At 62.6% G+C, this 44,538-nt stretch carries 35 protein-coding genes; 22 read left to right on the top strand and 13 right to left on the bottom strand.

Annotated features, from left to right (window positions below; translation table 11 throughout):
• The first annotated feature begins 531 nt into the window (after positions 1-531).
• The 3 genes from ACODTO_RS24190 to ACODTO_RS24180 all read left to right on the top strand — a co-directional run bounded on the left by ACODTO_RS24190 (position 532) and on the right by ACODTO_RS24180 (position 3,504).
• The gene (locus ACODTO_RS24190; protein WP_139649884.1) at positions 532-1,893 is read left to right on the top strand and encodes a cache domain-containing protein; all 1,362 of its coding nucleotides are present in this window, start codon (positions 532-534) and stop codon (positions 1,891-1,893) included.
• A gap of 31 nt (positions 1,894-1,924) precedes the next feature.
• Positions 1,925-2,557 (top strand): response regulator, encoded by a 633-nt coding sequence (locus ACODTO_RS24185; protein ID WP_139649886.1) that lies wholly within the window; start codon positions 1,925-1,927, stop codon positions 2,555-2,557.
• 155 nt (positions 2,558-2,712) lie between these two features.
• Positions 2,713-3,504, top strand: coding sequence for a transporter substrate-binding domain-containing protein (locus ACODTO_RS24180; protein WP_139649888.1), 792 nt, complete (start codon positions 2,713-2,715; stop codon positions 3,502-3,504).
• A 114-nt stretch (positions 3,505-3,618) separates the two neighbouring features.
• Here ACODTO_RS24180 and ACODTO_RS24175 read toward each other — a convergent pair whose 3' ends face one another.
• The 3 genes from ACODTO_RS24175 to ACODTO_RS24165 are packed head-to-tail and all read right to left on the bottom strand — an operon-like array spanning position 3,619 to position 6,520.
• Positions 3,619-4,638 (bottom strand): TRAP transporter substrate-binding protein, encoded by a 1,020-nt coding sequence (locus ACODTO_RS24175; protein ID WP_139649890.1) that lies wholly within the window; start codon positions 4,636-4,638, stop codon positions 3,619-3,621.
• Between the two features lie 56 nt (positions 4,639-4,694).
• Complete coding sequence (locus ACODTO_RS24170) at positions 4,695-5,975, bottom strand: TRAP transporter large permease subunit (RefSeq protein ID WP_139649892.1); 1,281 nt, start codon at positions 5,973-5,975, stop codon at positions 4,695-4,697.
• Entirely contained in the window at positions 5,972-6,520 is a 549-nt protein-coding gene (locus ACODTO_RS24165; RefSeq protein WP_139649895.1) for a TRAP transporter small permease, read from the bottom strand. The genes ACODTO_RS24170 and ACODTO_RS24165 overlap by 4 nt, the downstream gene beginning before the upstream one ends.
• Before the next feature lie 495 nt (positions 6,521-7,015).
• Here ACODTO_RS24165 and ACODTO_RS24160 point away from each other — a divergent pair, with 495 nt between their 5' ends.
• Entirely contained in the window at positions 7,016-7,309 is a 294-nt protein-coding gene (locus ACODTO_RS24160; RefSeq protein ID WP_175364080.1) for a phage infection protein, read from the top strand.
• Between the two features lie 282 nt (positions 7,310-7,591).
• Here ACODTO_RS24160 and ACODTO_RS24155 read toward each other — a convergent pair whose 3' ends face one another.
• Positions 7,592-8,032 (bottom strand): carboxymuconolactone decarboxylase family protein, encoded by a 441-nt coding sequence (locus tag ACODTO_RS24155; protein WP_139649899.1) that lies wholly within the window; start codon positions 8,030-8,032, stop codon positions 7,592-7,594.
• 202 nt (positions 8,033-8,234) lie between these two features.
• On the opposite strand from ACODTO_RS24155, the gene pdxR reads away from it, so the two are divergent.
• The 3 genes from pdxR to ACODTO_RS24140 all read left to right on the top strand — a co-directional run bounded on the left by pdxR (position 8,235) and on the right by ACODTO_RS24140 (position 10,796).
• Entirely contained in the window at positions 8,235-9,668 is a 1,434-nt protein-coding gene (pdxR, locus tag ACODTO_RS24150; protein ID WP_139649901.1) for a MocR-like pyridoxine biosynthesis transcription factor PdxR, read from the top strand.
• 120 nt (positions 9,669-9,788) lie between these two features.
• Positions 9,789-10,082 (top strand): antibiotic biosynthesis monooxygenase family protein, encoded by a 294-nt coding sequence (locus tag ACODTO_RS24145; RefSeq protein WP_139649903.1) that lies wholly within the window; start codon positions 9,789-9,791, stop codon positions 10,080-10,082.
• A gap of 309 nt (positions 10,083-10,391) precedes the next feature.
• Positions 10,392-10,796 (top strand): cupin domain-containing protein, encoded by a 405-nt coding sequence (locus ACODTO_RS24140; protein WP_489107172.1) that lies wholly within the window; start codon positions 10,392-10,394, stop codon positions 10,794-10,796.
• A gap of 195 nt (positions 10,797-10,991) precedes the next feature.
• Here ACODTO_RS24140 and ACODTO_RS24135 read toward each other — a convergent pair whose 3' ends face one another.
• A complete protein-coding gene (locus tag ACODTO_RS24135; protein ID WP_139649907.1) occupies positions 10,992-15,860 on the bottom strand; it encodes an NAD-glutamate dehydrogenase in 4,869 nt (1,622 codons plus the stop codon).
• Between the two features lie 419 nt (positions 15,861-16,279).
• Between ACODTO_RS24135 and ACODTO_RS24130 the strand changes: the two genes are divergently transcribed.
• The 14 genes from ACODTO_RS24130 (at position 16,280) to ACODTO_RS24065 (ending at position 34,763) form a co-directional block, all read left to right on the top strand.
• Complete coding sequence (locus tag ACODTO_RS24130; protein WP_139649910.1) at positions 16,280-16,633, top strand: hypothetical protein; 354 nt, start codon at positions 16,280-16,282, stop codon at positions 16,631-16,633.
• A 393-nt stretch (positions 16,634-17,026) separates the two neighbouring features.
• Positions 17,027-18,052 (top strand): LacI family DNA-binding transcriptional regulator, encoded by a 1,026-nt coding sequence (locus ACODTO_RS24125; protein WP_139649912.1) that lies wholly within the window; start codon positions 17,027-17,029, stop codon positions 18,050-18,052.
• 238 nt (positions 18,053-18,290) lie between these two features.
• On the top strand, positions 18,291-19,073 hold the full coding sequence (locus ACODTO_RS24120; protein WP_489107171.1) for a sugar phosphate isomerase/epimerase family protein: 783 nt from the start codon (positions 18,291-18,293) through the stop codon (positions 19,071-19,073).
• A complete protein-coding gene (locus ACODTO_RS24115; RefSeq protein WP_489107170.1) occupies positions 19,066-20,046 on the top strand; it encodes a sugar kinase in 981 nt (326 codons plus the stop codon). Before ACODTO_RS24120 ends, ACODTO_RS24115 begins: the two co-directional genes overlap by 8 nt.
• A 93-nt stretch (positions 20,047-20,139) precedes the next feature.
• Complete coding sequence (locus ACODTO_RS24110; protein ID WP_139649917.1) at positions 20,140-21,438, top strand: MFS transporter; 1,299 nt, start codon at positions 20,140-20,142, stop codon at positions 21,436-21,438.
• Positions 21,439-21,452: 14 nt separating this feature from the next.
• Positions 21,453-22,430: a 2-hydroxyacid dehydrogenase gene (locus tag ACODTO_RS24105; RefSeq protein ID WP_489107169.1), complete on the top strand. Its 978-nt coding sequence runs from the start codon at positions 21,453-21,455 to the stop codon at positions 22,428-22,430.
• A gap of 486 nt (positions 22,431-22,916) precedes the next feature.
• Entirely contained in the window at positions 22,917-23,876 is a 960-nt protein-coding gene (locus ACODTO_RS24100; protein ID WP_024779683.1) for an AAA family ATPase, read from the top strand.
• 9 nt (positions 23,877-23,885) lie between these two features.
• Complete coding sequence (locus ACODTO_RS24095) at positions 23,886-24,830, top strand: DUF58 domain-containing protein (RefSeq protein WP_139649920.1); 945 nt, start codon at positions 23,886-23,888, stop codon at positions 24,828-24,830.
• The gene (locus ACODTO_RS24090) at positions 24,827-25,321 is read left to right on the top strand and encodes a DUF4381 domain-containing protein (RefSeq protein ID WP_489107168.1); all 495 of its coding nucleotides are present in this window, start codon (positions 24,827-24,829) and stop codon (positions 25,319-25,321) included. Before ACODTO_RS24095 ends, ACODTO_RS24090 begins: the two co-directional genes overlap by 4 nt.
• Positions 25,314-26,393 carry a vWA domain-containing protein gene (locus ACODTO_RS24085; protein ID WP_139649922.1) on the top strand — a complete coding sequence of 360 codons (1,080 nt, stop codon included), beginning with the start codon at positions 25,314-25,316 and terminating at the stop codon, positions 26,391-26,393. Before ACODTO_RS24090 ends, ACODTO_RS24085 begins: the two co-directional genes overlap by 8 nt.
• Positions 26,390-28,123, top strand: coding sequence for a VWA domain-containing protein (locus ACODTO_RS24080; RefSeq protein ID WP_139649924.1), 1,734 nt, complete (start codon positions 26,390-26,392; stop codon positions 28,121-28,123). The genes ACODTO_RS24085 and ACODTO_RS24080 overlap by 4 nt, the downstream gene beginning before the upstream one ends.
• Positions 28,120-29,757 (top strand): BatD family protein, encoded by a 1,638-nt coding sequence (locus tag ACODTO_RS24075; protein ID WP_489107167.1) that lies wholly within the window; start codon positions 28,120-28,122, stop codon positions 29,755-29,757. The genes ACODTO_RS24080 and ACODTO_RS24075 overlap by 4 nt, the downstream gene beginning before the upstream one ends.
• A gap of 123 nt (positions 29,758-29,880) precedes the next feature.
• The gene (locus ACODTO_RS24070; RefSeq protein ID WP_489107166.1) at positions 29,881-31,125 is read left to right on the top strand and encodes an exonuclease SbcCD subunit D C-terminal domain-containing protein; all 1,245 of its coding nucleotides are present in this window, start codon (positions 29,881-29,883) and stop codon (positions 31,123-31,125) included.
• The gene (locus tag ACODTO_RS24065; RefSeq protein ID WP_489107165.1) at positions 31,122-34,763 is read left to right on the top strand and encodes an AAA family ATPase; all 3,642 of its coding nucleotides are present in this window, start codon (positions 31,122-31,124) and stop codon (positions 34,761-34,763) included. Before ACODTO_RS24070 ends, ACODTO_RS24065 begins: the two co-directional genes overlap by 4 nt.
• Positions 34,764-34,949: 186 nt before the next feature.
• Here the strand turns inward: ACODTO_RS24065 and ACODTO_RS24060 are convergent, their stop codons facing one another.
• The 8 genes from ACODTO_RS24060 to gabP form a co-directional block, all read right to left on the bottom strand.
• A complete protein-coding gene (locus ACODTO_RS24060; protein WP_257225734.1) occupies positions 34,950-35,075 on the bottom strand; it encodes a hypothetical protein in 126 nt (41 codons plus the stop codon).
• A gap of 185 nt (positions 35,076-35,260) precedes the next feature.
• Positions 35,261-35,440, bottom strand: a complete 180-nt coding sequence (locus ACODTO_RS24055; RefSeq protein ID WP_024779691.1) for a hypothetical protein — start codon at positions 35,438-35,440, stop codon at positions 35,261-35,263.
• A gap of 156 nt (positions 35,441-35,596) precedes the next feature.
• Positions 35,597-36,772, bottom strand: a complete 1,176-nt coding sequence (locus ACODTO_RS24050; RefSeq protein WP_489107164.1) for a lactonase family protein — start codon at positions 36,770-36,772, stop codon at positions 35,597-35,599.
• Positions 36,759-37,055, bottom strand: coding sequence for a DUF5629 family protein (locus ACODTO_RS24045; RefSeq protein WP_464711745.1), 297 nt, complete (start codon positions 37,053-37,055; stop codon positions 36,759-36,761). Before ACODTO_RS24045 ends, ACODTO_RS24050 begins: the two co-directional genes overlap by 14 nt.
• Positions 37,056-37,291: 236 nt before the next feature.
• Complete coding sequence (locus ACODTO_RS24040) at positions 37,292-38,641, bottom strand: TolC family outer membrane protein (protein WP_489107163.1); 1,350 nt, start codon at positions 38,639-38,641, stop codon at positions 37,292-37,294.
• Between the two features lie 2 nt (positions 38,642-38,643).
• On the bottom strand, positions 38,644-40,014 hold the full coding sequence (locus tag ACODTO_RS24035; RefSeq protein ID WP_489107162.1) for an HlyD family type I secretion periplasmic adaptor subunit: 1,371 nt from the start codon (positions 40,012-40,014) through the stop codon (positions 38,644-38,646).
• Entirely contained in the window at positions 40,007-41,728 is a 1,722-nt protein-coding gene (locus ACODTO_RS24030) for a type I secretion system permease/ATPase (protein ID WP_139649943.1), read from the bottom strand. The genes ACODTO_RS24035 and ACODTO_RS24030 overlap by 8 nt, the downstream gene beginning before the upstream one ends.
• Before the next feature lie 315 nt (positions 41,729-42,043).
• Complete coding sequence (gabP, locus tag ACODTO_RS24025; RefSeq protein WP_139649944.1) at positions 42,044-43,444, bottom strand: GABA permease; 1,401 nt, start codon at positions 43,442-43,444, stop codon at positions 42,044-42,046.
• 301 nt (positions 43,445-43,745) lie between these two features.
• Here gabP and ACODTO_RS24020 point away from each other — a divergent pair, with 301 nt between their 5' ends.
• Positions 43,746-44,357 carry a TetR/AcrR family transcriptional regulator gene (locus ACODTO_RS24020; RefSeq protein ID WP_047703285.1) on the top strand — a complete coding sequence of 204 codons (612 nt, stop codon included), beginning with the start codon at positions 43,746-43,748 and terminating at the stop codon, positions 44,355-44,357.
• Positions 44,358-44,538 lie beyond the last annotated feature (181 nt).

The following is a 44,538-nucleotide window of genomic DNA, read 5'->3' as shown; positions in this document are numbered from 1 at the left end:
AGTAGCGGTAGGCGACCAGGTAGATGGCCACGGCTGCGACGACGATCCAGAGGGCGTTGATGGGTTCGCCGCGGCGCAAGGCCACGACACTCAACGCACAGGCTCCCAGAACAGCCACGGCAAACCAGGCAAGGTGTTTAACCAGACGGGTTGTCATTGCGTGTCTCCTGCCGAGGTCCAGTGGACTGCGGCGATTGTTTTTATAGTATGCCCCGGCTATTCGGAGCGGGCCCAATATCCCTGTACATCGTCAATAAATAAATCCGTAGTACTACGTAGATGCCCCCTGCCCCTGCGGGAGCAAGGCTTGCCCTAATGCCAGTTAAGGATCAAACGGTGCAAACCTGTGGGAGCAAAGCTTGCTCGCGATAGCGACAGACCAGTCAACATCATTGCTGACTGACCGCAATCGCGAGCAAGCTTTGCTCCCACAGGTTTTGCTCCCACAGGTTTTATCTCCAATCCGGTACGATGTTTGGCATATGATGCCGACCATCCACCTCCCCCCGTCAGGCCCTGACAGGAGTACAGATGCTGCTCAAACACAAAATCGTCGCCCTCGGGATCCTGCCCCTGGTCCTGGCGATTGCTGTCATCTGCGCGCTGGTGATCTCGCTCAACCGCCAGTTGGGCGACCAACAGGCACAACTGATCGAAGACAGCATCCTGGCCAGCAAGCGCGCCGAGCTGAAGAACTACGTCGAGATGGCGCAGAGCCTGATCGCTCCGCTGTACAACGGTGGCCTTGGCGACGAACACGCACAGCAGCAGGTGCTCGAAGAACTGCGCAAGCTCAGCTTCGGCATCAACGGCTATTTCTTCGTGTATGACCGCCAGGGCCGCAGCCTGATGCACGCGCGCCAGTCGGAGCTGGTGGGCAAATACCTCTGGGACATGAAGGATCCTCACGGCCTGCCTGTCATCCAGGCATTGATCAAAAGCGCCGAGACCGGCGAAGGTTTCCAGCGCTACGCCTGGAACAAACCGTCCTCCGGCCAGGTGACCGAAAAATTGGCCTACGTGGTGATGCTGGATCGGTGGGGCTGGATGCTTGGCACCGGGATCTACCTGGAAGATGTCGAGCGCGCCACCCAGCAGGCACGGGATGAAGTCGCCCAAGGCATCCACACCACCATGCTGGCCATTGCCGCCATCGCACTGGTGGCGGTCCTGCTGGTCTTCGCTGGCGGCATGACCCTCAACGTGAGCGAACATCGCCTGGCCGACAAAAAACTGCAGCGGTTGAACCAGCGCATTGTCAGCCTGCAGGAGGAGGAACGCTCGCGGGTATCCCGCGAGCTCCACGACGGCATCAGCCAACTGCTGGTGTCGATCAAATTCCAGTTCGAGCTGGCCAGTCATGTGCTCGAAAACGGCCAGGAAAACGGCCTGGGCATCCTCAAGAACGCAACGGATCGACTGGGAGAAGCCATCGGTGAAATCCGCAACATCTCCCACGACTTGCGCTCTTCCCTGCTCGACACCCTGGGCCTGCCCGCCGCCATCGGCCAGCTCGCGGCCGAATTCGAACAGCGCAGCGGCCTGGAGGTATCCTACCGAAGCAATGAGTTCGATTGCCGGCTGGAGAATGGCGCCCCGGTCTCGCTATTCCGCATTGCCCAGGAAGCCCTGACCAATATCGAACGCCACGCTGGGGCGAAACGTGTCGCTATCACCTTGTTTGGCTCCGCTCAATCCTTGCGCCTGACGGTGGTGGATGACGGAATGGGCTTCAATGTCCCGCAAGTCGAACGTGGCCATGCCGGCATCGGCCTGCGTAACATCCGTGAACGGGTCGAGCATTTCGGCGGACGACTGGAACTGACGTCGACGCCGGGTCGAAGTGAATTGGACGTCCTGTTGCCCATGGCCCTGTCGGCCACCGAAAGCTGATGCGCGCCCTTTATACCGAGAGCACCTGCCGATGAACCTGCCCCCTGCGATCCGCGTCGCGCTGGTTGACGATCACTCCCTGGTCCGCGATGGCATCCGGGCCTTGCTGTCCGTCATGCCCCAACTGGATGTGGTGGGCGAAGCCGAGAACGGCGCGCAGGCGATCGAGATGGTCGGGCGCTGCCAGCCAGACCTGCTGCTGATGGACATCGGCCTCAAGGACATGAACGGGCTCGAATTGACCCGGCTGCTGGGCAAACAGTACCCCAACCTCAAGATCCTGGTTTTGAGCATGTACGATAACCATGAGTACGTGAGCGAGTCGGTGCGTTCCGGCGCCAGCGGCTACGTCCTCAAGAATGCGCCTTCACGGGAAATCATCGCCGCCATCGAGGCCATCATCAGCGGCGGCACCTTCTACAGCGCAGAGATCGCCCAGCGGCTCGCCACCGCTCCCAACACCGATGACGAGCTGACACCCCGCGAGCGCCAGGTGCTACTCAAAATGGTCCAGGGTCTGAACAACAAGGAGATGGCCCGCGAGCTGGACATCAGCGTGCGCACCGTCGAAACCCACCGCCTGAGCATCCGCCGCAAGCTCAACATCGACAAACCCGCGGCCCTGGCGAAGTACGCGATCGACCATGGGATCATTGCCCACTAGACAGCGAAGCGCACCGCTGCACCGACGAAAGCCCCCAGCGACTGCCCGACGCGGCCGCGCGATGAGTCGCCAGCGCCCCGCCCCCGTGACAGCCCGCGAAGACTTTTACTACACTGCCCCGTCTTGTCCCCTTCCCTTGCGAGACGTGTGCCCCGATGAAAAATATAACAAGCACAATGACATTCTGCGGCCTGCTGGCACTGTCCTGCGGCGCCCAGGCCGAGCCGGCGCCTTCGCATCTGGACCTGGTCCTGCAACGGGGTGAATTGACGGTGTGCACCACCGGCGACTACAAGCCCTACACCTACAAGACTGAAACCGGAGAATACGAAGGCATCGACACCGACATGGCGCGCTCCCTGGCAGCAAGCCTGGGCGTCAAAGTGCAATGGGTACAGACCACCTGGAAAACCCTGATGCCGGATATGATCGCGGGCAAATGCGACATCGGCATGGGCGGGATCTCGGTGACCCTCGAGCGCCAGAAGAAAGCCTACTTCAGCAATACGCTGGACGTGGATGGCAAGATCCCGCTGGTCCGTTGCGAAGACCAGTCGCGCTACCAGACCCTCGAACAGATCAACCAGCCTTCGGTGCGCCTGGTGGAACCGGCCGGCGGCACCAACGAAGCCTTCGTCCGCGCCTTCGTGCCCAAGGGCCAGCTCAGTCTTCATGACAATGTGACCATCTTCCAGGAACTGCTGGACAAGAAAGCCGACGTGATGATTACCGATGCCTCGGAAGCGCTCTACCAGCAGAAACTCAAGCCTGGCCTGTGCGCCGTCAACCCGAGCCGTTACCTGCAATATGGCGAGAAGGCCTACCTGCTGCCACGGGACGACACCACGTGGAAGATGTATGTCGATCAGTGGTTGCACCTGAGCAAGGCGAACGGCAGCTACCAGAAAGTCATTGGGCAATGGCTGGCGGTTCCGGACGCTCAATGACCGCTTGATGTCCTGACGTTGAGGGAGCGAGCAGGCTCGCTCCCTCAATAATCGAGGATGACCGAAGAACGTTGTCTACCCCGGGTTCACCGCTCGCGATGGCGGCGTGTCAACTCACTGCGCAGCCCGTACCTTGGCGATCTCGTCGTACATCATTTTCACCAGGTTGGCATCCAGGGACTTGGCGAACTTATCAATCACCGGCTGCACCCGCTCGCGAAAGCGATCCTTCTCGGCTGGGCTGACTTCGTTGACCGTCATCGCGCCGGCCAGCGTCGCTTTTGCCTTGTCCATGCTCGCTGCGGTGGCATCTCGCTGGAATTTCTGCGCCTCGGTAGCGGCCTCGCGAATCATCGCTTTCTCATCGTCGTTGAGGCGACTCCAGGTTTTCTGGCTGATGATCAACGACTGCGGGTTGAAGATATGGCCCGTTACCGAAAGATACTTCTGCACCTCGTAGAACTTGTTGCCTTCGATCACCGTGAAGGGGTTCTCCTGGCCGTCGATGGTGTGTTGCTCAAGGCCGGTGTAGACCTCGGGAAACGCCATCGGCACAGGGTTGGCCCCCAGTGCGGAGAAGGTTTCCAGATAGATCGGCGACTGAATGACGCGAATCTTCAAGCCCTGCATGTCTTCAAGCCGGGTCACCGGGTGCTTGCTATTGGTCAGGTTACGAAACCCGAGATCCCAATAGCCCAGGCCCACCAGCCCTTTGCTGTCCAACTGCGCCGCGAGCTTCTGGCCGACCGGGCCATCGATCACTGCATGGGCTTCTTCGGCGTTGTTGAACAGGAAAGGAAAGTCGAGCATGGCAAAATCGGGGGCCTGGGCCGCCAGAATGCCGGAGTTGAGCACGGTGATGTCCAGCGTGCCGCCCTGCAGGGCCGAGACCGTCTGCACGTCGCCGCCCAATGTCCCGCCAGGGAACAGACGGACCTTGATCTTGCCGCCACTTTTTTCGCTGAGCAGGTCAGCGAATTTCTGCGCACCCTGGCCCTGTGGATGCTCCTTGACGTTCTGGAACGCGAATCGCAGGGTGCGTTCGCGGATCTCCTCCGCGTGGCTCGCCATGCTGCCCAACAACAACCCCGTTGCACACGCCCCGGCCACCAGGGCTTTCATCAGTTTTTGCATTTCACTCTCCAATCATTATTGTTTTAAGGTCGAGCTACCAAAGGCTTACACCCGTGTCACCCGGTGAAGAATTTCAACGGCCCAAGGACCAATTGCGGGAACATCACCAACAGGAACAGCACCACAAGCTGCGCGAGCAGAAACGGCCATACGCCGCGGACAACTTCTTCGAAGTCCAGCTTTGCCACCCCGCAAACCACATTGAGCACCGTCCCCACGGGCGGCGTGATCAGGCCGATGGCCGTGTTGATCAGAAACAGCACGCCGAAGTACACCGGGTCGATACCCGCCTGGACGACAGCAGGCATCAATACCGGAGTGAGGATGAGGATGGTCGGGGTCATGTCCATCACCGTCCCCACCAGGATGATCAGCACCATCATCACCATCAGCAGCAGGGTCGGGTTGTCCATGAACGGTGACAGCAATTCCGCCAACTGGCCCGGGAGATCGGCGATGGTCACCAGCCAGGACGAAACCATGGCCGCCGCCACCAGTAACATCACCACCGAGGTGGTCTTGGCCGAGGACAGGATCACTTCATATAGCTGGCTGACTTTCATCTCCCGGTAGATCACCAGGGACACGAACAGCGAATAGACCGCCGCGACCACCGCGGCTTCAGTGGGGGTGAAGATGCCGAATTTGAGACCCAGGACGATGATCAGTGGCAGACCCATCGCCCAACTGCCGTCGAGCAATGTACGCAGCACTTCGGCACGGGAACGCTTCGGCGGCGTCTCGACATGCTCACTGCGCGAGATGTACCACCAGGCCAAGGCCAGCGAAGCCCCAAGCATGAGTCCAGGCACGATGCCGGCCAGGAACAGCTTGGATATCGACACCCCGGATGCCACGCCAAACACAATAAAACCGATACTCGGCGGGATGACCGGTGCAATGATGCCACCGGCCGCGATCAGGCCGGCCGACCGTCCCCGGTTATGCCCGGCCAGCACCATCATTGGCACCAGCAACGCCGCCAGTGCCGCGGCATCGGCCACGGCGGAGCCGGAGAGCGACGCCAGCAGGCAGGACGCGATAATCGCCACGTAACCGAGACCGCCGCGCTTGTGTCCCACCAGCGCCATGGCGATGTTGACAATGCGTTTGGACAAGCCGCCGGCATTCATGACCTCGCCGGCCAGCATGAAGAACGGCACGGCCATCAGCGGGAAGCTGTCCGCGCCGTTGAGCAGGTTCTGGGCGATGATTTGCGCATCGAACAGATCCAGGTAAAACATCAGCGCCACGCTGACCACCAGCAACGCAAACGCAATGGGAATGCCCAGCGCCATGCTGCCTATCAAAGAGCCGAGAAAAATAACCAGCGTCATGGTCGATCACTCTTGATGGGGTTATGCGTCATCGCCTCGACGGCGTCATGGTCCTGGATCACGACCCACTCGTCGTCGCCGAGCTTGCCAGACAAAGCCAGGTAGAGCTCATAGAGCAGGATCAAGGCTGCGCTGGCGCCAAACACCAGGCCGGCAGCGTAAAACACCGCCATCGACAAGCCGGAGGCCGGTGCGACCACGTGCAGGTTGATCACCACCTGCTGCCAACTGCCCATGAAGATCAACCAGCAGATGTACAGCATCAGCAAATGCCCGATGACCAGACAGGCGCGCCTGACCAAAGGCGGCAAGCGCTTGACCAGGCTGTCCATCCCCAGGTGCGCACGATCCTTGAGCGCCACCAAGGCTCCGAGAAAAATCATCCAGACGAAGAACCAGCGTGAAAGCTCCTCGGACACACTGATTCCGGAATTGAAGGCATAACGCAGCACCACATTGCCGAACACCAGCACGGTCATCGCAACCATGCACAAGACAATCAGCAGCTTCAGCAGCTTGAAATACAGATCGACGACTTTGGTCATCTTGAAGACCTCTCAGGTTTTGTCGAATACCGGCACATGGCGCGATGGAGCCGCAGCCGCAGCCGTATAGGCCTGCTACAGGGCCGGATCGGAGATCAAGAGAATGGCTTCGGGATTGAAGCGAAGGGGCGAAGGGATGGCGTCGGGTGCCCGCAGACAGTTACGCATGGGTATTCCTCTGTTTTTATTATGGGTCTTGCTCGTACCGACAAGACGTACTGCGCCTAAAATGTACCAACCGGTTAGTACGGTCAATAACCCAAGCGAATGCGCATAACAAAGGGTGCGATTATCGGCTAATCCGGAGCCTCCACTCCGCCACGTCCCAAGGGTTTGTATCAGTCTGTGTATGAACCGCCGATTGATACGTAACTGTCGACTTCCCCTTCTTCCGACACACTGCCCAGATACATCCGTGCGTTTAACTGTGATCACCGGACAGCAGCACCCCTTCGCTGCTGCGCAATTGATCCATTAACCGCAAGGAGAACCACCATGTTCAATTTCCCAAAAGCTTCGTCCCTGGTAATCGCACTGGCACTGGTTAGCGGCTTCGGCCTGTCGAATGTCGCTTCGGCAACAGACAGCAGCGCCGCGGCGCATCAGTTGGCCGAAGGCGGCTCCGATCGCCTGATTCAGAACCGTGTGGCCGAAGGCGGCTCCGACCGTTTGCTTGAGAATCGCGTCGCTGAGGGCGGGGCTGATCGTTTGCTTGAGAATCGTGTCGCTGAGGGCGGGGCTGATCGTTTGCAGGAGCTGCGCGAGCGCAACGCCGCGGCAGTCGCCTAGATCGTCTCGAAACTCAGCGCTGCGACGCCCGCCGGGACCGTGTTATTCACTGCGGTCCCGATATCACCCTGTAGCGCTCACTCCTGTGTGGGCAAGCCTGTGGGAGCAAGGCTTGCCCGCGATAGCATCGCCCCGGTATTACTGTAGATCGAGGCGCCTGCATCGCGTGCAAGCCTCGCTCCCACAGTTGTTTTTGGGCAACTTCAGGTTCTGTGTCCACCACCGATTCCCTGTGGGCGAGCCTGCTCGCGAAAGCGGCCGACCAGCCCCCCACTTCCTGACTCAATCAACAGGGCTCTGGCGAAAACTCACCGCCAGCCTATTCCAGCTGTTGATGGTGCTGATCGCCATTGTCAGGTCCACCAGCTCCTCCTCACTGAAGCAGGTACGGGCCTGGGCATAGACATCGTCGGGTACCTGGCTCTGGGCCAACAGCGTCACCGCTTCGGTCCAGGCCAGGGCGGCGCGCTCACGGTCAGTAAAAAAGCAACTATCGCGCCATACAGCCACTGCGAACAGACGCCGTTCGGTTTCACCCAGACGTCGTGCATCCACCGAATGCATGTCGGTGCAGAAAGCACACCCGTTGAGTTGCGAAGCGCGGATCTTGATCAGGTGCAGAAGCGCCGCTTCGATACTCAGGCGGCTGGTCAGCGCTTCCAGGCCAATCATCGCTTTCATCGCCCCTGGGGACGCACTGTAGTAATCCAGACGCTGGTTCATGACGGGCTCCGTGGCAGTGATCCCTTCACGGTAGAACCTGAAGGCCATCGGCGACAGATCCAATTGGCCGAAAAAACCAGGGCCATCCAACGCCAGACCAATCTGCCGGATTTTCTCCACACAACTTCTATCCAGACGCACAATGCAGGTAATCTTGCAGCTTTGACGCTGCCGCCAGGCGATTGTCCGGGAGCCCGCGGGTATGGAACTTCATGTCGTCATCAATGGCCGCAAGGACCTGACAAGTCAGTTGTACCAACAGTTGCGCAGCGCCATCGAAAGCGGTCGCCTGACTGCCGGCACACAACTGCCCCCCAGCCGCCTGCTCGCCGAACAGCTGGGCGTTTCGCGCAAGACCGTTTCCGACACCTACGCCCAGCTGACCTACGAAAACTTTCTCACCGGCATCATCGGCAAAGGCACCTACGTCAATGCGCGGCCAGCCAAGATCGTGCGCAAGCAAAGCCATCGGGAGCTGGCCGGGGCCGACGTGGTCGAGGCCTGGCGCAACATGCCGGACCTGTTGCGCCATCCGACGCCGGAAAGCGCATTACGCTACGACTTCATCGGCGGTGCCACCGGCAAGGGGCAGTTTCCCCTGGACGATTGGCGTCGTTGCACTGCCCACGCCCTGCGCCAGATCGCCAATGCCAAGGGCCTCTACAGCCAACCCGGGGGCCTGCCGGCCCTGCGCAATGCCATCGCCCGGCACATCGCATTTTCCCGGGGGGTCAATTGCCAGGACGATGATGTGGTGGTGTGCAACGGCGCGCAACAAGCCCTGGACCTGATCTCACGGGTATTGACCCGGCCCGGCAGCCTGGTGGCGATGGAAGACCCGGGGTATCCACCGGCGCGACTGCTGTTCGGCTCCCACGGCGCCACGGTGGTCGGGGTCCCGGTGGATGAGCAAGGCATGCGGGTCGACCTGATTCCGGACGGCACGCGGCTGATCTACGTCACGCCTTCCCATCAGTTCCCCCTGGGCATGCCCCTGAGCCAAGCCCGCCGCGAGGCCCTGCTGGCGCGAGCCTATGAGCTCGGCGCGATCATCATCGAAGACGATTACGACAGCGAATTCCGCTATGAAGGCCGGCCTGCCGACTCGCTGCAGAGCATGGACGAACGAGGCATCGTGGCGTACGTCGGGACGTTCTCAAAGACCCTGTTGCCGGAGTTGCGGCTTGGCTACGCCATCCTGCCGCCAGCGATTCTCGAAGCGGTGATCCTGGCCAAGCGCCTCACCGACCAACACACGTCCACCCTGCCCCAATGGGCGCTGGCCAAGTTCATCGCCGAAGGTTGCCTGCTCAAGCACATTCGTCGCTGCCACACCTTGTACGCCGGACGTCGCGAGCGGATCCTGGCGCGCATGGCCGGTGACCTGTCGCCCTGGTTCGAAGCCGTGCCCACCACCGCCGGCTTCCACCTGGCGGTATTGTGCAAAGTACCGATCGATCTGCCGCTGGTGGTCGAGTTGGCGAAAAGAGTCGAGGTCGGTCTGTACCGCCTTGATGGTTTTTTCAACGAAGCACCACCGCGACAAGGGCTGTTCTTCGGTTTTGGTGCCATCGAAGTCCTGGACATCGACATCGCCCTGGATCGCTTGCGGGACATCCTGCAGCAGGTCGCCTGAACGATTGGACTGCCTGCTTATCCGCCCATTGGCTGTTTAAGCCTCGCCCATGCAGGCCTATCCTGCACGGGTACCGTTGATTGTGAACATCCCGTCCGACTTGATTCAGGAGCCTGAACGATGTCTCGCCAAGTGATCAATACCGTCCAGGTGCAAGCCACCCCCGGTCGCTCGGAAGAGCTGGGCCGACAGTTGCAGCAAATCGTCGAAACCCTGCGCACCCAGCCCGGTTGCGACGCCTACATGGTCGATCGGTGTCCGGTGGACGGCGACCGCTGGACCGTCAGCGCCCGCTGGCAATCGGAAGCAGCCATGCAAGCCCACTTCAATTGCCCCGAAGTGCAGGGTTTTATCGGCCTGATCGACAGTCGCCTGGCCCGGAGCGTGGATTTCAATAGTTTCCCGATTGTCTGAGCTGCCCGCACTCCTGGGCCGTGCCCCATGTGGCGAGGGGATTTAGCGAAACGTCGCACCGCCCCGCTCGAGTGCGCAGCACTCGCCAGATAGGCGCCGTCACGAATATCTTGGGGCCGCTGCGCAGCCCGGCGGGGATAAATCCCCTCGCCACAGGGTTACGGTCCAGTCAGTTGCAAATCCGTAGTAGGCCAATTGGTCTACCGGCCTTCCGAAAGATTGGACGTTTGCTTGCCCCGCCAGCGGGCATAGGGTGGATCCATCGCCGCAACAGCGCGGACCCACTCCAAACCCACGAAGGCCACTGCCATGAAAACCCTCTGCCTGATCGCCGCCCTCATCCTGCTGCCTGTCGCCCAGGTCTACGCCCACGAAGCCGCACCTTCGGAAAAGGTCCAGGTGTTGCAGGAGAAAATGCTGAAAAACCTGCCGGGCAAAAAAGCCATGATGCTGACCGTTGACTACGCCCCAGGCCAGTCATCCATCGCCCACAAACATGAAGGCACGGCCATGGCCTATGTGCTCGAAGGTGCCATTACCTCCCAGGTCAAAGGCGAGCCGGCGACCACCTACAAGGCCGGGGAGTTCTGGTACGAGGCGGCGGGTTCCGAGCACCTGGTCTCGAAAAACGCCAGCGCGACCGCGCCGGCGAAACTGCTGGTCTTCATGGTGATGGGTGAGAAGGAGGCGGTGTTGATTCCGCTGAAGAACTGATGGTTCACCACACACTTCCCCTCTGTGGGAGCGAGCCTGCTCGCGATAGCGGAGGCACAGCCAACATCGCCGTCGACTGATCCGACGCCATCGCGAGCAGGCTCGCTCCCACAAGGAAAATCGGTGCTGCGCATGAACCGCGCCCAATAAAAAGCCCCGCATCTCTCGATGCGGGGCTTTTCATTCAACGCCGAATCAGTTGGCCGTTACGACCGCCTGACCTGCCAACGCCAGGTCCAGCAGTTCGCGGTTGGCGACTGCGTACATGGCGTAATCGGTGGCGCTGGCGGCACGAATGTCCACCAGCATGGCACGCCAGCGCTCGACCATGTCCTGCTGCTGCTCCAGCCACAGCGCAAGACGGGTTTCCACGTCCTGGCTGCCGTCGCCCTGTTGCAGGACCGAGATGGTGATCGCCCGTTGCTGCCAGTCGACATCATCGCGGAACGCTTCGCGGGCCAGGGCCTGCCAGTTGTTTTCCACCGGCAAGGCACTGATCTGCTGCAGATACCAGGTGATGTCCAGGGCGCTGCCCACGGCGAAGTAGGCCTTGGCCACATCGGCGGCGTTCTGACCGGTGACGTCGGAGGCCTCGATGATCGGCAGCAAGGTGTACAGGTGCGTAGTGCCTGCAACCATGCGCGCCAGCAGCTCCGGCACACCGGCGGCCACGTAGGCCTGGTAGCGGGTCTGCCAACCTTCACGGGTCGGGCCTTCCAGCAGTTCGTCGAGCTTGAGGCCCAACGCCGCCAGGTGCGGACCGAAGTGAGCCACATCGCGAGCAGCGTTCTGCTCGTTACGGCGGCTGCGCAGGAACCAGCGGGTCGCACGACGGCCCAGGCGCATCAACTCATCCATCAGCTCCAGTTGCACGTCGGCCGACACCTGGTGGTCCAGGGCTTCGATCTGACGGAACCAGTGTGGGAGGTGGAAGATGTCCCGCACGATCACATATGCGCCCGCCACGTTCGCCGGGCTCATGCCCGTGGACTCCTTGAGCCGTTGAACGAAGGTGATGCCCATGTGGTTGACCAGGTCGTTGGCGATCTGGGTGCTGACGATTTCACGCTTCAGGCGATGGCGACGCATGGCCTCGGAGAACTTGTTCACCAGCGTCGCCGGGAACGCGGTCTCCATGTCACGGGTCAGGTAGTCGTCGTCCGGTACCAGGGAGTTGAGCAGCGCTTCCTTGAGGTCGATCTTGCTGTAGGAGATCAGCACCGACAGCTCGGCACGGGTCAGGCCATGGCCCGCCGCGACACGTTCGGCCAGCTGTTCTTCGGTCGGCAGGAACTCGATTGCACGGTCCAGCTTGCCACGCACTTCCAGATCGTTCATCAGGCGCTTGTATTCGGCGATCCGCACGAATGCGCGACGGGCCGCCAGGGACAGGGCCTGGGTCTGCTTGTAGTTGTTGCCCAACACCAGGCCACCGACTTCGTCGGTCATGCTCGCCAGCAACTGGTTACGTTGCTTGTCGGTCATGTCGCCGGCCTGCACCACTTCGTTGAGCAGGATCTTGATGTTCACTTCATGGTCGGAGCAGTCCACGCCGCCCGCGTTGTCGATGAAGTCGGTGTTGGTGGCGCCGCCATGCAGGCCGAACTCGACACGGCCCAACTGGGTCATGCCCAGGTTGCCGCCCTCGCCCACCACCTTGCAGCGCAGTTCGTTACCGTTCACGCGCAGCGCATCGTTGGCCTTGTCGCCGACATCGGCGTGGCTTTCGGTGCTGGCCTTGACGTAGGTGCCGATACCGCCGTTCCACAACAGGTCTACCGGCGCCTTGAGCAAGGCGTTCAGCAGTTCGGTCGGGGTCAGCTTGTCGGCCTTGATGTCGAAGCGTGCCTGCATCTGCGGGGTGATGGCGATGCTCTTCGCGCTACGCGAGAAGATGCCGCCGCCTTCGGACATGATGCTGGTGTCGTAGTCGGTCCAGGCCGAACGCGGCAGGTCGAACAAGCGCTTGCGCTCGGCGAAGCTGCTGGCAGGTTCCGGGTTCGGGTCGATGAAGATGTGCAGGTGGTTGAACGCCGCGACCAGTTGCAGCTTGTCGGACATCAACAAACCGTTACCGAACACGTCGCCGGCCATGTCGCCCACGCCGACCACAGTAATGCTGTCTTCCTGGACGTTGATGCCGCGCTCGCGGAAGTGGCGCTGCACGCCGACCCATGCGCCCTTGGCGGTGATGCCCATTTTCTTGTGGTCATAGCCAGCCGAACCGCCGGAGGCGAAGGCGTCGCCCAGCCAGAAGCCGTAGTCGATGGCAATGCCGTTGGCGATGTCGGAGAAAGTCGCCGTGCCTTTGTCGGCAGCCACCACCAGGTACGGGTCATCGTCGTCATGCCGCACGACGTTGGCCGGCGGTACCAGGGCGCCATCCTTGAGGTTGTCGGTGATGTCCAACAGACCGGAGATGAAGATGCGGTAGCAGGCGATGCCCTCGGCCGCGATCTCGTCCCGGCTGCCGCCCAGTGGCAGGCGACGCGGCAGGAAACCACCCTTGGCGCCGACCGGCACGATCACCGAGTTCTTCACTTGCTGGGCTTTTACCAGGCCCAGGACTTCGGTGCGGTAGTCTTCTTCACGGTCGGACCAGCGCAAGCCGCCACGGGCAACGTTGCCGAAGCGCAGGTGCACGCCTTCAACCCGTGGCGAGTAGACGAAGATCTCGAACTTGGGCACCGGCTTCGGCAGTTCCGGGATCAGGTGCGGGTTGAACTTGAAGCTGAAGTAGGACTTGTTCTGGCCGTGGGCGTCGGTCTGGTAGAAGTTGGTCCGCAGGGTGGCCTTGATCAGGTCCAGGTAGCGACGCAGGATGCGGTCTTCGTTGAGCACCTGGACGTCGTCCAGTGCCGTGAGGATCGCCTGCTCCAGACGCAGTTGCTTGTCTTCCAGGTCCTCGCCGGTGAGCTTGCGGGCCAGGTAGAAGCGGGTCTTGAACAACCGGGTCAGCTCGCGAGCGATGTCGGTATGGTTGTTCAGAGTGCTGGCGATATAGCCCAGGTCGAAGCCCAGGCGGATCTGCTTGAGATAGCGGGCGTAGGCACGCAGCAGTGCCACGTCGCGCCACGGCAGGCCGGCGGTCAGCACCAGGCGGTTGAACGCATCGTTCTCGGCGTCACCGCTCACGATGTGGACGAAGGCGTCCTGCAAGGTGTCGTTGAGCTGCTGAATGTCGAGGTTCACCCCTTCGGCGGCGGTGAAGGCGAAGTCGTGGATCCAGAACTCGCGGCCATTGGTATGGCGCAGGCGATACGGGAACTCACCCAGTACGCGCAGGCCGAGGTTTTCCAGGATCGGCAGCACATCGGACAGCGCCAACGGCGTGTCGGCGTGATACAGCTTGCAGTGCAGCTCACGCTGGCCGGACACCTGGCCCAGCGGCTGGTAGAAGCTCATGACCAGCGGATTTTTTTCATTCAGGCTCAGCAGGTGCTGCATGTCGACCACCGCCGAATGCGCAGCAAAGCGCTCGCGGTAGCCGGCCGGGAAGCCTTTCGGGTAGTCGGCGAGCACGTTGGTGCCCTGGGCTTCGCCGAAGCTCTCGATGACCAGGCTGGCGTAGTCGTCCTGCCAGCTGCGGCAGGCCTGCACCACTTCTTTTTCCAGCAGCAGCGGGTCGATGTCGATGCGGTTCTTCGGGTCCACTCGCAGGATCAACTGCACGCGGGCCAGTACCGACTCGGAGAAGAACGTCCAGAATTCGCAGTCCGAGGCCTTCAGGCGATCCATCAGCACTTGCTGGATCTTCTGGCGCACTTCGGTGGAATAGATATCGCGCGGCACGTAGGCCAGGCAGTAGCAGAAACGGCCGTACGGATCTTTGCGCAGGAACACGCGGATCTTGTTGCGTTCCTGGATCTGCACGATGGACATCACGGTGCTGAACAGCTCATCCACCGGGGTCTGGAACAGATCGTCGCGGGGCAGCACTTCGACCACCTGGGCCAGTTCCTTGCCCAGGTGCGCCTTGGCCTGGAAGCCCGAACGACGTTCGATTTCGGCGACCTTGCGGCGAATGTACGGAATAACGCGCACGCTCTCGCCATACACCGAGGAGGTGTACAGGCCCATGAAGCGGCATTCCTTGATGACCTTGCCGTCAGCGTCGATTTCACGGATCGACACATAATCCGGGTAAGCCGGACGGTGTACACGGCTCGGGTGCGCGGCCTTGGCGAACGACAGCGGCGTCGGTTCGCGCAGGTAGTTGACGGCGTAGTCCTCGATGCGCAAGTCATCGGCGGTCAGGCCGGCGCGCAGCAGCTTGGTCAGGCCGAGGAACGACTCGGGGTCGTACTCGATATGGCCGCCATCGGCATCGTCACGGACCACGAACTCTTCATAGCCCAGGAAGGTGAAGTGGTTGCCCACCAGCCACTCCAGGAAGGTCTTGATCTCGCTTTTTTCGTCGGCATCGATAGTGTAGGCGCTGTTGTCCAGGCTGGTGAGGATCTCCTGGACCTTGTCCTTCATCGGCTCGAAGTCGGCCACGGCCACGCGCACTTCGCCCAGCACCTGCTCGAGTTCCTTGCTCAGGACGTTGAGTTCGGCGGCGTTGGCGCAGCGGTCGATTTCCAGGTACATCAGCGACTCTTGCAGGACGCCCTCGCCCTGGGTGCCCTTCGGCAGGATTTCCAGCAACTCGCCCTTGCTGCCACGACGCACGCTCAGCACGGTGGTTTGCAGGGTATGGATGCTGTAGCCGCGGCGGTTCAGCTCGGTGCGTACCGAGTCCACCAGGAACGGCAGGTCGTGGTGCAACACTTCTACGGCCGTATGGGTCGACTGCCAGCCGTGGCGTTCGTAATCGGGGTTGTAGACGCGAACCTGCGATTGCGCGTGGTCGAAGCGCTCAAGCAGGCGCCAGGCGGACAAGGTGCAGCCGGCGAGGTCGGACAACCGGCGCTGGGTAAGTTCATCGAGGGAAATGATGCCGAAGAATTGTTCAGCAAACAGCGCCACTTGTGGCAGTGCCTGTTCACTGATGTGCTGCGCCAGTACCGCTTGCAGTTGATGCTGGAAGTCGGCTTTGCTGGCTGCGGTGAAGAACGCCATCTGTGGTACTCCGCTTGGGCTTGTTATTGATGGAAGCGTCATGCAGCCCCTTTCGGGCTGCCGGCCATCCTGTTCCTGATTCTCGGGCAGAGGAAACAGGACGACAGGTGGGTGAAGCTGGACAAGACCCGCAGGTCACATTCCATTTCCATGTCACGGGCATCTACAGGAAATGCCCGTGCAAGTGCGCATCCGTTGCGCAGCTTAACGAGTGCGATAAGGCCCCTGCTTGCAGCGCTGCGACATATTCGGACATCGGCTAGCGTATGCATCGAACAACCCTAGCAGCCTGGGGAACAATCGGCACCCCGCGATGTGAAATCGTGCACAGATGACGGCTGAGGTCGCAGTAAATCCCCCAGGCTGGCAAACTCCGCTTCTTCGCACCCGCAAGGCTCATCGAGCCAGGAGCCGTCCCGATGCAAATGACCACCGCCCTTCTGATCGCCAACCCGTGCGATGACGAAGAAGACAACATGGCCATGCTTTGCTGCCACAGCGCCCAGGGCGAAATGTTCCTGATGACCCGCTACCCCGATGAAGACGAACTGGAAATCGCCCTTGATGGCGAGCCGTCGACCCTGGACGGCGTGAAAGTCACCCTCAGCCCGACATTGCTGAAAATCGAAATCGCTGCGGCCGATGCCGATGCGCTCAATGGCGACGATGTGCTGGAAATCAGCCATGACACCGATGAAGCCGACTTGGCGGAGGTGGAACTGACGTTGCAGAACATCCTCAGGGGTGTAGGGACCTACGTCAGACAGAATTGATTTCAGCGTCAGCGCGGCCGCTATCGCGAGCAGGCTCGCTCCCACAAGGGACCTGTGGCGGCCACTATTCCGATGCCACCTCACAACCCTGTGGGAGCGGGCTTGCCCGCGAAGACGGCGTGTCAGCCGACACCATCGCCACTGATCCACCGCTTTCGCGAGCAAGCCCGCTCCCACAAAGAGTTTGTGGCGGCCGCTATTCCCGAGAACACCTCGTCCCCACTGTGGGAGCGAGCCTGCTCGCGATAGCGGCGGTCCAGCCACCTGCCCCCTGATCGACATCCACCGTCGGTCGCCCCTCCCGCACAACGCCCTTGACGACTCACCGGGTTCTGAGGTTTCCTGAAACCGGTTTCAGAGCCGCTAATAAATCCAACAGGCAGGTTTCCAACCGTGAATTCTTTCTCCGCCGCCCAGCGCAGCCGCGTGACCATGCTCGATGTCGCCGAACGCGCCGGGGTTTCCAAGGCCAGCGTCTCGCGGTTCATCGGCGAGGACCGCGCCCTGCTCTCCGAGGCCATCGCCCGGCGCATCGAGCAGGCGATCAGCGAGCTGGGCTATCGCCCCAACCAGATGGCCCGAGGCCTCAAGCGCGGCCGTACCCGCCTGATCGGCATGCTGGTGGCCGATATCCGCAACCCCTATTCAATTGCCGTGATGCACGGTGTGGAAACCGCCTGCCGCCGCCACGGCTACAGCCTGGTGGTGTGCAACACCGACCGCGACGATGAACAGGAACGTCAGCATCTGGCCCTGTTGCGTGCCTACAACATCGAAGGGCTGATCGTGAACACCCTGGGTCATCACCGGGACGAACTGCTTGAACTGCGCAGCGAGATGCCCCTGGTGCTGGTGGATCGCAAGGTCGATCGGCTCGAAAGCGACTTGGTCGGCCTGGACAACCCCGCAGCGGTGAAGATGGCGCTCGATCATCTCGAACAGCGCGGCTACCGCGACCTGCTGCTGGTGACTGAACCGTTCGACGGCACCAGTTCACGGATCGAGCGGGTCGACAGCTTCAAGTCGGAGATCGAACGACGCCCGGCCCTGGCCGGCGCCGTGGTGGAAATCCGCGATCAACTGACGACCCGGATCAAGACCTTCCTCGCCCAGCCGGGCCCTGGCCCCAAGGCGCTGTTCTGCGCCAACGGCATTGCCGCCCTGGCCGCCACCCAAGTATTGCGCGAGCTGGGCTGCCAGCTGTTCGACGACGTGGGCCTGATCGCCCTCGATGATCTGGACTGGTACCCGTTGGTGGGCAGCGGCATCACCGCCCTGGCCCAACCGACCGCGGAGATCGGCGCCCGAGCCTTCGAGTGCCTGCTCAAGCGCCTGCGCGGCGACAACGGGCCGGTGCAGACCCTGGATTTTGCGGCGCAGCTGATTGAGCGTGGGTCGACCCGGGGGTTGGATCAATGATGGCCTGCTCACGAAGGGCCCTCCAAGCCTTTAATGCCAGTCAGTTAAGCCCGTGGGAGCAAAGCTTGCTCGCGATAGCGGTAAGTCAGTCAGCAATAATGTTGACCGGCCTGCCGCTATCGCGAGCAAGCTTTGCTCCCACAGATTCTGCACCGTTTGATCCTTAACTGACTGGCATTGCCCCAAGCGCTCCCCTTTTTTTGAACAAAACTGAAACCGGTTTCAGAGGTGTAGAACAATGAATAAACCACCCGTTTCCATCAGCCTGTCCAGCTACGGCACCGACTTGGTGCGGCAGCAAGGTCAAGGCCGTTTCACCCTGCTATTGGCTGCCGCCGGCGCCTCGCGGATCGAATGGCGCGAAGAACTGCTTACCCACGAACAGCCCGCCGAGCTGGCGGCCAGCGCCCAGGCCCAAGGCCTGCAAAGTGTTTTTTCGTCGCCCCTCGAACTGTGGCTTGCCGACTGCGTCCAGCCCAATCCCGCCCTGTCGCTGGCCTTGCAGCGTGCCGAGGCGTTCGGTTCGAAATGGCTGAAAGTCTCGCTCGGGCATTTCACCGCGCCCCATGACCTGACCGTCCTGGCGAACATGCTCGCCGTCAGCCCGGTGCAGTTGCTGGTAGAGAACGACCAGACGTTGCAGGGCGGACGGATCGAACCGTTCCAACGGTTTTTCGCTGCCACCGAGCGACAAGGATTGCCCATTGGCATGACCTTCGACATTGGCAACTGGCAATGGCAGGACCAATCGGCGACCCTGGCGGCCCGGCTGCTCGGACGCCACGTGAGGTATGTGCATTGCAAGGCCGTGGCCCGGCGCGACGACGGCAAACTGATTGCAGTGCCACCGGCGTTGACCGATCTGCATCTGTGGGAACAGCTGTTCAAGCAGATGCCCGCCGGCGTGATGCGCGCCGCCGAGTACCCGCTCCAAGGCGATGACCTGCTGCAATTGACCACTGAACACGTCACCATTCTTGCAGGCCTCGGGCAGGCACACCGGGAGCCCGCCCATGTCTGAATTCGATATCTTGTCGTTCGGCGAAACCATGGCGATGCTGGTGGCCGACAGCTGCGGCGACCTGGCCAACGTCAACCATTTCAGCAAGCGTATCGCCGGGGCCGACAGCAATGTCGCCATCGGCCTGGCACGGCTGGGCTTCAACGTGGCGTGGCTGAGCCGGGTCGGCGCCGACTCCCTGGGACGCTTTGTCGTGCAGACGCTGGAGCAGGAAGGCCTGGATTGTCGTCACGTGGCGGTCGATCCAACGCACCCTACCGGGTTCCAGTTCAAATCCCGTAACGACGATGGCAGCGACCCGCAGGTGGAATATTTCCGGCGCGGCTCGGCGGCCAGCCACTTGTCGATCGACGCCATCGCTCCGGCGCTGCTGGGCGCCCGACACCTGCATGCCACCGGGATTGTGCCAGCGCTGTCGGTGACGGCCCGCGAGATGTCCTTTGAGTTGATGACCCGCATGCGCGAGGCCGGCCGCAGCCTGTCCTTCGACCCCAACCTGCGACCCAGCCTGTGGTCCAGCGAGTCGTTGATGATCCGCGAAGTCAATCGCCTCGCAGCCCTCGCCCACTGGGTCTTGCCCGGGCTCGGAGAAGGCCGGTTGCTGACCGGTTTCGACGACCCGGCCGACATCGCCGCCTTCTATCTGGACCAAGGCGCCAACGCCGTGGTGATCAAGCTCGGCGCACAGGGCGCCTATTACCGCACGCCGCAGGCCCAGGGCTTCGTGACTGGCGTGCCGGTGGCCCGGGTGGTGGACACGGTAGGCGCCGGGGACGGGTTCGCCGTCGGCCTGATCAGCGCGCTGCTGGAACACCGCGATATCACCGAGGCCGTACAGCGCGCCAACTGGATTGGCAGTCGCGCGGTGCAGAACCGAGGAGACATGGAGGGGTTGCCGACCCGAACCGAGTTATCGGCCGAGTTTGAGGGCGCCATTCGCGAGCAGGCCCTCTCTCACATGGGTTGCCGTTAAATCCGTAGGAGCGAGCCTGCTCGCGATCAAGGCCTGAAGTACACCGCAAATACACCTGCTGCAACAAAAACAACAAGCTCAGGAGTCAACGACATGCAAACGCTCAACCTCGCCACCCGCCGTTGGTGGTACATCATGCCCATCGTGTTCATCACCTACAGCCTGGCCTACCTGGACCGAGCCAATTATGGATTCGCCGCAGCCTCCGGCATGGCCAAGGACTTGATGATTACCCCGGGGCTGTCGTCACTGCTCGGCGCGCTGTTTTTCCTCGGCTACTTTTTCTTCCAGGTGCCGGGAGCGATCTACGCGCAGAAACACAGCGTGAAGAAACTGATCTTCGTCAGCCTGATCCTCTGGGGCTCACTGGCGACGTTGACCGGCGTGGTGTCCAACGCCTACTGGCTGATCGTGATCCGTTTCATGCTCGGCGTGGTCGAAGCCGCCGTGATGCCGGCCATGCTGGTGTACCTGTGCCACTGGTTCACCCGGGCCGAACGCTCGCGCGCCAATACCTTCCTGATCCTCGGCAACCCGGTGACCATGTTGTGGATGTCGGTGGTGTCGGGTTACCTGGTGCAGCAATTCGACTGGCGCTGGATGTTCATCATCGAAGGACTGCCGGCAGTCCTCTGGGCCTTCATCTGGTGGCGCCTGGCGGACGATCGTCCGTCCGAGGCCAAGTGGCTCAGCGCTCAGGAAAAGCAGGACCTGGAAAGCGTGCTGGCAGCCGAACAAGTCGGCATCAAGGCAGTGAAGAACTACGCCGAGGCCTTCCGCTCGCCCAAGGTCATCATCCTGGCGTTGCAGTTCTTCTGCTGGAGCATCGGGGTCTACGGGTTCGTGCTGTGGTTGCCGTCCATCCTCAAGGCCGGCCTGCAAATGAGCATGGTCGAGGCCGGGTGGCTGTCGTCGTTGCCGTACCTGGCGGCCGTCGTCGCCATGCTCGGCGTGTCCTGGGCCTCGGACAAGGCACAGAAGCGCAAGCGCTTCGTCTGGCCGCCGCTGCTGGTGGCTTCCATCGCGTTCTACGCCTCGTACCTGCTGGGGCCTGAACATTTCTGGTGGTCCTACAGCCTGCTGGTGATCGCCGGCGCCTGCATGTACGCGCCTTACGGGCCATTTTTTGCCATCGTTCCGGAAATCCTGCCGGCCAACGTCGCCGGCGGCGCCATGGCGCTGATCAACAGCATGGGCGCGCTGGGCTCCTTCGGTGGTTCGTACCTGGTGGGCTACCTCAATGGCTCCACCGGCTCCCCGGGCATGTCCTTCCTGCTGATGAGTGGCGCGCTGCTGCTGTCAGTGGTGCTGACCCTTGCCCTCAAACCCGGCGCCAGCGACCGCGCCACCCCTCATTCCGCGACGCCGCACCCGGCGCCCGCCCATTCCTGAATCGAGACCCGCTCATGAAAAAGCACGTGGTGTTGTACAAGGCGCTGTCGGCGTCACTGATGGCCCGTTTACAAGCCCAGGCCGACGTCACTCTCATCGACCGCCTGGATGCCCAGGGCCTGGCGCAACTGCGCGACGCCCTGCCCGGCGCCCATGGCCTCTTGGGCGCGAGCCTCAAGCTGGACGCTTCGCTACTGGACCTGGCGCCGAACCTGCAAGCCATCGCCAGCGTCTCGGTGGGGGTCGACAACTATGACATCGACTACCTGACCGAACGCCGGATCCTGCTGAGCAACACCCCGGACGTGCTGACCGAGACCACGGCCGACACCGGGTTCGCGCTGATCCTGTCGACGGCCCGCCGCGTGGTGGAACTGGCCAACCTGGTTCGCGCAGGTGGCTGGCAACAAAGCATCGGCCCCCGGCATTTCGGCACCGATGTCCACGGCAAGACCCTGGGCATCATCGGCATGGGCCGTATCGGTGAGGCCTTGGCACAGCGCGGCCACTTCGGCTTCGGCATGCCGGTGCTCTACCACAGCCACTCGCCCAAACCTGCCGTCGAGCAGCGATTCAATGCCCGCTACTGTTCGTTGGAAACGCTGTTGCGCCAAGCCGACTTCGTTTGCCTGACCCTGCCGTTGACGGCCGAGACCCAAGGCCTGATCGATGCACGAGCATTTGCTCAGATGCGCCCCGAGACCCTGTTCATCAACATCTCCCGGGGCAAGGTGGTGGACGAAGCGGCGCTGATCGACGCCCTGCGCAACGGCCAGATCCGTGGCGCGGGTCTGGACGTGTTCGAACGCGAACCCTTGGACCCGGACTCGCCGCTGCTGCACATGGACAACGTGGTGGCCACCCCGCATATGGGCTCGGCTACCCACGAGACCCGAGAAGCCATGGCGCGCTGCGCGGTGGACAACCTGTTGGCGGCATTGGCGGGAGAGCGGCCGATGAACCTGGTGAACCGGGAAGCCTGGAAAGGTTGAGTCGTTTGCCACCGGCATCACGATCATCGCCAGCAGACTTGCGCCGACAGGATTCGGAAACCACCAAAAAACCGGCCCCATCCCTAATACCAGTCAGCTAAGGATCAAACGGCGCAAAACCTGTGGGAGCAAAGCTTGCTCGCGATAATGACAGATCAGTCAACATTGCTGCTGACCGACTTACCGCAATCGCGGGCAAGCTTTGCTCCCACAGGGTTGTGGCTTAACTGACTGGCATTAGCCCCATCCCGCCCCTTCGCAGGCGCGAGCCAGCCCACCAAGACGCAAGACCCGCTGGCAAAGACGCGGGATGAACGGCCGTCATCTCAAGCACGCTCGCTGCCGCGATGACTACGAGCCGATCACAATTATGAACACCCGATCAAAATCCCGTTAGTCGCCACCCCCCGCCATGCATTAAAGTAACGCCCCCAGCCCCGGCGTTATCCGAACGCCCTGGGCCACCCTTTCCAGGAACCGTCACCGATGGAACATCGTGAAGCGCTGCTTGCGCTGCGAACCTTTCTTTCAACGCAGATCCTCGGCCAGGAAAAACTCATCGAGCGCCTGCTCATCGCCTTGCTCGCTGACGGCCACATGTTGGTAGAGGGCGCGCCAGGCCTGGCCAAGACCAAGGCCATCAAGGAGTTGGCCGAAGGCGTCGAGGCGCAGTTCCACCGCATCCAGTTCACCCCCGACCTGCTGCCCGCCGACATCACCGGCACGGAAATCTACCGTCCGGAAACCGGCAGCTTCGTGTTCCAGCAGGGGCCGATCTTCCACAACCTGGTGCTGGCGGACGAAATCAACCGTGCCCCGGCCAAGGTCCAGTCGGCCTTGCTCGAAGCGATGGCCGAACGGCAGGTCAGTGTCGGGCGCAGCACCTATGAGCTGTCACCGCTGTTCCTGGTCATGGCCACGCAGAACCCGATCGAGCAGGAAGGCACCTATCCGCTGCCCGAAGCCCAGCTCGACCGGTTCCTGATGCACGTCAAGATCGGTTTCCCGGATGCCGCCGTGGAACGCCGCATCCTGCAACAGGCCCGGGGCGAAGCGTTGCACGGCGAAACCACGCCGGAGCGTCGGGTGAGCCAACAGGCGATCTTCTCTGCCCGCAAGGAAATCCTCGGCCTCTACATGGCCGACGCCGTGGAGGAATACCTGGTGCAGCTGGTCATGGCGACCCGCACCCCGGCCAAGTTCGACCCGGAGTTGGCCGAATGGATCGCCTACGGCGCCAGTCCACGGGGCTCGATTGCCCTGGACCGCTGCGCCCGCGCCCACGCCTGGCTGGCCGGACGGGACTTCGTCAGCCCGGAGGACATCCAGGCCGTGCTGTTCGACGTGCTGCGCCATCGCATCATCCTGTCGTTCGAAGCGGAAGCCGCGGGCATTGATCAGGACCGGGTCGTGCAGCGGATTCTCGACGTCGTCGCTGTCGCTTGAGCATGAGTCATGAATAACCCACTCGCGCCTGCACCGGGCATCCGCGTCAGCCTTTCGGAGCTGATCGAGATGCGCCATCGCGTGCGCGAAGTGCAATTGTTCTCGACGCCGGGCCAGCGCAGCCCGCTGATCGGCCTGCACCACTCCAAGCTGCGCGGGCGCGGGGTGGACTTCGACCAGGTGCGGGTCTACCAGGCCGGCGACGACGTGCGCACCATCGACTGGCGCGTCACTGCCCGGACCCAGGAGCCCCACACCAAACTGTTCCATGAAGAGCGGGAACGGCCGATCTTCATCATGATCGAGCAGAGCCATCGCCTGTTCTTCGGTTCGGGGCAGGTGTTCAAGTCCGTGCTTGCCGCCCAGGCCGCCAGCCTCATCGGCTGGGCCGCGCTGGGGCATAACGACCGGGTCGGCGGGCTGGTGTTCGGCAACAACACCCATTACGAGGTCAAGCCACGGCGCAGCAAGCAGAGCCTGTTGCAACTGCTCAACCGCCTGGTGCGGGTCAATCAGTCGCTGCACACCGAAAGCGAGCCGGACCGCGATTCATTCGGCGTTGCCCTGCGCCGGGCCCGCGAGGTACTGCGCCCCGGCAGCCTGGTCATCGTGATCTGCGACGAACGTGCGCTGTCCGACAGCGCCGAGCAGCAACTGAGCCTGCTGTCCCGTCACTGCGACCTGTTGCTGCTGCCGCTGTCGGACCCGCTGGACCACGCCCTCCCCGCTGCCGGGTTGCTGCGTTTCGCCCAGCGTGGCGCGCAGCTGGAACTCGACACGTTGAACGTCGAACTGCGCCAGGCCTATCGGGCCCAGGCCGAGGCACGCCAGGCGCGCTGGGAGTGGCTGGCGCAGAAGTTGCGAATCCTGATGCTGCCCCTCAGCACCCAGGGCGACATGGTCGAACAACTGCGCGAATACCTGAATCCCGGCCGAACGGGGAAAAGCCGATGAGCAACCTCGATCAGTTGCAGCCGCTGATAGCGCCCCCTCCCGTCGGGTTCTGGCCCCCCGCGCCCGGCTGGTGGCTACTGCTTGTGTTGCTGCCGCTGCTGGGCCTGGGCCTATGGCACCTGCGCCGGTTCCTTCCCGTCAAGCGCACCACCGCCCGCACCGAGCAGCCCCTGGACCCGGTGCGCCTGGCCGCCCTGGCCGAACTGGCGCTGCTGCCCAAACCCTATGACGGCGCACCGGCCGGTGCCTGGCTGCAGCAACTCAACGGACTGCTCAAGCGCCTGTGCCGCAACCACTATCCTTACAGCCAGAGCCACACCCTCAATGGACGAAAGTGGCTGGCCTTCCTGGATAACCGCTGCCCGGCGGCCGGCCTGACCCGCTGGATGGTGTTGGTCGAAGGCGCCTACAAACCCGAATGCAAGCTGGATGACAAGGCCATCGCCGGCCTGACCCAAGCCGTTGAAATCTGGATTCGCAAGCATGTTTGAGTTCGCCTGGCCGTGGATCTTTGCCCTGTTGCCGCTGCCCTGGCTGATGCGCCTGGTGCTGCCGGCGGCCGACAGCGGTGAGTCGATGCTCAAGGTCAGCTTCCTCGAAGACCTGGAAGGCCTCGTCGGGCGTCGGGCCCGGACCAGTTTGCCGAGCTGGCGTCAGCAGGCGCCCTTCATCCTGCTCTGGCTGCTGTTGCTGATTGCCGCCGCTCGCCCGCAATGGCTGGGAGAGCCGCTGCCGATTGCCGCCAGCGGCCGTGACCTGCTGGTGGCGGTGGATGTCTCGGGTTCCATGGACTTTCCCGACATGCAGTGGAAGGACGAAGAAGTCAGCCGCCTGACGCTGGTCCAGCACATGCTCGGGGATTTTCTCGAAAGCCGCGAAGGCGACCGGGTCGGCCTGATCCTGTTCGGCAGCCAGGCCTATCTGCAGGCCCCGCTGACGTTCGACCGCCACACGGTACGGCGCTGGCTCGACGAAGCGCGCATCGGCATCGCCGGCAAGAACACCGCCATTGGCGACGCCATTGGCCTGGCCCTCAAACGCCTGCGCCAGCGCCCGGCTCACAGCCGCGTGCTGATCCTGGTCACCGACGGCGCCAATAACGGGGGCGAGATCGACCCGCTGACCGCCGCCCGGCTGGCCGCCGATGAAGGCGTGAAGATTTATCCCATCGGCATCGGTGCCGATCCGGAGCAAAGCGGCACTGCGGGTTTTCTCGGCGTCAATCCGAGCCTGGACCTCGACGAGCCGACACTCAAGGACATCGCCCACGCCACCGGCGGCCGCTACTTTCGCGCCCAGGACGGAGAGCAACTGTTGGCGATCAAGAACACCCTCGACCAACTCGAACCGGTGACCCAGCAACCGACCCAGGCCCGTCCCGCCCAGGCGCTCTATCAGTGGCCGCTGGCCGTTGCGCTGTTGTTGAGCGTGTTGCTGGTGGCCCGGGAACGCTGGCCGGACAACCCGTTGCAACGCCTGTTCAACCAGCCGCTGTTCCAACCGGCCCACCACGCCGAATGGCGCCAACGCCTCAAGCGCCTGCGTTTGCGGAGGCGCCGATGATCGCGCTCTGGCCGCACTGGCTGCGCCCCGCTTTCGTGTTGCTGCTGCCCCTGCTGGGCTGGTTGCTCTGGCAACTGTGGCATCGGCAGAAACGGGTGGGCCGCTGGCAGATGATCCTGCCCCCGGCGTTCCATGCCGTGCTACTCAGTGGCGGCAGCGGCCGGGAAAGCCGACTGCCCTGGATCGCTCTGGGCCTGGGTTGGTTGCTGATGGTGCTGGCATTGCTGGGGCCAAGCTGGGCGCGGGTCGAACAGACCAGCCAGAAACCCGCCGACCCGCTGGTGGTGGTGCTGGAACTGACGCCGGAAATGCTCGCCACCGACGTTCCACCTACCCGCCTGGAGCAGTCTCGGCGCAAGCTGCTGGACCTGCTGCATAACCGCAGCGATGCGCAGACGGCGATCATTGTCTATGCCGGCAGCGCCCATACCCTGGTGCCGCTGTCCGACGACCTGTCCACCAGCACCAACCTGCTCGAAGCCCTGGCGCCGTCGATCATGCCGCAAAGCGGCCATCGCGCCGACCTGGCGATCAACAAGGCCATGGCTCTGCTGGACCAGGGCGGGCTGGGCCATGGTCGGATCCTGTGGATCGGTTCGTCGTTGAACGAGCAGGAACGCCAAGGCATTCACCAGGTACTCGATGGCTCCGCCACGCGCTTGTTGATGCTGGGCATCGGTACCCGGGAAGGCGCTCCGATAGCCCAGAGCGATGGCAGCTACCTCAAGGATGACCAAGGTGCGATCCTGCTGCCGCGCCTGGACAGCCCAAGCCTCAAATCCTTCGCCAACGAACTCGACGGCCGTTACCGCCCGGCACGCCTGGACGATAGCGACCTGAAAGGCCTTGGACTGCTGGCCGGCCCGCGCCATCTGCGCAGCGACGGCCAGACCCTGCGCCTGGACACCTGGGCCGATCAGGGTTATTGGTTGCTCCTGCCACTGTTGCTGCTGGCCGCCTGTGCCGGGCGTCGAGGCTGGCTGTTCTGCTTGCCGCTGCTGTTCGCCTTGCCGCAGACCGGCCATGCCTTCGAATTCCAAGACCTGTGGTTACGCCCCGACCAGCAGGGCCAGCATCTGCTCAAACAGAAGCGCCCGGCCGAGGCCGCCGAGCACTTCGAAGACAGCCAGTGGCAAGGGGTCGCCCTGTACGAAGCCGGCGCCTATGGCGAGGCCGCCCGACGCTTTGCCGAAGGCAACGATGCCCGCGCGCATTACAATCGGGGTAACGCGTTGGCCAAGAGTGGCGAATTGGAGGCCGCGCTGGATGCGTATGAACAGGCCCTGGAGTTGCAACCGGACCTGCGCCCGGCGCAAACCAACAAAGCCCTGGTGGAAAGCCTGTTGAAGGAACAGACACCGCCACCGGATGAATCCAAGCCAGCCGAAAGCGAAGAGCCGGGCCCCGTCGAGCAATCGCCGAACGCCGGTACGCCATCCCAACCTTCGGAAACCGAATCGCCCGCTGCCGAGACAACCACGGCGCAGGATGAAACCCAGGCGCCCCACAAGCCTGCGGTGGGCGAACAGGACGTACCGGGCAGCGAGTTGCCCGACGAGCAGACCACCACCCCACCGTTGCGTCCCGCCGCCGGCCAGCGCAACGAAGAAGAACAGCATCAAGCGCTGGAGCAATGGCTGCGCCAGATCCCGGATAATCCGGGCGAGCTGCTCAGGCGAAAATTCTGGTATGAACAGCAAAGCCATCAGGCCCAGGGAAAAACCCAATGATCCGCTTCACCGCCCAGTTCCTTGTCTTGCTGTTCTGGATCGGCGCCGCCCAGGCAGCGCAGTTGACGGCCAGCGTGGATCGCAGCCGCCTGAACTCCGGGGAAACGGTAGAGCTGACCCTGGAATCCACCGATGCCACGCTGTTCGGCAAACCTGACCTGAGCCCGCTGCAGTCGCTGTTCGATGTGCGCGGCACCCGCCAGGTCAACCAGTTGACCACCCTGGACGGCGAAAACCGCGCAACCACGCGCTGGATCGTGACCCTGTTGCCACGCCAGAGCGGCACCGTGGTGATTCCCGCCGTGCATCTGGGCGAAGTGTCCAGCCAGCCGATCACCCTGCAAGTGATCGAAAGCGAAACCCGCAACGCGGCCGGAACCCTGGCACCGATATTCATCGAGGCCAGCCTCGACCAGAGTCACGTGTATGTACAGGCCCAGGCGATCCTGACCCTGCGCATCTACCATTCGGTGTCGCTGTACGACGACAGCAGCCTGACGCCCTTGCACATTCCCGATGCACGCGCCGAACAGTTGGGCGAGTCCCGCACCTATGAAAAAGTCATCAACGACGTGCGCCACGGCGTGATCGAACTGCGTTACGGCATCTATCCGCAACGCAGCGGCGAACTGACGATCCCGGCCCAGACGTTCAGCGCCACCCTGGTCGAGCCCGTGACCCAGGACTCGGCGCCGTCGGGGCCGAAGCCCGGCCAGTTGATGCGCGTCAGCTCGACACAACTGCGGCTGACCGTCGACCCCAAGCCGGCCAGCTACCCGGCCAATGTGCCATGGCTGCCGGCACGCAGCCTGTCCTTGAGCGAGAGCTGGAGCCCGGAACCGACCCACAGCCAGGTCGGTGATTCCCTGACCCGCAGCCTGACCCTTGAAGCCGAAGGCCTGGCCAGCGCCCAACTCCCCCCCCTGCCGGCCACGGAAATCAACGGCCTGCGGCGCTATCCCGACCAGCCGGTGCTGAGCAGCCGCAGCAGCGAACGCGGGCTGGTGGGCAGCCGTGAAGACCGCGAGGCACTGGTGCCGAACCGCAGCGGCACCATCGAGCTGCCGCCCGTTGAAGTGATGTGGTGGAACACCCTGGAAAATCACCTGGACCGCACCAGCCTCCCGGCGCGAACCCTGCAAGTGGCAAACAACCCGAGCCTGATGGTGGATACACCAACGGGCACGCCGCAGATCGTGACCACTGTCGACAACGAAACCTTGTGGTACTGGCAACTGAGCTCGTTTCTCCTGGCCTGCACCACGCTGCTCGGCTTCGGTCTCTGGTGGCGCGCGCGCTCGCAGCCGGCGATCCTGCGCGCGGCCCAGGCCGGACCGAGCCCACGCACCCTGCTGGACGACCTCAAGCGTACCTGCCTGGCCAACGACCCCCACGCCACCCGCCAGGCACTCGACGCCTGGGCCCGCCAGCAGCCGGAAACCCTGGCCGACATGGCGGCGCGCTTCGTGCCACTGTCCGACGCCCTGGATGGCCTCAACGGCGCGCTCTACAGCGAGACCGGCCAGCACTGGCAAGGCGAAGACCTGTGGCGCGCCATTCGGGCCATTCCCGCCGCCGAGCGCTCCCAGGACCCGTTGGGTGACAGTGGGTTGCCACCGCTCTACCCGAAATAAACACCGGACCTTGTGGCGAGGGGATTTATCCCCTCGCCACAAGGTCGGTTCTTCCCAGTAAACTCTGCATCTTTCCAGCCGCCGTCTTCACCCGCGGCCATCACCTGTTTTCTGGAGTTTGCCTTGCGTCTGTTCCACACCTCCGACTGGCACCTGGGGCAAAGCCTGCATGGCCAGGAGCGCGATTTCGAACACGCGTGCTTCCTCGAATGGCTGCTGCGCCAGTTGGCCAGCGAAAAACCCGATGTCCTGCTGATCGCCGGCGATATTTTCGACACGGTCAACCCGCCGGTCAAAGCCCAGGAGCGGCTGTACGACTTCATCGTCAGCGCCCATGAACAGCACCCCGACCTGACCATCGTGATGATCGCCGGCAACCACGATTCCGGCTCGAGGATCGAGCTGCCCGCGCCACTGATGCGACGGCTGCGTACCCACGCCCTCGGCCGGGTGTTGTGGCTGGACGACGGGCAACTGGACGTCGAACGCCTGCTGCTGCCCTTGCCCGATGCCAAGGGCAAGATCAAGGCGTGGTGCCTCGCCCTGCCGTTTCTGCGCCCCGCCGAAGTGACCGGCGCGCAACTGGGCGATGACTACCTGCGGGGCATCGGCCAGGTCCACGAATGGCTGATCGCCGCCGCCAACGGCAAGCGCAAGAAGGGCCAGGCGCTGATCGCCGTCAGCCATGCGCACATGGCCGGCGGTTCGGTGTCCGAGGACTCGGAGCGCAGCCTGATCATCGGCAATGCCGAAGCCCTGCCCGCCAGTCTCTTCGGCCCGAACATCAGCTACGTCGCCCTCGGCCACCTGCACAAACCGCAGAAGGTCAACGGCGAGGAACGCATCCGCTACAGCGGCTCGCCGATTCCGCTGTCGTTCTCGGAAATCGGCTACCCGCATCAGATCCTCGACGTCACCCTGGACGGCGACACCCTGGTCAAGGTCGAGCCGCGACTGATTCCCCGGGCCGTCAACCTGCAACGCCTGGGCCCGGCACCACTGGCCGAGATCCTCGGGCAACTCAAGGACCTGCCGGACGTCGACCTGCTGGCCGACGTCCAGCGGCAACCCTGGCTGGAAGTCCGGGTGCGCCTCGACGAACCCCAGCCGGACCTGCGCAATCAGGTGGAAACCGCGCTGCAAGGCAAGGCGGTGCGGCTGGTGCGGATCGCCGCCGAATACGCGGGCCACGGCAGTGCTGCGAGTGCCGATGACGACGCGGCCTTGATCGAGCTGGATCAACTGAGCCCACAGGAACTGTTCAGCCGGGCCTGGCAGGACACCTATGGCGACGAAGTGGATGAGCAGACCCTCAAGGATTTTGCCGTGCTGCTGCAAGACGTCCAGATGGAGAGCGAGCAACCATGAAGATCCTCGCGATCCGCCTCAAGAACCTCGCCTCCCTGGCCGGTCCTTTCGACATCGACTTCACCGCCGAGCCCCTGGCCAGCGCCGGCCTGTTCGCCATCACCGGCCCCACTGGCGCCGGCAAAAGCACCTTGCTCGATGCCCTGTGCCTGGCGTTGTTCGGTGCCGTGCCGCGCCTGAACAACACCGGGCGCGATGCCAAGGTGCCGGACGCCGACGGTGAAATCGCCACCGGTGACCCCCGCACGTTGCTGCGCCGCGGCACCGGCGATGGTTACGCGGAAGTGGATTTCCGCGGCATAGACGGGCGCCGTTATCGCGCCCGCTGGGAAGCCAATCGCGCCCGGGAAAAGGCCGGTGGCAAGTTACAGGCCAGTCGCCAGAGCCTGCGGGACCTGGACAACGACCAGTTGTTGGCGAGTCAGAAAGGCGAGTACAAGGCTCAGCTCGAAGCTGCGTTGGGCCTGAACTTCGAACAGTTCACCCGCGCCGTGTTATTGGCCCAGAGTGAGTTCAGCGCATTCCTCAAGGCCGACGACAACGACCGCAGCGAACTGCTGGAAAAACTCACCGACACCGCCCTGTATACCCGCCTCGGCCGCCGCGCATTCGACAAGGCCAAGCAGGCCAAGGAAAGCCACAAGCAGTTGCAGGACCAGGCCACCGGCGTCACGCCGCTGTCCCCCGAGGCCCGGGCCGAGTTGGACGCGCGCTTCGACGAAGCCCAGCAACAGCTCAAGACCCAACAGGCACAACTCAAGCAACTGGAGTTGCAACACACCTGGCTCAAGGACCTGCGACAGTTGCAGGAAGAGCACGCCAGCGCCGCCGAACAACTGCAGCAAGCCGAGGCCGACTGGAACGCCCTGGCGGACGAGCGCCTGAAGCTGACCCGTCTGGAGCAACTGGCTCCCCAGCGTCATCAGTTCATTCGCCAGTCGGAACTGACCCGGCTCCTGGCGCCGCTGACGGTCCAGATCCAACAGCTCGACCAGCAGCAGATCGACCTGAATGAACAGCAGGCGCAACTGGAAAAAAGCCTGGCCGCAGCACAACAGGCGCTGGCCGCAGCCCGTCAACAAAGCACGGACAACGCGCCGTTGCTGCGCCAGGCCTTTGAGGAACAGAACACCCTCGCCCGCCTGATCAAGGAGGCCAATCAGGCCGCCGAGCGCCAGACGCAGGCACAACTGGCCTGCACGGATGGCCAGCGTACGATCGACACCCTGCTCGAACAGCAAAACCAAGTGGCCGCGCGCTTGCAACGCATCGCCGGCGAGCTTGAGCAGAGCACCCACCTCGCGCCACTGAGCGATGCCTGGAACGCCTACCGTGATCGCCTCCAACAGTTGATGCTGATCGGCAATCGCCTGAACAAGGGCCAGGCCGAACTCGCTGCGCTGGAACACAATGCCACCCGCGCCGCCGAGGAACTGGTGGCCCGTCGGCAAGAGCTCGAGGTGCTTTACAAGGAAGCCGGCGCCGAACCCGAAGCCGTGGCCGAACAGATCCAACTGCTCGGCACTCTGCTGCAAGATAATCGCAAGCAACAACGGGCCTTCGAGGACCTCACGCGGTTGTGGGCCCGCCAGCAGGAGCTGGACAAACGTGGCACCGAGCTTGAGCAACGCCAGCAACAGGCGTTGCAAGAGCGCGACCGACTGGTGCGCGAAGGCGGCGAAGCCAAGGCCGAGCTGGCGGTTGCCGAACAGACCCTGACCGTGACCCGCGAACTGCTGGCGCGCCAACGGCTTGCCCGCAGCGAAAGCGTCGAGCAATTGCGTGCACAGCTACAGGACGACCAGCCTTGCCCGGTGTGCGGCAGCGTCGAGCATCCCTATCATCAGCCTGAAGCACTGCTGCAAAGCCTCGGCCGCCACGATGAACACGAAGAGGCCAGCGCCCGCAAAACCGTCGACCTGCTCAATGAAAAAGTCATCGACCTACGTGCGCAGTACAGCGGTGTCATGGCCCAGCTCAAGGAGCTGAAACAGCAACAGGAACAACTGGCAGCCCAGCAACAGGACCTGGCCCCCAGCCTGGAAGCCCATCCACTGTCCGCGCAACTGCTGGCGCAGGACACTGTCAAGCGCGATGCCTGGCTGATCCAGCAAAACACCCAACTGCACCAGCGCATCACCCAGGACGAGCAGCGACAAACCGCCCTAATGACCCTGCAACAGGACGCAGCCCGCCTGACCCAGCACCTGCGCAATGCTGAAACGGCGAGCCAACAGGCGTCACTGCACTTGAGCAATCAGCAACAAGAACTGGACCGGGATCGCCGACGCCTGGACGACGAACTGAGCCACTTCAGCAGCCTGTTGCCGGCAGACACCTTGCAAGCCCTGCGCACCGAGCCGGCCGCGACATTCATGCAGCTCGACCAGCAGATTGCCCAGCGCCTGGAACAACTGGAACAGCAGCGCGACGAGCTCAGCGAACAGCTCCAGCGTCAGCAGACCCTGGAAAAGGAGCAGGACCGCCAACAGACTCGCGCCCAGCAACTGGAGTCGGCGCAACAACAACTCAAGGGCCTGACCGAACAACAGCAGGCTTGCCAGCAGACCCTCACGCAATTACTCGGCGAACACCGCAGCGCCGAACAGTGGCAGCAACAACTCGACCAGGCCCTGGAACAGGCGCGCACTGCCGAGACAACGGCCAATCAGCAATTGCACGAGTTACGCAACAACCTGGTGCAACTGGCCGCCGAACTCAAAGCCCGACAAGAGCAGGCACAGTCCCTGGAAGCTGAACATCAGGCACTGGCCGCCGGTATCGCCCAATGGCGCACGTCCCATCCCGAACTGGACGACGCCTCCCTTGAAGCCCTGCTCGCACTCGATGAGCAACAGGTCGGCCAGTTGCGCCAGCGATTGCTCAATAGCGAAAAAGCCATCGAACAGGCCCGCGTACTGCTGACCGAACGGGAAAAGCGCCTGCACAGTCATCAGGCCCAGCACAATGGCAACCTGTCGCCTGAACAACTGGCCGATGCCCTCACCCAACTGCAACAGCAATTTTCCGCCAGCGAACAACGCTGTGCCGAACTGCGCGCCGAACAGGCTGAAGACCAACGCCGGCAAAGCGCCAACCAGGCCCTGGCCCTGCAAATCGAGCAGGCCTATGTCGAGTACCAGCGCTGGGCCCGGTTGGATGCACTGATCGGCTCGGCCACCGGCGACCGCTTCCGCAAACTGGCCCAGGCCTACAACCTCGACTTGCTGGTGCACCACGCCAACGTCCAGTTGCGGCAACTGGTGCGGCGCTACCGGCTCAAGCGCGGCGGCAGCATGCTCGGGCTCCTGGTGCTGGATACGGAAATGGGCGATGAACTGCGTTCGGTACATTCCTTGTCAGGGGGTGAAACCTTCCTGGTTTCGCTCGCCCTGGCGCTGGGCCTGGCCTCAATGGCGTCCAGTACCCTGAGGATCGAGTCGCTGTTCATCGACGAGGGCTTTGGCAGCCTCGACCCCGAGTCCCTGCAACTGGCGATGGACGCCCTCGACGGCTTGCAGGCCCAGGGCCGCAAGGTCGCGGTGATCTCCCATGTGCAGGAAATGCACGAGCGGATTCCGGTGCAGATTCGGGTCCAGCGTCAGGGGAATGGGTTGAGTACGGTGGAGGTGAAATGAAACAAGTGATCTCTGCAGGAGCAAGGTTTGCTCTAACGCCAGTCAGTTAACGATCAGACGACGCAAAACCTGTGGGAGCGAAGCTTGCTCGCGATAGCGGTGGGCCAGTCAATATTGTGGCTGGCAGACTTACCGCAATCGCGAGCAAGCTTTGCTCCCACAGGGGTCGGTGGTTTGCTGACCCGATCAGTCTTGAAGCAAACTCAGCAGTCGCTCACGCGCCGCTTCCGGCTCGTCGGGGACCGGCTGGGCAGCCGAGACGATCGGGGTGGAATAGAGAAACAGCAGCATCATCGCCAGACGCATCGCCATGGTGTCGATCCTTATGGAAGAAAGGAGTCAATTTTTCAGCGTCAAATTTAAACACATGGCTATGTGATATTACAGTGGGATTTTCAGAACACGCTGAAGCGCCTGATGAAAATGACGAAGCCTGCGATCTTTTCTCTCTCTCTGTCGAGACGAAAAGATCGCAGGCTTCAGTCGTTCCGGCGCGCTCAGTGCTGGGTCTTGTGATCCAGGGCGGCGTAGAAGTTGGCGCTCTGTTGCAGGTATTTCTCGGTGTAGCTCTGGGTACGATTCTTCTTGTCGCTGATCTCGATGCTGGCATTGGCCGGCAGTGCCACGGTGGCAGAGATGGCGGAAGCGGCGATGATGGAGAAGAGGTTCAGGTTCATGGCGGTATTCCTCGGATTCAGTTGGCTGGCTTGCCCGGTTGGGCCGTGAAGCAAACTTACGCGCCGAGGCGTCTCGTCTAGAAATGCTTTGCAATGCTAGCGAATATCACTCCCGTTGATATAAACGCGCAGGCCCCGAAAAACGGGGCCTGCGACCTATTGACGCTGGATGAACTTCACATCACTCGGCGCATCCATTGGCAGTTTCTGTACCGATTTACCCAGCAGGCCGGTCTTTGGATCACGTTCGAACACCACGATCTGATTGCTCTTCTGGTTGGCAACCAACAGGAACTTCCCGCTCGGATCGAGGCTGAATTCCCGCGGATGGTCGCCTTCCACAGAGCGGCGTTGCAGTTCTTTCAGCGTGCCGGCCGCCGGATCGATGGCAAATACCAGCACTTCGTTGCTGGTGCCACGGTTGCTGACGTACAGGAACTTGCCGTCCTTCGAGGCGTGCAATGCCGCAGCCGCCCTCGCCGGCTGAGGCTTGCCCGCCGCTAGGTCAACCAGTTGGCGCTGGACCAGGCGACCGTCCTGGTAATCGAACACCGCCACTTGCGCGGTCATTTCCAGGGTCAGCCAGGCGTGCTTGCCGTCGGCGCTGAACAGCAGGTGACGCGGTCCGCTGCCGGGGGGCAGTTGCACGAATGCCGGGGCGGCGGCGGTCAGCGGCAGCTCGGGATTGGCCTTGGGGTCGTAATGGTAGACGAACACCTTGTCCGCCCCCAGGTCGTTGGCGAACACGTACTTGCCATCGGGCGACGACACCGCCGAATGCACATGGGCCGACATCTGCCGCTCGGGATTGACCCGGCTCGGCTGGTGACTGCTCAACTGCACGACGGGCGACAGCTTGCCATCGGACCCCACGGGTAATACCGCAAGCGTACCGCCCGGATCTTCCACCACCGAATAGTTGCTGACCAGCAGATGCCGGCCATCGCCGCTTAGGCTGGAATGGGTCGGCTCATTGCCCAGGGATTGCACCTGATTGATCAGGCTCAGGGCGTGGGTAGCCGGGTCGATGGCGTAGCTGCTGACCTTGCCCACCGGATCCTTCTGCCCTGGCCCGTTTTCGTTGACCACGAACAGGCGGCTCATGTCGGGGGAAAGGGTCAGCCACGAAGGGTTGTCCGTCTTGATCACCTGCAACGGCTTGGCACCGAGCTGGCCGGTACGGCTGTCGAACTGCAGCCGGTAGACGCCCTGGCTCTGGCCCGCCGTGTAGGAACCCACCAGCAATTGGTAGTGCTCATCGGCGTTGGCCTGCATGCCCATGGCGCCCACGCTGCCGGCCATCAACAATGGCCAGAGGCTACGCATCTTCATGTTCGTCATCCTCATCGTCGTGGCCGCTGGTCGCTTCCACGCACTCCAGGTGGTGGTCGCCCGAATCGCTGGAAATGATCCAGTGTTTCGACGCCGGGTCGAATGTCGCGGCCTGCATCTGCGCAGGCGTAAAGCGCCAATGCGCGAGGGTGCGGCCGTTCATGCATTCGACGTGCAACTGGTCCTGCTCGTCGAGGGAAAAATCGAATGCGTGGAGCCCGTCGATGATCAGCATGTCGCAGGTGTCGAGGGCGTACAGCAGGGTGTCGGTTACGGCAGTCATGGGAATCGGTCGGTCGCTGGGAAAGTGTGCATCATAGCTCAATGTCCGGGTTGGCCTTGGGCTATCAAGTCCGGAAGCGGTGCTGACCGGCAGATCGTCATCGCGAGCAGGCTCGCTCCCACAGGGGATTGGCGGTGGGCATGAGTCTCGCGGCCACCCCGGAACCCTTGTGGGAGCGAGCCTGCTCGCGATGACGGCAACCCAGGCACCTTCGACAAACCTGCCCACCCGGAACATCAGAACAACCGCTGCACCTGCTCCAGCACCGCGCGGTTCATCTGGCCGGTGTGGGTGTGCAGGCTGACATAGCTTTGCAGCATGTCGAGCTTGGTATTGAGCAGATCCCGACGGGCCTGGAACACCCGCTGCTGGGCATCGAGGATGTCCACCGTGGAGCGCACGCCGCCCTGGAAGCCTTTCTCCGTCGATGTCAGCGCGCGCTGGTTGGACTCCACCGCGCGCTGCATCGCCTTGCTCTTGGCGAACCCGGCCACCACGCCGAGGTAATCGGTTTCGATGTTCTCGGCCAACTGTTGACGCTGCACGTCATAGTCCGACTGGGCACCGGCCAGTTGCGCTTCGGCCTTGGCCACCGAAGCACGCACCGCACCGCCGCGATACAACGGGATATCCAGTTGCACCCCCACGTAATAGGTGTCCTGGCGCGGATCGAGCTCCTGATATTGACGGGTTTCGCGGCGGGTCAACTGAGTGGTCAGCGACAGGCTCGGATAGTGCCCGGCACGCTGGCTGTCGGCCTGGGCCTCGGCCACTTTCACCGCCGCCAGACGGGCCGCCAGCTCGGGGCTGGCGTCACGGGCGATGGCCGTCCAGTAACCCAGGTCCTGTTCCGACGGAATCGGACTGCCGGGGGGCAGTTCCTCGCGCATCGGCTGGATGTCGTCGATGGGCACGCTGGCCCGGCCGGACAGGGCTCGCAATGCTGCCACCCGGCGGGCCTGGGCCTCCGTTTCCTGGGCCTCGACCAGATCGAGCCGCGCCTGGGCCTCGTCGATGTCGGTGATCGCCCCCTGGCCGCCCTGGTAAAGCTTCTTGCTCTGGATGACCAACCCATTGATGGCCGCCTTTTGTTGGGCGATCAACTTGATTTCGTTCTCGGCCCGGGCCACGTCGAAATACCCTTTGGCAACCCGGTCGAACAAGGCCTGGCCGGCGACATCGAACTGCTGGCTGCCCAATTGCCCGCGAGCCTTGCCCTCCTGATAGGCCGCCCAGCGAGCCTTGTCATAAAGTGGTTGCTGCGCCGCGAGGGTGACGCTGTTCGCCTGGTAGTCGTTGCTGTTGACGTAGCCCCTGTCATCGCCACCATCGGTGCGACCACCGTAACCGTAGCGCGACGTCAGGGATACCTGCGGATACAAGCCACCGCGACCAATGGCCTCTTCGTTCCGGGAAGCATCGAAGGCATGGGTGGCCGATTGCAGGGTCGGATCATTCAGGCGTGAGGCATCGTACGCGGCGGTCAGGCTCAGGCCACCCTCGGCAGCCCATGCGGGGCTGATCGCCACCCAACCGGTATACAGACTCAGCAGGACGCGGGAGCGATAGAGGCGCCGGTCAGTCATGCTCATTCCTCCTTGAAGGCAGCCAGCAAGCGTTCGCGCAAAGGTTTCATCAGGTAATTCATCAAGGTCCGTTCGCCGGTTACCACCGTGACATCCGCCAACATGCCGGGACGTACCCACAAGCCGGCGGCCTGCAGCGAGGCAACAGTGTCGGCGGGAATTTCGACCCTGGCGGAGAAGTACGGCTGGTGCGTCTGCTCATTGATCAACTGATCCGCCGACACCGTACTGACCGTGCCCGTGACCGTCGGTGTATCCACCCGCTGCAGCGCCGTGAAATGCACGTGCACCGGCAGCCCCGGCCGCAGCTTGTTGGCCATCAGCGGCTCGAACCGCGCCGTGATCGCCATCGGCGCATCCAGCGGGACCACTTGCATCAGGGTCTGACTGGCCTGGACGACGCCACCGACGGTGTGAATGTTCACGTCCATGACCTGCCCGGACGTCGGTGCGCGGATGGCGCCGTTGTCGACTTCGAATTGCAAGGCGCGGATCTGATCGGCGTAACCCGCCGCCTCGGCGGACACTTCGCTGAGTTGGGTCTCGGCATCGCGGCGGAACTCCTGCTGCGCCTGCAAGGCCTTGAGCCGGCTTTCGTTGATCGACTGACGGGTTCTGCCGACATCGCCGATCCCGGAAGCAATCTGACCGGCCAGTTGAGCGGCGTTGCGCTCGGCCTCGAAAAGTTTGTTGCGCGGGACATAGCCTTCACGCGCCAGGTCCCGCAATCCCTCCAACTCCTGGCGCTGGAAGCGCATCTGCTCGTCGTAGTTGCGCTTGACTCCCTCGTAGCCGAGCAGTTGCTGCTCCAGCGCCGCCACTTCGTGCTCGATGATCTGCAAGCGGCTGCCCAACTCGGCACGACGGCTCTGGAACAACTGGCTCTGCAATGCCATGGCAGCCTTGACCCGTGGCTCCTCAGCACGGGCCAGCAGGTCCTCCGGCCACTGGATCTCGGTGCTGCCCAGACGCTCGGCAATCAGGCGGGCCTCGATGCTGCGGTCGTTGAGCAACTTGCCCAGGGTCACGTCCAGCTGCGATTGCGCCTGCACGGTATTGAGCTGCACCAGCAACTGCCCCTGGCTGACGCGATCGCCATCACTGACCAGCAGCTTTTCCACCACGCCTCCCACCAGCGACTGCACCGCCTTGCGCTCGCCCGCCACCACCACGGTGCCGCTGCCGACAACACCCTGATCCAGCGGCGCCAGGCAGGCCCAGAGCAATGCGCCGCCCAACGCCAGCACCAGGAAACCCACACCATAACGCGCCGCACCGCCGGCATCGGTACTGGCGCCAGGCAACGGGCTGACGTTACGCAAGCTCCTCCCCGGCTCGCTATACGCGTGTGGACTTGGAGTCAGATCATGCATCTTCGCCAGCCTCCCTCACCGCAGCCGCTCGCGGCCCCGGCATCAGCGCCTTGAGTACCCGGTCGCGGGGACCGAATGCCTGTTGGGTTCCGTCCTTGAGCACGAGGATGTGATCAACCATCGCCAGCACACTGGGCCGGTGGGTAATCAGCACCACCGTGCTGCCGGCGGCCTTGAGCACGGCGATGGCCTGCACCAGGGCCAGCTCACCGGCTTCATCGAGGTTGGAATTCGGCTCATCGAGCACGATCAGCGCCGGGCGCCCATAGAGCGCGCGGGCCAGGCCGAGGCGTTGCTTCTGTCCGCCGGACAAACCGAGCCCTCCGGGACCCAGCGGCGTGTCATAGCCCTTGGGAAACCTCAGGATCATTTCGTGGATGCCGGCGTGACGGCTGGCGGCGATGATCTTGTCGGCATCCTGCTCGCCGAAGCGGGCGATGTTGTCGGCCACGCTGCCGTCGAACAACTCGATGTCCTGGGGCAGATACCCAAGGTGGGGGCCCAGGGCATCATGGGACCACTGGCTGATCTCGGCGTTGTCCAGGCGCACCGATCCGCCCAGGGGGGGCCATACACCGACCAACGCCCTGGCGAGGGTAGACTTGCCACTGGCGCTGGGGCCCACGACCGCGAGCACCTCCCCTTTGTCCAGATGGAAATTGATCCCCCGCAGAATCGGCTGTGAAGCGCCGGGTGGGCCGACGTACAGCTGCTCCAGGCGCACCGCACCGGTGGGCGGCGGCAAAGGCATGCGCAGGCGATCACGGGGATGCTGGGCAAGGAGCAGGCTCAGACGCTGATAGCTCTGGCGCCCGGCATTGAATTGCTTCCACGAACCGATGGCGATCTCCACGGGTGCCAGGGCCCGGCCCAGCAGGAGCGACATGGCGATCATCATGCCCGCCGACAACTGGCCTTCCAGTACCAGCAACGCCCCCAGCCCCAACGACAGCGACTGGCCCGAAATGCGTACAAACCGTGTCATCGAGCTGATACGGGCACCGCGATCACTGGCATGGGCCTGGGCAGCAATGATGCGCTGCTGCAGCAGGCTCCAACGTTGGCGCAACGGCCCGAGCATGCCCAGCGCCTGGATGACTTCGGCGTTGTGCAGCGTGCTGTTGACGTAGGCTGCCGATTGCACGCCCAGACGGTTGGCTTCGCCCAGGCGCGTGCGGGTCGCCAGTTCGCCCCACAGCGCCAGGCCGACCAGCACCAGGGCGAGTACCAGGGTCAACACCCCGAACCAGTGATGAAAAATGAATGCCACCAATAGGAAGATCGGCAGCCACGGCGCATCGAGCAAAGCGATCAGCCCCTGCCCGGTAATCAACTGCCGTAGTGTCGCCAGATCGCTGAGCACCTGCGCCGGGTTGGCGTTGTGCTCGCGCAGGCTGCGGGCAAAAGCGGCATCGAAAATCCGCTCGCCCAAGGCCTCGTCCAGCCCGGCGCTCATGCGAATCATCACCTCGCCGCGCACCCACTCGATCAACGCGCTGAACATGAACAGCCCCAAGGCGATCAGGGTCAGCATGAACAGAGTGGTTTCGTTGCGACTGGTCAGGACCCGGTCGTATACCTGCATCATGTAGAGCGACGGCACCAGCACCAATAGATTGATTACGCCGCTGAACAGCGCCAGGGACCAGAACACCCGGCGATAGCTCAATAACGCAGCATCGATGTCGTGACGAGGATCGAGAAGCAGCCCCATAGAATGGCAACCCGCAAAAATATAGTCGGTCCAGGACGCAATCCATCGCGAGTTTTTTTGCCCGAAGGCGTTTCGAGAAGCCCATCGATACAGCTGACGTGACGCCGCCAAGGCGCCAATTAATGACAACGCTCGAACGGGTTAGTGCCAGATCGGCAGAAAGGGTTTGCAGGCAGGGTGACAGGCGGAGGGTCTGACTTCAGGAGGGTGTTTCAGGGGTGAAACAGATCGGAGATGGAACGCGTCTTATGGCGAGGGGATTTATCCCTTCGCCATAAGACGGCTACTTGCCAGAAAGACTGTGCAGCCTCCCCCTTATCCCAGGGAAGCCGCTCTCTCCCCCTGCGGCTGCTGCCGCGACGTGACCAGTCCGATAAAGGAAATGATCAGCGCCAGGCCAAGGGTCGAACTGACTTCACTACGGTGCTCCGGCGTCACCATCATCACCGCCAGCGCCGCGCAGATGAACACGATGACCAGCCAGGTCAGCCAGGGAAACAGCCACATGCGAAAGGTCAGCTCGACGTTCTGCTGACGCAGCAACCGGCGCATGCGCAGTTGGGAAATGGCAATCGCCAGGTACACCAGCAACGCGATGGCGCCGGAACTGGCGAGCAGGAACTGGAACAGCCCGGCGGGCATGAAGTAGCTGAACAGCGTGATACCCGCGCCCAACACGGTACTGGCAATCACCGCTGTGCGCGGGACGCCGTCCCCCGACGTCACCTTCAGGGCCTTTGGCGCATCACCGCGCCGCCCCAGCGAATAGAGCATGCGCGAGGCGATGTAGATCGAGGAGTTCATGCAACTGGCCACCGCGATCAGTACCACGGCATCCACCAGGAACTTGGCATGGGGAATGTTCATCAGTTCCAGCGCTCGTTGGTAGGAGCCCACCGAAGCCAACTGCGGATCGTTCCATGGCACCACGGAGATGACCACGAAGATCGACAACAGATAGAACACGCCAATGCGCCAGATCACCGAACGCGTCGCCTTGGCAATGTTCTGCGCGGGGTTATCGGATTCGGCCGCCGCAATCGTCACCGCCTCGGTTCCGATGAAGCTGAACATGATGGTGATAAAGGCCCCGACCACCGCCGACAAACCGTTGGGGGCGAAACCGCCATGTTCGTCCATCAGGCGGCTCAGTCCGCTGGCTTCCCGCTCGGGAATCCAGCCCATCAGGACCGCGAATCCCAGGGAAATGAAACCAATGATCGCGACGACCTTGGCCATCGCGAACCAGAACTCGAACTCGCCGTACTTGGAGACGCTGAACAGGTTCGTCACGGCCAGGGCCACGATCGATACCGAAGCAAACAGCCAGGCATCAACAGACGGAAACCACTGGTTCAACACATGCCCGGCGGCCAGTGCCTCGATGGGAATCACCAGGACCCAGAACCACCAGTACAGCCAACCGATGGTGAAGCCGGCCCAGCGCCCGATGGCCTGGTCGGCATAGGTGGAGAACGAGCCGGTATCCGGGCGGGCCACCGCCATTTCACCAAGCATACGCATGACCAGCACTACCAACAGGCCGGAGAACAGATAAGCCAGCAGCACAGCCGGGCCCGCTGCCGCAATGGCATGCCCCGAACCCACGAACAAGCCTGCACCGATGATTCCGGCAATGGATAGCATGGTGACGTGACGAGGCTTGAAGCCCTGTGCCAGATGGCCGTTCGAATCCTTGAAACTGGGGCTGGTCATTTTCTTGTTCTCTTTTTAATCGACATTGAACGTACCGAGGAACAGACGCTACGAAGAAACGGTGCGCCACGTTACCCGTCTCACTTGCTCGCTGAATTATCTGTAAGCGCTCCTTTTGTGCCTGATCTCGTCATAAATTACGTAGCATTTAGCCATGCACTCTTCATCCAAGGGGCATTGCAGAGCGTTCGCACTAAAAAGCCAGTATCTAAATAAACGCTTTAAATATTTTATCGAGTTAAGTATTTTGCATGAATCCCGGGCACTGTATGCCCTCTTTTCCAGTGACAAAGGACCTCCCGTGAGCGGACTGCGTGAACGTCAAAAAGCCGAACGACGCCAAGCCATCAGCAAGGCAGCGATCGAACTGTTCGAGCGCCAGGGCTTCCAGAACACCACCATCGAGCAGATCGCTGGCCAGGCCGGCGTGTCAGCCCCTACCGTGTTCAAGTACTTCGGCAACAAGCAGGAGATCATCCTGGAAATCCTCCACGAGGCCGACCAGCGCGCGCTCAAGGACACTCGGTTGCAGGTCCCTGAAATAGAGGATCCAGTCGAGGCGCTGTGTTACCTGGAACGGCTGCTGACGGGCTACGCGCTGGAAGTCATGCACCCCAGCCTCTGGCGTGAATTGCTGCCCTTGATTCTGTTTGGCGGCGACGGCGGGCTGCCGGATGGTTATCGCGCCATGAACGATGCGCTCAGGGCTGAAATCAGCGGCTTGATCAAGGAACTGCAGCAGGCCGGCAAGCTGCGCGCCGACCTCGACGTCGAGCTGGCCGCCTTTCTGCTGAACGACTATTCACACTTGCAGCTGTTCAGGCTGGTCAACCAGGAACAACCGGATATCGAGGCGCACTCCGCTCAGGTCAAGCGGATTACCGCGCTACTGTTCCAGGGCATGCGTGCCTGAAGGAAGACACTGACAGATCGCCATCGCGAGCAGGCTCGCTCCCACAGGGGATCGGCGCCGGACGCAGAATGTGTGTTCACTGAAAAACCAATGTGGGAGCGAGCAAGCCCGCTCCCACAGGGGATTGGCGCCGGACGCAGAATGTGTGTTCACTGAAAAACCAATGTGGCAGCGAGCCTGC

This window comes from Pseudomonas sp. FG13 (assembly GCF_057809755.1).
The sequence above is the reverse complement of the archived record's forward strand: the minus strand, read 5'-3'. Positions and strand labels throughout refer to the sequence as shown.

Bases quoted from the DNA above. Each gene is read 5' to 3' on its own strand.
- ACODTO_RS24190 (WP_139649884.1), top strand. From the start codon at position 532: ATGCTGCTCAAACACAAAATCGTCGCCCTCGGGATCCTGCCCCTGGTC.
- ACODTO_RS24185 (WP_139649886.1), top strand. From the start codon at position 1,925: ATGAACCTGCCCCCTGCGATCCGCGTCGCGCTGGTTGACGATCACTCC.
- ACODTO_RS24180 (WP_139649888.1), top strand. From the start codon at position 2,713: ATGAAAAATATAACAAGCACAATGACATTCTGCGGCCTGCTGGCACTG.
- ACODTO_RS24175 (WP_139649890.1), bottom strand. From the start codon at position 4,638: ATGCAAAAACTGATGAAAGCCCTGGTGGCCGGGGCGTGTGCAACGGGG.
- ACODTO_RS24170 (WP_139649892.1), bottom strand. From the start codon at position 5,975: ATGACGCTGGTTATTTTTCTCGGCTCTTTGATAGGCAGCATGGCGCTG.
- ACODTO_RS24165 (WP_139649895.1), bottom strand. From the start codon at position 6,520: ATGACCAAAGTCGTCGATCTGTATTTCAAGCTGCTGAAGCTGCTGATT.
- ACODTO_RS24160 (WP_175364080.1), top strand. From the start codon at position 7,016: ATGTTCAATTTCCCAAAAGCTTCGTCCCTGGTAATCGCACTGGCACTG.
- ACODTO_RS24155 (WP_139649899.1), bottom strand. From the start codon at position 8,032: ATGAACCAGCGTCTGGATTACTACAGTGCGTCCCCAGGGGCGATGAAA.
- pdxR (WP_139649901.1), top strand. From the start codon at position 8,235: ATGGAACTTCATGTCGTCATCAATGGCCGCAAGGACCTGACAAGTCAG.
- ACODTO_RS24145 (WP_139649903.1), top strand. From the start codon at position 9,789: ATGTCTCGCCAAGTGATCAATACCGTCCAGGTGCAAGCCACCCCCGGT.
- ACODTO_RS24140 (WP_489107172.1), top strand. From the start codon at position 10,392: ATGAAAACCCTCTGCCTGATCGCCGCCCTCATCCTGCTGCCTGTCGCC.
- ACODTO_RS24135 (WP_139649907.1), bottom strand. From the start codon at position 15,860: ATGGCGTTCTTCACCGCAGCCAGCAAAGCCGACTTCCAGCATCAACTG.
- ACODTO_RS24130 (WP_139649910.1), top strand. From the start codon at position 16,280: ATGCAAATGACCACCGCCCTTCTGATCGCCAACCCGTGCGATGACGAA.
- ACODTO_RS24120 (WP_489107171.1), top strand. From the start codon at position 18,291: ATGAATAAACCACCCGTTTCCATCAGCCTGTCCAGCTACGGCACCGAC.
- ACODTO_RS24115 (WP_489107170.1), top strand. From the start codon at position 19,066: ATGTCTGAATTCGATATCTTGTCGTTCGGCGAAACCATGGCGATGCTG.
- ACODTO_RS24110 (WP_139649917.1), top strand. From the start codon at position 20,140: ATGCAAACGCTCAACCTCGCCACCCGCCGTTGGTGGTACATCATGCCC.
- ACODTO_RS24105 (WP_489107169.1), top strand. From the start codon at position 21,453: ATGAAAAAGCACGTGGTGTTGTACAAGGCGCTGTCGGCGTCACTGATG.
- ACODTO_RS24100 (WP_024779683.1), top strand. From the start codon at position 22,917: ATGGAACATCGTGAAGCGCTGCTTGCGCTGCGAACCTTTCTTTCAACG.
- ACODTO_RS24095 (WP_139649920.1), top strand. From the start codon at position 23,886: ATGAATAACCCACTCGCGCCTGCACCGGGCATCCGCGTCAGCCTTTCG.
- ACODTO_RS24090 (WP_489107168.1), top strand. From the start codon at position 24,827: ATGAGCAACCTCGATCAGTTGCAGCCGCTGATAGCGCCCCCTCCCGTC.
- ACODTO_RS24085 (WP_139649922.1), top strand. From the start codon at position 25,314: ATGTTTGAGTTCGCCTGGCCGTGGATCTTTGCCCTGTTGCCGCTGCCC.
- ACODTO_RS24080 (WP_139649924.1), top strand. From the start codon at position 26,390: ATGATCGCGCTCTGGCCGCACTGGCTGCGCCCCGCTTTCGTGTTGCTG.
- ACODTO_RS24075 (WP_489107167.1), top strand. From the start codon at position 28,120: ATGATCCGCTTCACCGCCCAGTTCCTTGTCTTGCTGTTCTGGATCGGC.
- ACODTO_RS24065 (WP_489107165.1), top strand. From the start codon at position 31,122: ATGAAGATCCTCGCGATCCGCCTCAAGAACCTCGCCTCCCTGGCCGGT.
- ACODTO_RS24060 (WP_257225734.1), bottom strand. From the start codon at position 35,075: ATGGCGATGCGTCTGGCGATGATGCTGCTGTTTCTCTATTCCACCCCG.
- ACODTO_RS24055 (WP_024779691.1), bottom strand. From the start codon at position 35,440: ATGAACCTGAACCTCTTCTCCATCATCGCCGCTTCCGCCATCTCTGCC.
- ACODTO_RS24050 (WP_489107164.1), bottom strand. From the start codon at position 36,772: ATGAAGATGCGTAGCCTCTGGCCATTGTTGATGGCCGGCAGCGTGGGC.
- ACODTO_RS24045 (WP_464711745.1), bottom strand. From the start codon at position 37,055: ATGACTGCCGTAACCGACACCCTGCTGTACGCCCTCGACACCTGCGAC.
- ACODTO_RS24040 (WP_489107163.1), bottom strand. From the start codon at position 38,641: ATGACTGACCGGCGCCTCTATCGCTCCCGCGTCCTGCTGAGTCTGTAT.
- ACODTO_RS24035 (WP_489107162.1), bottom strand. From the start codon at position 40,014: ATGCATGATCTGACTCCAAGTCCACACGCGTATAGCGAGCCGGGGAGG.
- ACODTO_RS24030 (WP_139649943.1), bottom strand. From the start codon at position 41,728: ATGGGGCTGCTTCTCGATCCTCGTCACGACATCGATGCTGCGTTATTG.
- gabP (WP_139649944.1), bottom strand. From the start codon at position 43,444: ATGACCAGCCCCAGTTTCAAGGATTCGAACGGCCATCTGGCACAGGGC.